Consider the following 57,671-nt stretch of genomic DNA (forward strand, 5'->3'; position numbering starts at 1 on the left):
AAATAAACTTCCTTTTTTAATGGAATCGTCAATGAAATGGCTTTTGCATTGTCTTTTTGCAAGTAAAATTCATCATACTGAAAGTAATATCCATCTTCATTTTCACTGATAATTCCCGCTAATTCATCTTGATAAAAAACATTCCCAGCCCTACTCATCTGCTACCTCCTTTCTAATTACACCTACTTCACTCCCGAAAAGGTCTAAAATTTGGTTTACTTTGTCAAGTCTTAAACTCGCTTTTCCTTGTTCTACTTCCCGAACAAAGCGAAGCCCAACGCCTGCTTTTTGTGCAAGGTCTATTTGGGTTAAGCCAAACTGCTTACGTTTTTCTTTAATATATGGAGCTATCTTCATAAAATTATACCCTAAAAGGTATAATTGCCCTTAATTTCAGACAATTATACCTTTTAGGGTATAAAAATACATTTAAAACCTAAATTATACCCAATGAGGTATAATTTTAATTTATCCTTTAAACCAATTTTAGGTATTTTGCTTTTTCAATAAAAATAACAAAGGAACATAAAAGCGTTCACGCCAAGATTTTTCACTGTGGTCTTTTCCTTTGAAATACTCTGTTCGCCAGTTTCCTGCATGATAACCTTTGCTTTTCATACAAGCATCTACTTGGGCTTGGAGTGCTGGGTAAAGTGCATCCAAAGTTTTATCGCCGTGGTCGAAGTAAATTTTGTGATTGTCTGGATTCGGAAGGGTTTCTTTCAAATAATGTACAATGGCATTAGGAACTGGGTTCTTATCCAAACAAAATACACCTGGCCAGTGAGTAGAAAGACAAGCTGCCCCGCCAAAAACTTTTGGATATTGCGTAATGGCATACATCGCCACCAAACCGCCCATGCTCGAACCTGCAATAAAAGTATGGTCGGCATCGGTAGAAACTGCATAATGTTTGTCGATATATGGTTTTAGTTCCGTAACCAAAAACTTCAAATAATGGTCTGAATTGGGTTGGAATGATTCAGCACATTTGCCTTTTTCGTGCAATTGCTTACGAACAAAATCTTTTTGTTCAGCCGTTAAACTTTGAAATGGCTTTTGTGGAAAATAGTCCGCATAGTGGTTTTTGGCATCATTCCACACGCCTACGATAATAAAATCTTGTACTCTTCCTGCTTGTTGCAATTTACTTGCGATATTATCTACATTCCAGCTTTGCTGATGCCAGCTACTTGAATTATCAAATAACATTTGCCCGTCTTGCATATACAACACTGAGTATTTTTTCTCTGGAGTATAGTCGTCTGGAATCCAAATATCGATATTTCTTGGACTCACGTATTTTGAATTAAAATTCGACAAACGTTTGATTGAACCCGATACAACTTTGGGCAAACGATGGGCTTCGATAGACAATGATAAGGCTATCAAAACTATAGATAAGAAATGTTTCATTTTTGTATTAATTGAGATTGTTTTTGGTCATTCAATACGCTGATGTTTCTACAAGTATTGAATTTTATGGTCAATTTTATCCCTAAATCTTAGGCTTAAATTGTTGTTTTGTTTCAGAATAAGAAGTACCCAAAAAGGAAATTGACAGCACAAAGGAAGTACTATTTTTTCAAAAAGAGAAGTATTTTGTGTTAATTTTATAATATATCAAGAAAAAAATATACTTTTCTTAGAAAAATGATATAATAATACCTTCAATTGGATGATTTTGAGTAGGTAGTAAAAGCGAGAAATGGCTTCTATTTCGCTGGAACTGCATCAAAAAACGAGCGGTCAAGAAATACTTCCTGACCGCTCGTTTTGTAATCTTAAAAAAATGATATTTCTAAATATTTTACTCGAAAATCTCTAAAATCAAAGGGCTGTTTGGTTCAAGACTTAGACTGTCTTTTACACTAATGGTTTTTTGATGAAAAACATCTTTTGCTCTAAAATTGGGCTTTAAGATTTCTTTAAAACGAGCTAAATCCAAAGATTTTGCTTCGGTATTTTTATTCAAAATCACTATTACTTTTTGTTTGTCGTTGTATCTAAATTGTACGTACACACCATTTTCTGGAGCAAAATGTTTCAATTTTCCTGAGTGAATCACAGGCGTATTTTTTCGCCATTGCAATAATTGTATCACAAAATTAAGAGCTTCGGTTTCACGCTCTGTCATGGCAATATGTTTGAAAACATTTTTGGTATCACCTTGCCAACCGCCCGGCATATCGGCACGGATTTCGCCATGAGCATCACTTTTTGGATTGGTAATCAAGATTTCCGTTCCATAATAAATCTGTGGAATACCTCTGGTCGTTAGCAAGAAAGTCATTCCTAATTTGAATTTATTAAAGTCTTCTTTGATTTGCGTATAAAAACGACTCATGTCGTGATTGTCAGGAAAAATCACTAAATCATTCGGATTTGGATAAACGAAATCGTTGGCGATGGTTTGGTACAATTTGGTAAAACCTTGTCCCCATATTTTTTCGTCTCCGTTCAAAGCCTCAACCAAGGACGCATTGGTTGGGAAATCCATTAAACTTCTCAAATACGAAACATAGCCATTTTTGTTTACTTTGCCTCTTTGCCAAGCCGAAACAATACTCGGATTCAGCGACCATTCTTCGCCAACAACGTTGAAGTTGGGGTATTCGTCCATTACTCTTTTTGCCCAAATGGTCATAAAGTCTTTGTCGGGATATGGCCAAGTATCCATTCTGATTCCGCCCAAATCGGCGTACTCTATCCACCAAATCGAATTTTGAATTAGATAGTTTGCCATAAAAGGGTTTCGCTGATTTAGGTCGGGCATAGTAAAATCAAACCAACCGTCACTGTGCATCGTTTTGTCGATTTCAGCAGCGTAAGGGTCGTGCAAACTTTCACGGTGATGACTTGAATAAATCACTTTTGGACTATCCTGAAAATTCACCCAATCATTTGTAGGTGCATCTTTCATCCACCAATGTTCTGAACCACAGTGATTTAGTACCATATCCATGATTAACTTTATGCCTTTCTTTTTGGCTTCTTTTGATAGGCGAACATAGTCTTCGTTTGAACCGAAACGTGGGTCAATTTTACTAAAATTCGTAATGGCATAGCCATGATAGGAAGTTTTAGGCTGCTTGTTTTCCAACAAAGGATTTATCCAAAGTGCCGTCATTCCCAGATTTTGGATATAATCTAAATGTTGGATAATACCTTCAATATCGCCGCCGTGTCGCCCTGTCAAATCCTTGCGATTGAGCGTATCTTTATAGCCAACAACATTATCGTTTTGCGGATTTCCATTTGCAAAACGGTCTGGTGTAATCATATACATCACATCGCTGGTATTGAAACCTACTCTTTCAGCAGCTTTTGCTTCTCGTTTCAAAAGAGAATAAGTATAGCTAATCGTTTTTTTGGCAGCATTTTCAAAAACGATTTTCATGTCTCCAGCTTTGGTTTGCGGAGTAATCAGTAAATCAATAAACAAATAATTGGGGTTCGTTACCTTGTTTACTTTCAAGATACTTACTCCTTTGTATTGAATCGAAGGCTTGAAACTTGCAATATTTTTTCCATGAATCAATAATTGTAAACGGGGGTTTTTCATGCCTACCCACCAATTTAGCGGTTCTACGTGCTGAATACTTTCTTGTGCAAAAGTATTGTTGAGTAAGAAAAGTAAGCCGAAAAAGTAATAAAGTCTTTTTTTCATCTGATGGTTTGTTGTTATTTTTTCAAAAAAACCTTCGTGCAATCAATACAAAACTGGGTTTAAAGGCGTGTCTATTACTTCTCCGATATTCGCCCCCGGACACCAAGTGTGCCAATCTACCTCTTGGTTTTTGTTGGTAGGTTTTTGTAAAATCATGTTTTTATCCATGTAAATTACTGTCATTACTTTTCTGACTTGGTCTGTTACATTTGCACCTGCACGGTGAAACACCCAGCCAGAATGAAAACTTATTTCGCCCAAATCAAAAGGTTCGATAACGTGTTCAAAATCAGTTACTCTCAATTTTTCGCCAATAAGTTTTTCACTATCGTCACCAATTTTCAAATCACGTCCTTCTACAATTTTATGGCTTCCAGCACTGAATTCAAGTGGCCCCATTTCTAATGCAACGGCTTGTAAAGGAATCCATGCAGTTATGGTTTTGTCGCTACTCAAAGGCCAATAATACTGGTCGGCGTGCCATGGGGTAATACCGCCACCGCCTTCTTTGAACAAAGCTTGGTCGTGATACATCCGAACGCCCTCTACTTGCATTAAATCGGCTGCAATTTTTGCCAAGCGTTTGCTAAAGACAAATTCTTTTACAGTTTCATTTTCACGCCAAAGGTTGAAAAGCTGTAAAAATGCTTTGCCATAAGTATCTCTTTCTTCCACTTTACTCGTAACAGTATTCATTTTTTCTACTTGTTCCGAGATAATTTTGTTGTAAAATTCAAGTGTTTCGGCATCAAAAACATTTTTAAGTTTGATAAAACGATTTTTTTCGTAAAACTCAATCTGTTCTTGACTCAGCTCGTAATATGTTGTTAAATCTTTCATGGTAAAATTATTTTTGGATTGTTTGATAGTGCAAATTTCATCAAAATAAAGAAACCAGCGGTTTACAGATTTATACAATTATTATTCATATATTACCAATAAAATTAGAAGTAAGACAATATTAAAGGTAATTTATTAATGAAACCATCACTCGAACTCGGTATCAGTAATTTGCCGAACGCTTCTTTTAAATCCTTTCGATTGTATCAGAAAAGCTTTGAGTCGCATTGGCATTATCATCCCGAACTTGAATTAGTCTATTTTTCAAAAGGAAAAGGAATGAGATTTATTGGCGATAAAATTTCACTTTACAAAGAAAACGATTTGTTCCTAATCGGCGAGAATATCCCTCATACTTTTATGACTTATCAAGAAGAAGCAACTCCTTTTGTGGAAGCCTACTGTATTCAATTTTCAAAACAAATTTTCGATACTTTCCACGAATGCAAACATTTTCAGCAACTTTTTCAGGAAGCTCAACGAGGCATTTATTTTGAAAATATCTCAGAAATATTCATTCAAAAACTCCAAAGTATTGAATCAGCCAGCGGTGTTTCTTCGATTATTTTACTATTAGAAGTATTAGAAAGCTTGGCACAAAGTCCAGAAAAAACAATTTTATTGGATAAAGACTATCAGCAATACACGCTTTCGGAAAGTTCTACACGCTTACAAGTAGCGATTGATTATATCAATACGCATGCTCACAGAGGAATTTCATTACAAGAAATTGCAGATGTTTGTCATTTTTCGCCCAATGCTTTTTGTAGGTGGTTTAAACAAAATATGGGCATCACTTTTATAGATTATCTCAACAAAACTCGTCTTGCCCAAGTTTGTCAGCTATTAATTGCCAGTGATTTATCGGTCGGACAAATAGCCCTTCAAACTGGTTTTGATAATATCAGTACCCTCAATCGTTTGTTTCAACAAAAGTTACATCTATCCCCAAGCCAATATCGAAGCCAGTTTTTCCAAGATTAAGATACAATGAAGCTATGATTTGAAATCATTCATCTGTAAAACTATGCTAATCATGAAAGAATCTCTTTTACTTAAAGGAAATACTTGAAAGCATTTTCCCCAATAACATTCCCTGATTTTCGAGTAATTGTGGCGTATTGGCTAAAGCATTTTCTAAAGTACTCGGCTCTTGCAAAATGGAAGTAGCATACAAAACAGATTTTTGCTTTGTCACGATTTCAACGTCTTGCAAAGTACCACAAACGATAATGACAGGGACTGCCTTTGCTTCGGCTTTGCTCAAGAGTTGAGAAATAAGTTTTCCGTCCCATGTTTGGCTGTCAACTTTTCCTTCGCCAGTAACTAAAATATTAGTTTTTTCTAATAAATCATCCACTCGATTGATTTCCAAAATCCATGAAGCCGCAGAAATAATGTTAGCATTTAGCAACACCGCTAAACCGCCAGCTACCCCACCGCCTGCTCCGCTCCCAACTAAAGTTTGTGGATTGATACCAAAATGACGCTCAAGTACTTGAGCCATGTTTTGTAAACCTTTGTCTAACAATTGGATGCCTTCTTCGTTAGCACCTTTCTGTTTGGCAAACACATAAGCCGCACCACTTTCTCCGAAAAAAGGATTGGTAACATCGGTAGCAATAGTAAATTTTGTATTAAAAACCTCAGCAGGCACTTGAGAACCATCAATAGAAGCCACAGCTATTAAATTTTCGCCAGTGGCTTGAAGTACTGTTCCATCATTTGCCAAAAACCTAAAACCCAAAGCCGAAGCAATGCCCATTCCGCCATCGTTTGTGGCTGTTCCGCCAACAGTCAGAAAAATTTCTTTCGCTCCTTTTTGAATAGCCTCTTTGATAAGCTGACCAGTACCAAAACTACTGGTTTTCAAGCAGTTTCTTTTCGTAGGAATCAACAATTCAATTCCCGAAGCACGAGCCATTTCAACTACCGCAGTTTGATTTTGAGGAATATATAAATAAGAAGCAGAAACCGCTTCAAACAAAGGATTTTGTACTGTTTGGTAAATAAATTCGCCCTTAAAATTACTGTTCAGACTCTCTAAAGTACCTTCGCCACCATCAGCCAATGGCAACAAAGTACAATGAGCTTTCGGAAAAGTTTGTAAAATTCCCTTTTGCAGAAAATGACAAATTTCTGTTGCCGAAAGAGCATCTTTGAATTTATCTGGAGCGATGAGAATATTCATTTATGCTAATGATGAGTTTGTAAATGATGAAATAAACGGTAAAATTTTAAGCAATTGGAACGACAAATGAAGCCAAACAAGCATTCAGCATACGAAAATACCGTATAATAAGTTTTTAAAACAAAATCGTAGCGGGAAATACTGGATTTGATTTTAATTTGATACTTTCGTGGGGAATTGGGAATCCTATGAAGTAGTATATAAACTTATCTGGTCGTATGAACGCTTCGCTTAACCTGCAACCAGATTATGCAAAACAGATAAACGGCATAAAGTACCTTTTGTAAATTTAAAAATGAAAGCAGATAATAAAAAACGCCAATCAAATAGGCGACAATCCGCTCAATACGATAAGATTTTCAAAGAGAATATCGAAGCGGTAATTTCAAGCATCGTGGAAAATATTCTTGAAATCACCGCTGTTTCTATGGAAGAATTGCCCGATGATATTCAGCACACTAAAGAAAGAAAGCCAGATGTTTTGAAAAGAATAACTGATACCAAAGGTGATATTTTTGTTCTTCAGATTGAGTTTCAAGTAAAAGATGAACCTGAAATGGTGTATCGGATGGCAGAATATTTTATCATGCTTGAAAGAAAATACCATTTACCAATAAAGCAGTTTGTTATTTTTCTTGGTACGAACAAGCCGCTAATGACAACCCAACTTGACAGAGAAACGCTAAAATTTAGATTCCCGATTATAGCACTTTCTGAACTCGACTATCATATTTTCCTCAACTCGGATAAACCCGAAGAAATCATATTAGGCATTTTGGCAAATTTCAAAGGTGAAGAACCCGAAAATGCTCTAAAACAGATACTTGTGCGTGTCAAGGAAACTACTAAAGGAGATTTTTCGTTAAAAAGATACTTTAATCAGTTGCGTGTTTTAGCTCAACTTCGTAACTTGGAAATAAACTTAAAAAACGCTATGGACAGCATCGCAGAATACATCAAAGAAGAAAGGGACGTTCTCTATCTTCGTGGACAAGAGAATGAAAAAGCAAAGTTTGTTACATACCTCATTCGAGAAGACAACAAAACTTTTGAGCAAATCGCCGACATTGCAGATACTACTGTGGACTTTGTTAAAGCAGTTTACCAAAAGCTCACTGGAAAATAGATATTGGGGTGGCTTTGCTCGTGGATACCTGACTATTTACGAAATTTATAAAACTTTGCAATACATTCAATAAAAGTCCTAATTGGGCTTTTGTGCTTTCTATCCGTCTGGTCGTAACAACGCTCCGTTTAACACTTAAACCTGCAAGGTCGGAGACACTTCTATTTACTATATGTTTTATATAAATTCTCCATATTGCTTGAGTTCCTGATTTCGTTCATTATTCCCTTCTTGTAATTTATATTATCCCAATATTCAGGATAATTTCGAATATCATCTTGAATTATTTTTTTTAAATCATCAAAATCATAAGTATGCTGTGTATGAGATAACTGTATCGATACCTGAATAAAAGGATTAAGAAAAAGAAGGTCAATAGAAAAGTATGTTTTTACTCTTTCTACTTTTTCAACAGTAAATAAATTACCTACTGAATCATATAATTTTAAGTCTTCGTACCATCCGCTTTTAAACGTTGCCAATGTACATCTTTGTAATCTTGACATATTAGGAATGGAAGATACGGTATGATTTGTGGCGATTGCAAAGACAGGAAAATGTATATCATTAAGTGTTATCATTTCGGGTATCAATATTTTTGAAAACAATATAAATCTTAACCAACTACCAGACTCCTAACGCTTTATAAAATGCTATCGCATTTTGCCAATCATGAGATTGGCGAACACTAAGACGTAGTAAAACACTACCCGAGCGGGGGGAGCGAGGGAGTTTACGTACGAAAAATTATTTTTTGCGTAAATGTTTAATGCATAACATAGTAAAATAAGTGACAACTTGCATTATTAATGCATCTAAAACAAGAAGCCATGGTTTAAACCACTTAATTTCTTCACAATCATAACATTTCCCTCCAGTATCACTTGAAAAAATAAAGGGGAATCCGATTAAAGTTTTTCCATCCTGATCACCTTCAAATGTTCCAAAGACTATACTCGTAGAGAAAAAAAGAGATGTGAAAATGATAATAAACTGCTTTACTTCTTTTCTATTCATTATTGAGTTGTTTTGTTAAATTAAAGATGAAATTTTTTTCCCTCGGTCTGGTCGTTAGGTTTAGCAAAGCGTTCCTACGACCCAAGTGTAGAAAGAGCGTCACGCTCAACCATAATTTAGCAGTATCAGGAAAATTATTTAACTCAGCACTTTATTTTAAATTTACCAATAACTCACTCACTCCTTGTAGCCAATTGCGAGCGAGACGCTCTTCTCCGTTTGGGGTCGTAGAAACGCTTCGCTTAACCTACGACCAGATGGGGATACATTAGAGGCAAAGAAAAAAAATATTTCTACTATTATTTTGGAAGAGAATGATTCGTTAAGAAATGAGATGAAAAAGAATAAACTCTTCAAAATTATTGATACTTTAATAAGTAACTCTCGTTCTGGTCGTTAGGTTTAGCGAAGCGTTCCTACGACCAGAACGAGTTGAACCTTGTACAAATGCTCAATCGAAGCCGTCCTGCCTCGCTTTTGGCAATACCGTGTTACCAGCAGTTTTTATTTCTTCTGGAAAATATTTGTTTAATGTCAATTTTGCTTCGTCATTACCTAAAAGTAATTTTATACATCTATCTGTAAAATCAGATATTTTCAGATGCTTGCTTGCAATACTCCTAATTCCTTTATTATTTAGTGAAACAAGTACTTTGTCATAATCACAGGATGCAATCATTTGGTTTAACTCTTCAATTCGTTTCGTATACCAATCGTTAATTGAAACTTTGTCTAAGAAGTCTTGATAATTGGTTTCCAATTGAGCAAGAGCATTTCCCTTAGTAACATCACTATCCGTGAAATAGTAATTAACTTTTATACTAACATAATTTGTCGCTTGAATCTCTTTTAATTTGTCAAGTTCCTTTATAACATCTGATTTTATTAATTCAACATTCGCTTCATCAACTAGTAGTTGTTTTGCTAATAGTTTTAGAAATTCAGCATCCAAAAATAGATTCTCAACTTCGGCTACTTTGAAAGAATAGACTTCGTCAGCTTTAAGTTTATCAAGTCTTTCAAAATTATGATGGTCAGAATCAATTAGTCCAAATGACTTGGTATTTACATTCCTTAATTTATTAAAAGCTTTTGTATGATTTATTACATCAAAACAACTTCCAACGGGGACGATTGTCAACTCTGGAAATAGAATAGAATATATACGCTCATCAATACTTCCTTTAATTCCTTCACAGAATAATATGTTCTTTCTACTTCCAAGTAATTCCAACATTAATGTTTCAGGAATTTCGTCAGTTGGTATATCTTCTATCTCCCATTTATCTGGATGCTTAAATGACTTTATCCATATTTTCTTTGCAGTTCTTCTGCTTGTTGCGAAATCTAAATCGTGAGTCAAATAAATAAAAATACAGTCAGGTCGTTTAGCTTCTAACAAATCCCAAAGTTTTTTCAGAATTGTTTTATGTAGATACATCTCAGGCTCATCAACTACAATAAATCCATCTTTTGGGGCTTGGAGTACTTGTGCAATCAAGTATAACATAACCTTTTCACCATCACTCATTTGAATAGCAGGATACGAACGTCCATCATCTGATTTAGCTGTGATATTGATGCCATCGTCACAGCTTATTGTTCTGTGTTCAATAAGTGAGTTCCAAATTTGAAAAGTAATGTCAAGATTAGTCAGCTCCGGGTTAGAGATTGTTTTTCCAGAGTTGACAGATTCAATTGCTTTCTTTCGATAAGAGTTTCCAGCTGAAATATTATCTGCCAATAGATTCTTTAAAACAATTCCAAACTCTTTTTGCAAATAATTAAATTCTCCGTCTGACTTGTTGGTTTTATCTCTTAACTGATATTGTTTTAATTCACTGGCTGTCTTTGCAGGATTTGCAATTGCGTCAAAATTAGGAACCAGTAAAATTCTTTGTGCAGATATAACAACACCATTATTTTGAAGATATGTCTTAAATTTATTTGACAGAGTTGTTTTTCCACTACCATTAGCACCTATTGCAACGACATTGCTATCAAAATATCCAATCTTGTTAAAAAAATCAATATTGAATTCAATTTGTTCATAAAGAACAGAAACATTTAAGCTATTTTGTTCTATATTGCTTTTTATCTGTGATTTCCAATGCTCATTATTGTGAGCTATAAATGATGAATTAGGTTGTCCTCTGAAAGGTAATGTAGATAATATGCTTTCTAAGTTTGATTGAAATTGATTAAGGTAGTTAATCTTTAATTCTCCTTGCTTTGCCTTATCCTCTAATTTTGAGGTTAAAGAAATAACCTTATCAATGTTGTCTAAAGTCAAGGCATTACAATCAAGTTCAAAAGCACCTTGACGATGAACATTCAAGTCTCTTTTTGCAGTTTCAATGAACTGAATAAAATTTTCAATTTCTGCACTCATATTGGTAGTAGTATTGTCTTAAAATTACTGGTAACTCGCTAATATGCGAAAGTTTTGTAGTAATTTTTGTGTTTTTTGTTGTACTATTGATGTGGTACTTTTGGTATTGTTAATGTATTGCTTTTATAAGCTAATCTACCCATTTCCAAATACAATCAAAAAGATTAAATGCACTAATTACAAAAAACTTATTATACGGTAAGTTTTCTTGAGCTAATACAAATTATGGCTGTATTTACTTGGGAGTGTTCACTCAACTGTGTCAGTTGAGTGAACACTCCCCTTACATTTAGCGTTAAGCCTCTTTAATCTTGATAATTGCCACTTGCTTTTAGTGTTAAGCCACTTTAATCTTAATATATGCCACTTGCATTTAGTGTTAAGGCTCTTTAATCTTGATAATTGCCACTTACATTTAGTAATAAGGCATTTCAATCTTGATAATTGCCACTTACATTTAGCGTTAAGCCTTTTTAATCTTGATAATTGCTACTTACATCTGGCGTTATGGCATTTTCATTTAGCGTTATGCCAATTGTACATTCCTCATTCATGATTCAAAACTTTGCACTCTGTTAATTCTTTGTTTGTTTATTACTTCGCTTAACCAACATCCAATAAAGCTACAAAAAACAAAAACTCCCCCAATCAGCAACTTACCGATTGGGGGAGTTTTGTTTTTTATTCACTCTTACCTACAAATCTATTTTTTGCATTTTGGGTGTAAGCAGGTGAATTACTCCCCAAGCCAACAAGTACGCAAATCCGCAAACTAAGAAGATGATATTGTAGCCACCGTTGAGGTCGCCTAATAATTTGTACTTGTCCAAAATGATTCCAATAAAATATGGGAACAAAACGCCTCCCAAAGAACCTGCCATTCCGCCAATGCCTACGACTGAACTAATGGCTTTTTTCGGAAACATATCTGAAACAATGGTGAAAATATTGGCACTCCAAGCCTGATGAGCCGAAGCCGCCAAGCTTATTAAAAACACTGCAACCCAAATATCCGAAGCATAACGAGCTAACACAATGGGCGTTACGGCCATGGCAAAAATAAACATGGCTGTTTTTCGGGCTTTGAAGACCGTCCAACCTTTTTTGATAAAATAGCCCGATAAATAACCACCACCGATACTTCCAAGCGTTGTACAAGTATATAATACAGCAAGATGCAAGCTTGGTTTTTTCAAATCTAAAGCAAAAGTCGAGGAAAAATACGAAGGCAACCAGAACAGGAAAAACCACCAAATGGGGTCGGTCAGGAATTTACCAGCTACAAAAGCCCACGTTTGTTTGTACTTAAATAATTGTAGCCAAGGTACTGAATCTCCCGTAATTTCTTCTTCGTTATCGCTGTGGATATGCTGAAATTCTTCGGCTGAAAGATTTTTTTTGCGAGCAGGTATTTCATAAATAAACCACCAGAATACTAACCAGATAAAACCTATTGCCCCTGTAATAATGAAGGCTTCTTCCCAACCGTAAGCTCCTAAAATCCACGGAACCATAATGGGTGCAACAACTGCCCCAATGTTTGCTCCTGAATTGAAAATACCTGTGGCTAAAGCTCTTTCTTTTTTAGGAAACCACTCCGCTACCGACTTGATAGCGGCAGGGAAATTCCCAGCTTCACCAAAACCCAGTGATGCACGGGCAATGCTAAAGCCTAAAGTAGTTTTGGCGGCGGCATGAAAAATAGCGGCAATACTCCAAATAATAATGGAAATTGTATAACCCATTTTCGTCCCGATTTTATCAATAATTCTTCCGAATATCAATAAACCAATGGCATAAGATGCCGTAAAAGCCATTACTACTTTAGAGTAATCACTCTCTGACCAAGATAATTCCTTTTCGAGTGTTGGTTTTAGTAAGCCAATTACTTGTCTATCAAGATAATTGATGGTTGTGGCAAAAAACAACAAGGCTACAATCGTCCAACGGTAAGTACCTGATTTTTTCATTATTTATAAGCTGAGATTGTCTGAATACTTCCGTCTGGATTATGTTTCAATTCAGTCACTTTTACATTTCTTAAATGTGTTTTTCCTGAAATCTGTACGTCGTGATAAAATAAATACCATTTGCCTTTGATTTCAACAATTGAATGGTGGTTTGTCCAGCCATCAACAGGATTCAACACAACGCCTTGATAAGTAAATGGGCCGTAAGGATTATCTCCAGTAGCATAAGCGATAAAGTGTGTATCACCCGTTGAATAAGAGAAGTAATATTTTCCTTTGTACTTGTGCAACCAAGAAGCTTCAAAAAAACGTTTGGTATTATCGCCTGCTAATAATTCTTTTCCATTTTTATCAAGGATTTTTACGTCTTTTGCTTCTTCGGCAAAGCTCAACATATCTTTACTTAACTTCGCAATTTTAGGCGATAAAGCTGGCTGATTGTCGTCTTGTAATTTTCCATTTGGCTCATAAGTTCCTGTTTTCCAACGTTGTAATTGTCCGCCCCAGATACCTCCGAAGTACATATAGTAACTTCCGTCTGTATCTTTAAAAACACATGGGTCGATACTGAAACTTCCTTTGATAGGTGCTGGTTCGGCTTTGAATGGCCCAACTGGACTTTTACTGGTTGCAACGCCAATTCTGAAAACATCACTTTTGTCTTTCACGGGAAAGTACAAATAATAAGTACCATTTTTGAAAGCTGCATCTGGTGCCCATAATTGGCGACCAGCCCAAGGAATATTCTTGATGTCTAAAGCTACGCCATTGTCTTTTACTTTTCCTCCGATTTTATCCAATGATAAAATATGAAAATCTTTCATATCAAAATGACCGCCTTCATCGTCCTCTTTTACGCCAGACTCAATGTCATGCGATGGGTAAATATAAATTTTACCATTGAATACATGAGCTGAAGGGTCGGCTGTGAAAATATGCGAAACCAAAGGTTGAGAAATAGGCTTCTTTGCTTGACCCAAAACTGACAATGAAGTAGCAAGCATTAAAATTGACAAAATTTGTTTTTTCATGATTAATTAAATTAGAAATAAGCTGTTTTTTTAATTGAAAAAAGTATTGTATTCGACAAATTTATGACAATATCTATCTTTTTCAATACATTTTCAATAAAAATATAGAACACATAAGAACACTTATCGGCTTTAGGCATTAAATTTTGTAGCAAAAAGCTTATAGCCTAAAGCAACTCTAAAATCCTATTGAATTTCCGCCATCCACAGGAAGTGAAGCACCTGTGATATACTTTGCTTCGTCGGAAGATAAAAATACTGCTGCCATACCAATATCTTCGGGCTGACCGAAATAGCCCATTGGCGTTCTGTCGAGAGCTTTGTGTTTTCTGGCAGGGTCGGAATTCATAGCAGTTTTTGACATTGCCGTTTCAATAAATCCGGGAGCAATGGCATTTACTCGAACATTTTGTGTTGAAAATTCCATTGCTAAAGCTTTTACCATGCCTTCAACCCCACATTTTGAAGCCGTGTAAGCCACTACTCTGTCGATACCATAATAGGCCGCCATTGAAGAAATCATCAAAATTGAACCTTTTTTGCGTGGAAGCATTCTTTTCGCACAAGCTCTTGTCAGGGCGAAAACGGCATTCAAATTGGTATTGACAATTCTGCTAAATTCTTCGTCTGTTACTTCTACGGCAAATTTTTTCATATTGATTCCCGCATTGTTGACCAAAATATCAATCTCTCCAATTTCTGTCTCAACTTGGTCAACCAAGTCTTCTAAACGCTCTAAATCCGTCACATCATTGACGAAGTAAAAAGCGTTTTCACCCAATGCCGATACGGCTTCATTGAGCATTTGTTCACGTCTGCCCGTGATGACTACTTTCGCTCCTGCTTGAATCATGCACTGAGCAATGGCAAAGCCAATTCCACTTCCACCCCCAGTAATCAGGGCAATTTTTCCTTGTAATGAAAACATAATTTTTTTAGCTGTAAGCTTTGAGCGGTGAGCTATGAGCCATCAGCTTTTTTAATTGAAAGTATTTAAGGACGAATTTACTACACAGAGTTTAGCAGAGTTTTAAGAGTTTCACAGAGAAATATGATTATAAAAACACTCTGTGAAACTCTTTTAATTCTCTATGTTACTCTGTGTCAAGCTGGTGGCTCAAAGCTCAAAGCTCATCGCTGACAGCTAAAAAACTATCTCAACTGATAAATCTCCACCAATTTTTTTACTTCTTCCAAACTCCTTTCTGGTTTCGGGAATTGTGCTGGAATTGGCATTTTGGAATATTGTTGGAAGTACAAAACACAAGCATCACGCCACCAAACGGCTTCTCTTTCTTGTACTGCCAAACGCCCAGCTACGTCTTCAAAAATTTCTTTGTCAATGTTGGGTTTTACCGTATTCCATGCTTTACGCATTTCTTTTACTGAAGCTAAACCTGTGTAATAGCGAGTACAGAGTTCGTCCCAAAGTGTGTTGCCTGTTGATAATTTTGTTTTCCAAGCCACATGGTGAAACCACAATAAGTACGGCAATGGCGTTTTGGCTGGGTCATTCCATTGATTTTGTACTTCGGGCGTGTAAAGTAAAAGTGCTTCCGAACCATTTTTGGTTCTGTCGAAACCAATCCCCAAAGTATCAGCACGGTGATAATATGCCGAAGCCCAATCGGAACGGTCGCTTTTCATCAACCAAGGCTCAGGCCCAAAGTGAATGCCTTGCCCCATGATGTGATGTAAACCCAAAGGAGTGGTGAAATTCACATAATTTTCACGAGATTCCATTAAAAGTTTAGTCACAGTTTTGACTGTTTTTACCTCGTGACTCAATGTCATTTTTACCCATTCATTAGCAATTTGCTCAGATGATAATTCATGATTCCAAGCCAAACGACCAAAAGCATACCAATTGGCTTGCGACATAAAATGCCCTGTCCAGTTTCTATCCGAACCCGTATTGGCTACGCCTGCAATGGCAGTTAATTGATAATTATGCAAAGAACCATCCACTACTTTTGCCACCGTCGAACCTTTTCCTTTTACATAAGTATCTGATTCTAAACACTCTTTAAACAGAGGAGCTAAATACACCAAGTTGGTTGTAAAACCCAAGTACTCTTGTGTAATCTGAAATTCCATTGCCAAAGGCGTTTTGGGCATTGCTCCAAAAAGCGGATGAAAAGGCTCACGTGGTTGAAAATCTATCGGCCCATTTTTTACTTGAACGATTACTTTTTTATCAAACTGTCCATCTAAAGGTTTGAAGTCCTTGTACGCTTCTTTATAGCGGTCGCCTTTCGGATCGTCTTTTGAACTTGGTTTATACACGAATGCTCGCCAAATCACTACGCCAGTGTATGGTTTTAAAGCTTCTGCCAACATATTTGCTCCGTCGGCATGAGTTCTGCCAAAATCTTGAGGGCCGGGTTCGCCTTCTGAATTGGCTTTTACCAAGTATCCTCCAAAATCAGGAATGATGCTATAAATTTCTTGTGTTTTAGCCTGCCACCAAGCACGTACTTGTGGGTCGAGTGGGTCAGAAGTTTTTGCTCCTTTGAGAATTTTCGGAGCAGCAAAATTGATAGATAAAAATACTTTGATGCCATAAGGACGAAAAACATCTGCCAATGCTTTTACTTTCAACAAGTACTCTTTTGTCATAAATCTTGCACTGGCATTTACATTATTTACCACGGTGGCGTTGATGCCAATTGAGGCATTCGCACGAGCATAATCTTTATAGCGTGGGTCGATATTTTCGGGCAATTCGTACCATTTCCACAGAGAAGAACCAGCATAACCTCTTTCGATTGTTCCGAGTGGATTATCCCAATGATTCAACATTCTGTATTGAATTTTGGGATTACTTATTATCGAAATATTCGTCAAAGATTTTCCTGTTTGAATACTTCTGAGTAATTCAAAAGTACCGTACAAAATGCCTTTTTCAGTATTGGCATTGATGACGATATTACCATTTTGGTTTTTAATGGAATAACCTTCTTCGTTTAAATCTTTGTTTTCCGACAATTGAAAAATAATTCCTCCAGTACTTTTTGAAGTAGCAACTACTGGAACAGATTTGCCTAACAAACCTTTTAAACCCAATTGTAATTCGCTTGAAGCAGTTTTTGCAATTTCGCCTTGAACGTTGGCAACAATGAATTTTGTAAGACGAGCATAATTTTCTCTTTCTTGCTGATTCTTGATTAAATCATATTTCAACCACAAACGATAGCCATCGTCTGCAAAGGTTTTTGTGCTTAGGCAAAGCAATAAAAGGTACAGTATTTTTTTGAACATTTTAGATAAATTTTCTTAAACAATGATGGCATATACACTTACTTCAAACTACGTTCAATCCCCAATTGTAACCCTCTTAATTCTGCTAATCCTTTCAAACGACCAATGGCTGCATAACCAGGATATGATTTACTCTTCCCTGTTTTATCCAAATCGTCTAACATTAAATGCCCATGGTCTGGTCGCATAGGAATCGCAAAAACACCTTCGTTGACTGCTTTTCTACGATTTTGTTCCAACACAATTGCCTTTACCACTTCGTACATATCTACATCGCCAGCCAAATGAGCAGCTTCGTGAAAATTCAATGGGTTTTCCTCTCTTTTGGTTGTTCTCAAGTGTAAAAAATGGATGCGTTCACCAAAGCGTTGAATCATTTTTGGTAAGTCATTGTCTTCTCTCACGCCCAAAGAACCCGTACAAAAAGTAATACCATTGGCTATTACATCGCAAGCGTCCATCAATTGAGCCAAGTCTTTTTCAGTACTTACTACTCTGGGCAAGCCTAACAAAGATTTTGGTGGGTCGTCGGGATGAATACATAAATTCACGCCTAATTCCTGAGCCAAAGGAGCAATTTGTTGCACGAAATAATACAAATTGGCTCGCAGTTCTGCATCGCCGATATGTTTGTAATTATCTAATAAAGCTTGAAAATTACTGAGTTCAAATGCTTCTTCAGAACCGGGTAAACCCAATAAAACGGTATTGGTCAGCAAAGCGATTTCTTCGGCAGTCATACGTTCAAACTTCTGTAATGCTGAGACTTGTACTTCTTCCGAATAATCTAAAGGGGCATTGGGTCTTTTCAGAATGTATAAATCAAAAAGAGCAAAATCCTCCCAAACAAAACGCAAAGCTTTTGAGCCATCGGGCATTTCATAATTTAGGTTTGTTCTTGACCAATCCAATACGGGCATGAAATTATAACATACCGTTTTGATGCCACAAGCTGCTAAATTTTGAAGTGAAATCTTATAATTTTCAATATAAATTTTTCTCGAAGGCAAACCTTTTTTGATGTCTTCGTGAACTGGCAAACTCTCTACAACCACCCAAGTAAGAGGAGTATATTTATCGTTATCTGCTTCAATTATTTGGATTCTTTTTTTGATTTCTTCAATTGTCCAAACTTCTCCAACAGGTATTTGGTGCAAGGCTGAAACTACACCCGTACAACCTGCTTGGCGAATGTGCATCAAAGAAACTGGGTCGTTGGGGCCAAACCAACGCATTGTGTGCATCATTTGAGTTGTGAATTATGAGTTTTGAATGATGAATTATTTTAATCTGATTGCTGGATAATTTTCTTACACAGAGTTAAGCAAAGTTCTTTCTTGAGTTTCACAGAGTCTTCATAATAATCTCAGTGAAACTCATTTATTCTCAGTGGCTCTCTGTGTCTTTCATAAGAAAAGCTCGTCGCTCATTGCTCAAAGCTGATAGCTAAACCAAAATACGAGCAAATTTTTGTGCTTTTATCGACAATTCTGTGGCTAAAAAGCAGTGTTCTTGACTCATGGCTGTTTCTGTACGGTTCACAATATCGTTTACCAATTGCTCGCCATAAGGTAATACTTCATTGTTACAGTCGATGTACTTTGTTTCTTTGTTGTTTACCAAGTATAAATTATTACCGCTATCACGATTAGCAATATCAATATTTTTACGGATTTCGATATAACCTTCTGTTCCAAGAATCGTCAAGCGACCGTCGCCCCAAGTTTTTAAACCATCTGGTGAAAACCAATCTACTCTTACATAACCCGTTCCTTCATTTCCACGCAAAACCATATCGCCAAAATCTTCAAATTGTGAATATTGTTTGTGGGTATAATTAGCTACTTGCGAGCTTACAACTTCCGCTTTGGTTGAACCTGTAAAGAATAAAAATTGGTCGCATTGATGAGAACCAATGTCGCAAAGGATGCCACCAAATTGTTTTTTATCAAAAAACCAAGCGGGTCTCGACGCAAGATTGATTCTATGTGGCCCCATACCAATCGTTTGAATTACTTTGCCAATCGCTCCGGCTTTTACCAATTCTCCAGCCTTTACAGTAGCCTTATTTTCAAAGCGTTCACTGAACATAATTGAATATATTCGCTTAGTCTCTTTTTGTACTTTTCTTACTTCTGCCAATTGCTCAAGTGTTGTTATGCCCGGTTTATCCGACATAAAATCTTTTCCGTGTTTCATTACTCTGATTCCCAAAGGAGCTCTTTCACTGGCAATGGCTGAACTTAAAACCAGTTGAATAGATGAATCTTCCAAAATTTCAGCTTCGCTTGATGCCTGTTTTGCATTAGGGTATCTTTTAGCAAAATTGCTTAACAAATCTGCTTCTTTCGCATAATAAGAAACCAATTCTCCACCGCCACGAATCACAGCTTCTACTTGTCCGTAAATATGTCCATGATTCATTCCAATCACGGCAAATTTGATTTTTGGAGCAATATTTTTGTGAATATAGGGCGATACGATTGTTTTACTCTGTGTTGAATTTGCCGTTACTTCTTGTGAAATACTGGGTAATAATACCAAACCAGTCGCCGAAGCAAGGGTATTTTTAAGAAAATCTCTACGTTTATTTTGTTCGTTTTTCATAGTTTCAATATGGTTTTATTTAGCTGACTTAGTCTTTTTAGCAATTTCTAAAGCTTTAGTGGTAGTATAATACTTTGAAATCATGTTGGGTACTTCCCAATTCGGCAATTTACCTTCTTTCAAAAATGCCAAGTATTTTTCTGTTACTCTTCCAAAATGTGCTTCATGTCCTTCTTTGTACTTTTCAGGGATAATTACTTCCCAGCCTTTGGCATTTTTTTTAACTGAAATTCCTGCAAAATCCTTTTGTAAATCAGCTACTGCTTTTGAAAGCTCTGCTTCATAATAATCCGAAACATTCACTGGTTCAATGTATAAAGTAGGTTTATAAGCTTGTTCTGCTCCTTGACGAATGATGAGATTGGCTTTTGTGCCACGCATAATTGAGTAATGCGTATCTCCCCCACCTTCTGGTGCTTTATAAGCCCAAATCACAGAAGCTTTGGCATGAACGCCTTTTAGCTGATAATTGATTTCGCCATTGGCATAGATTTTCAATGTAGTATCATTAGCTAAATCTTTCTTTAAAAATGCTGGAAATTCTTCTGTTTTCGTGATAGTTTTAAACTGATTTAAAGTCATTTCAGTAGTCCAACGCTTGGCATTCGTGATTTTGATGTCTTTTTTATAGTCAATTACTTGTGCTGGAAAACACTCCCACTGAATCAAATCAACTAAATGCGTAGTTACATCTACAATTCCTTCGCCTTGTTGTGCTACGTCCATAAACCAAGTAGGTCTTGTGAGTACACTTCCTGAAACGTATTTATAGAAATGGTGAACGCTTTCTTTAGTAACGGCTGGATTTTCGGGCGTACCTTTTTCAAGTTTTCCAAAAACCGAAGGAATCATCGAAAAGGCTCTTTGCAACATCGTACTGATTTCATAACGCTCGGTCATAATATCATAAAGCAATACTTTATTTTCAGCGGCTTTTTTAAAGGTAGCTTGAAGTTTCGGAAAATCTTTGGCATCAATTATCATCGGTTTATCGGAAAGTACATTAAAGCCTGCACCGATAGACTTTGCCAAATAATCTGCTTTAATTCTATTATTTCCTGCAATCACGACTACATTTCCTGCTTTTTCAGCCAACATTTTTTCGAGATAATCATTACCTGCATAAATTTTCTCGTGCCATGAAGTCGGACTTTCTGCCCTTGAATTATAAGAATTGATTCTATCTAAATGATAGTGCAAATCATTGCCCACAGGTGCATATACTTGCACGGTCGGACTTACTTCTGGATACATATTTTTCTGCACCAAAGCCGCATGAAAATGACCAGGGTCAAGAGTAATGAGTTTTACAGTCGTCTTCGGTTTCTGTGCAAAAGCAAGCGAAGACAAACCTAAACTTATACTAAGTAGTGTTGTATTGAAATGAATAAATTTCATGTTTTATTTTAGCTGTGAGCTTTGAGTTATGAGCCTTGAGCTTTTTTCTATTTGCTTTATTAATTGATTTTGGGTCAATTTTATACTCAGAGTTTCGCTGAGTTTCACAGAGTATTTACAAAATTCTCTGTGAAACTCTGTGTCTTATTTATAAGTCCGAAATCAGAAATCCGACACCTGAAATCCCACACCTATATCTTTATCGCATAAGGTTTTCTCTGTTCTCTTGCCAATAATAAATTAGCTTCTGGGTCATTGATGAAGCGTTCTTTTTTCGGATTCCAGTATAATTTGCGGTTTAGTTTCATCGCTGCATGATGCAACAAACAAGCAGTACACGAACGATGCCCCACTTCGGCAGGTGCAATCGGTTCTTTTCTGGAAACAATACTTTCCAACCAGTTACCATGATGGTCTTTACTCACTGGCAAATGAATTTCATTTTCACCAATCACAGAAGTAATGATTTTCGAATCGCTGGCATCAAGGGCTTTAGCAGCCATTTGTTTGGCAATTGGGTCACTGGCTGTAACAGATGAATCGCCTCTCGAAACAAAAATCCACCCTTCTGTTCCTTCAAATTTTATCCCATTCGGTAATTCATTACTTACTACCATTCTTACGCCATTTTCATACAAAGCTTCTGTCGTGAAAATACCATGAACATTCCAAAGTCCATGTTTTGGAAAATCTGCTTTTCCCCAAATTTCAATGGGCCCCGTATGTTCGGTATTCATCGCCCAGTGAGCACAGTCGATATGATGTGAACCCCAACCAGTAATCATACCCGCTCCAAATTGTTCGCAACGCAACCAACCCGGACGGTCGAATCCCACTTGTGGATGTACTCTTTTTTCGGTATAATATACTTCGGGCGTTGTGCCGAGCCACATATCGTAATTTAAGTTTTTCGGAATTGGCATTGCTGCTTCTTCATCGCCCGATGGGTCGCCCGGCAAACCTACATAAACCGTTTTCAAAGTACCGATTCTGCCATTTCTAACCAATTCAGCAGCGTATCTAAATTGGTTAGACGAACGCTGTTGCGAACCAACTTGTACGATTCTTCCCGATTTTTTTACCGCATCTGCCATCATTCTTCCTTCCGAAATCGTCAAGGAAGCAGGTTTTTGCATATATACATCCTTTTTTGCACCAACGGCATGAATCACAATCGGAGCGTGCCAATGGTCTGGCGTACTGACCAAAACGGCATCAATATCTTTATTCAACAACAATTCACGGTAATCAGTATAAGTATTTACACCATCAAAATCTTTTCCTGATTTTTTGGTATAATACTCATTCACTAATTTTTTTGCTAAGTCAGCTCTGTTACTGTCCACATCACAAACTGCTACAATTTGAGCATTATCGTACTTCCAAACACCCGGCATATCATGCCCTCTTGAAATTCTACCCGTACCGATTGCTCCGATATTAATCCGATTACTTGGAGCATTTTTTCCAAAAACCGAAGCAGGAACAATCGTTGGAAAACCAGCAATGACTGTACTTGCCAAAGTTCCTTTGATACTTAGGTCAAGGAACTGTCTGCGAGAGAGGTTATTTTTCTGTTCTTGTGACATAGCATTTATTTTTTCATAGTTTTTCAAACATTCATTTTTTAAAAGAACCATGTAGCTACTTTTCTACTTGTTTACAATTTTAAATGTTTCCGAATGTCATCGTAAAGATGAAAATTAATTTTAATAATGCAATCGGTTGCATAAAATTTTCACAAATTTTCTTATAATAACACATTTTATTAAGTTCTACAATCTTCAAAAATTGCCTAAAATTAATTTTAAAGCCTATTTTCCTAAAATCAGGTTAGAAAAGGTTAAAGAAAAAGATTAACAATTTTTGCAACAAATTAAAAAATTGCATAAAATTGTTTTATCATTGCATTTATATTTTGAATAATTATTTTTTCAAAGACATACCTCCGACAAGGCAAAAAACAGTATTAATATTTATAGTATGGCAAAAGAAATCACGATTTACGATATTGCAAATCAGCTACAAATCTCACCTGCTACTGTCAGTAGAGCCTTGAATAATCATCCTGCCATTAATGAAAAAACAAAGGTTTTAGTGAACACAAAAGCCGATGAATTGGGCTATCGTTCTAATAAATTTGCCAGTAATTTACGTAAGCAAAGTACCAGTACGATTGGCGTTATTGTACCGAGACTAAATAGTTATATCATGTCCACCGTGTTGGCGGGCATGGAAAAAGTTGCGAATGAAGAAGGCTTTAATTTGATTATCAGCCAGTCGCTTGAATCGCAAAAAAAGGAAATCGCCAATGCCCAAACCATGTTCAATAGTCGTGTAGATGGTTTGTTGGTTTCGGTGGCATTTGATACTGATTCTTTCGAGCATTTTCAGCCATTTTTAAAAAAGAAAATTCCACTCATTTTCTTCGACCGAATCTTAGAAAACAACAATTGCCCAAGTATTGTAATAGATAACACAAAAGCAGGTTACGAAGCAACCAATCATTTAATTCAACAAGGCAGAAGTAATATATTGCACATTACAGGGAATCTTCAAAGAAATGTATATGCCGACCGACTAAAAGGCTACCAGCAAGCATTATTGGAAAACGAAATACCTTTTCAAAAAGCGTTTTTATGGGAAACAGCCCTGAATTTGGAAGCAGGCAAAGAAGTAGCCCAAAGAATTAAAGCAATGCCCAATCGTCCTGATGCTCTATTTATTGCCAGCGATTTATGTGCTGTTGCTTGCATTTCGGCATTAAAAGAAATGGGAATTGATGTGCCAAATGATATTTCTGTGGTAGGTTTTAATAATGACCCCGTTGCTCAAGTAATTGCTCCGAAACTCACTACGATTCATTATCCAGCCAAAGAAATGGGCGAAATTGCTGTAAAAAGTATGATTAATCATTTGAAAGGAACGATGAATTTAGATAAAACCAACGCCATTACCCTACGTTCGGAGTTGATTGTGCGTGAATCAAGCAGAATTATTGAGCATTCCGCATAAGTCGGATTGCATTTTCAAGAAATATCTTCGACCTTAGAGGAATACAATTTTATATAAAATTTATGTCAAATCTAAACATTAAAATTAACAAGGAAAATAGCTATGATGCCATTGTGATTGGCTCGGGCATGAGTGGTGGCTGGGCTGCCAAGGAACTTTGTGAAAAAGGTTTGAAAACTTTGGTACTTGAAAAAGGAAGAATGGTGAATCATATCGAAGATTATCCAACCATGATGCAAGAGCATTGGGATATGCCTCATCGTGGCGGACTTAGTTTTGAAGACCAACAAAAACATCATATTCAAATCAGAAGTGGCTTTGTCGGAGAGTCTGTAAAACATTTTTTCACGAACGATATTGACAATCCTTATCAAGAAAAACAGCGTTTCGATTGGATTCGTGGGAATCATGTGGGCGGTCGCACACTTACTTGGGGAAAACACGTGTATCGTTGGAGTGATTTAGATTTTGAAGCCAATGCCAAAGAAGGCATCGGTATCGACTGGCCCATTCGCTACAAAGATTTAGCTCCGTGGTATTCGTATGTTGAAAAATTTGTTGGCGTAAGTGGTGAAAAATTAGGTTTAGACCATTTACCCGACGGCGAGTTCCTCCCTCCTATCGAGCTGAATTGTTTAGAAAAACATTTTCGCCAAGAAGTAGCTAAAAAATTCAACGGTCGCCCCGTTACTACGGGACGAGTGGCTCACCTCACCGAACCACAACCACAGCACCTTGCCTTGGGTCGTGGAAAGTGCCAAAACCGCAATCGTTGTTCAAGAGGCTGTCCTTATGGTGCTTACTTTAGCAGTAATTCCGCTACTTTGCCAGCAGCAAACAACACAGGAAACTTCGCTATTCGTCCAAATTCTATTGTTCATTCTATCATTTACGATGAAAAAACACAAAGAGCCACAGGCGTAAGAGTCATCGACAGCGAATCGAAAGAGGAAATTATTTTCAAAGCAAAAATCATTTTTAGTTGTGCTTCAACCTTGGCAACGACTCAAATTTTGATGAATTCTAAATCCAATCGTTTCCCCAACGGGATGGGAAATGATAGCGGAGAATTAGGGCATAATTTGATGGATCATCATTACAGAACTGGTGCGATGGGTTCTTATGATGGTTTTGAAGACCAATATTACAAAGGACGCAAACCGACGGGCTTATTTATTCCAAGATTTGTGAATTTGGATGCTGCTTCTAAAAATCCAAATTTTGTGCGTGGCTACGATTATCAAGGAGCTGGCGGCGGCAGAAGTAACTGGGGAAGAGGCGTAAGTGGCGAAGGCGTTGGAGCGGCATTTAAAGAATCCCTTTTCAAACCGGGCGGCTGGGGAATGACTTTAATGGGTTTTGGTGAAGTATTGCCTTATCATGAAAATAAAGTAAGCTTAGACCCCGAAAAAACTGATAAATGGGGCATTCCACAATTGGTTTTTGACGCAGGTTTGAAAGAAAACGAAATGAAAATGCGTGAACAAATCAGAATAGATGCCGCTGAAATGTTGGAAAAAGCAGGTTTCAAAGATGTAAAAACCTTTGATAATGCAGGCGGTTTGGGCGTTGGCGTACACGAAATGGGAACTGCCCGCATGGGTCGTGACCCAAAAACTTCGGTACTGAATGGCAATAACCAAATTCATACAGTACCCAATGTCTTTGTTACGGATGGTGCTTGTATGACTTCTTCTTCTTGTGTAAATCCTTCTATTACTTATATGGCATTGACGGCGAGAGCGGTTGATTTTGCTGTAAGTGAGTTGAACCGTAAAAATTTGTAGCCTTATGAACCGTAGAGAAGTCCTTAAAAATACCACTTTATTCTTGGGTTATAGCCTTTCGGCTGGAGCTTTGTCGGAGCTTTTTATTGCTTGTCAAAAAGAAGCTCAATTAAATTGGCAACCCGTTTTTCTATCCAATAATCAAGCAAATTTGATTGCTGAAATCGCAGAAACGATTTTACCTAAAACCGAAACGCCCGGGGCAAAAGAATTGGGTGTACCTCAGTTTATCGACAAGATGTTGAAAGAAATGCTTTCGGAAGCAGACCAAAAGGCTTTTCTTGAAGACTTAGAAAAGTTCGACGAAGCTTGCGAAGAAGCAAATAAAAAGCCTTTTATAGAGTGCAATCAACAAGAAAGAGAAGCCTTTTTACTGAAAGCAGACAAAGAAGCAGGCAAATTACCACCTTCGGCTTGGGGCATTACTTTGGTAGCCAAACCCGACCCCGTGGCATTTTTTAGAAGAGTAAAAAGTCTAACACTTTTGGGCTATTATACTTCTGAAAAAGTTGGTAAAGAAATCCTTTCTTACGACCCAGTTCCCGGAACATTCATTGCGTGTATGCCTTTGAGTGAAGTCGGTAATGCTTGGAACGAGTAGTTTTTTAAAATAAGTAATCGTACAATATTATCTTAGAATTTGAAATACTGTAATAATTTGAAAGGACGGATTCAAAACTCAACATTCACCACTCATACTTAAAAAGCATGACCTATTATTTAATTTTTTTGTTGGTAGCCAGTATCAGTTTCATCGTGTGGGCAACTGCTTACATGAAACTGAACGCTTTTTTTGCCTTAGCTTTAGCGGCTCTGTTGGTCGGAGTACTCAGTGGCTTACCACTTCCAAGCATCGTGAGTACGCTAAAAGTCGGCTTCGGACATACCATGGAAAAAATAGGTTTATTAATCATACTTGGTACAACTCTGGGGCTGATTCTTGAAAAAACAGGTGCTACTACCAGTATGGCAAATGCCATTTTAAAATTAGTCAACGAAAATAATGCTCCTGCTGCCATTGCCCTCACAGGTTTTGTCATTGGTTTCCCTATTTTTTGTGATAGCGGTTTTATTATCCTCAGTGGTTTAAATCATTCATTGGTCAAAAAAACGAAACATACAATGCCCGTGATGGCTGCTGCATTGGCTACTTCTTTGTATGCCGTCCATTGCCTTGTTCCGCCTCATCCCGGCATAACGGCAGCCGTCGGAACAGTGGGTGGAGATTTAGGAATGGTCATGCTTTGGGGAATTATTTTGGCTGCTCCCGTCGCTTTGATAGGCTATTTTTGGAGTGTTTGGCAAGGAAAAGGCATTTCGCACGCCTATATCGAGCAAGAAGAAGTACAAATAGCGGTTGATACCTTGCCTTCGGCTGTTCTTTCTTTCTTACCTGTTTTTCTGCCAATTGCCCTGATTGCCTTCAAATCTATTGTCTTTTTATTTGTTTCAAAAGCTTTAGCGGAACAATCATTTTCTTTACAATTCATTGCTTTTATCGGCGAACCTGTAATGGCTCTGGCAATTGGGATTGTATTTTCATTGTTATTGATTCAGAAAAAGTACCGCAAAGATTTATCTCACTGGCTCACGGATGGCGTAGAAAAAGCGGGAATGATTTTAGCCATTATTGCCGCTGGAGGAATGTTTGGCGAAATGCTTCAAGCGACGGGTATCGGTAAAAATTTAGGTGAATTATTGAGTGGCTATGCTTTAGGAATATTTTTTCCTTTTGTAATTACTGCTATTTTAAAGACTGCTCAGGGTTCTTCTACGGTAGCAATTATCACGGCTTCTTCGCTGATAACGCCTATGCTTGTCAATTTGGGATTGACGACTCCGATGGATATAACGCTAACCATTCTAAGTATGGGAGCTGGCAGCATGATGATTAGCCATGCCAACGATGCGTATTTTTGGGTAATTAGTCGTTTTTCAAATCTTGAAACTTCTGCTACCTTAAAGGTTTATAGTACTGCTACTTTGGCAATGGCTTTTACAGCACAAATCATCATTTGGCTATTTTTCAATTATTTACATTGATTTTACTTACAGCCTAAAGTAAAATTTGAAAAGTATTTTGGATTCCTTCGATAAAAAATATTAACTCAAAACATATATATCTATATATTTTATTTTTATTAATATATAAAATCATATATATTTGATTAATATTTTGAATTTAACGATTGAACCATTATTCCGAATGATTACGACTGAAATTGTCCGTAAATTTCTCTTTTCTCGCCCTTCTATCAATAGAACTCAACTTGAAAAAGAAGCTCAAATTCCTGCTACAACCATTTATAAAGCACTGGAAGGCATCCAAGCTTTTTCGCCAAAACATTTAGAAAAGTTAGAAGTAGCTATGCGAAATTATGGTTATACCGATTCTACTTTTTCTAAGGCTCGTAGCATTGCCATTATCAACCACAAAGGTGGCGTTGGGAAAACTACTACAACTATAAACTTAGGTAAAGCCCTTGCTTTGCTCAAATACCGAGTTTTATTGGTGGATATGGACTCGCAAGGAAATTTGTCTCAATGTTTTGGCATACATTCGCCCGAAAAACAAGTGATTACTTCTTTGATTTCACGAGACCCACTCCCACTGCTTGAAATCGAACCTAATTTATTTTTATCTCCTTCGGATATCGAAATGGCTACTTACGAAGTAAAACTCATTACCGAAGTAGGTTCAGAAATGCGTTTGGCAAAGAAAATTCAAGCATTGAACGACCAATTTGATTTTATTCTTTTCGATTGTCCGCCTTCATTGAATTTAATGACGATTTCGGCTTTGAATGCTTCCACTGAATGTATCATTCCGATTCAGCCCGAATCTTCTGCTTTCAATGGCGTTAAGAATTTATTAGAAAAAATTTCTGCCGTTCGTGAATACACGAATGTTTCTTTGAAAGTACGTGGCTTTTTGTTTACGATGGTACATCTCAACCAAACCATTCACCAAGTAATGATGGAGTCTGTTTTGGAAACGTATCCTTCCATTCCTGTTTTCAAAAGTATCATCGAAAACACAACGGTCTTGAAACAAAGCCAATACATGAATCAAGATATTTTTCAATACGACCCCAAATCCAAAGCGGCAAATGCCTACATGGAACTTGCACACGAAGTGATTTCAAACGAATAAGCAGATGGCATCTAAAAAAGAATTATTCAAAAAACGTGCTGTGGAAGTGGCAACCATTCACAACACTCCTAAACCTGCACCTATCGGTGGGTTTAATGATATTGAACGCATCAAAAATGCTATCGTGATTATCGACGAATTGAAAGATTTAATTCGTCCACTCAGTCAGGAACAGTACAATCAACTGGAACAAAATTTACTGACGCACGGCTGCCAAGATGCTTTGATTTTGTGGGAAACGACTTCTACCGAACTCCAACAAGACGAACTCGATACGACGGTTTACGTTTTGGTGGACGGACACAACCGCTATGCGATTTGCCAGAAAAATAAAATTGAATTTAAGATTAATCTGAAAATCTTTGAATCTATCGAGAAAGTCAAAGAATTTATGATTGACCTTCAATTGGGGCGAAGAAATATCACACCAGAAGAAGAATCATACTTGCGTGGTTTGAAATACAACACGCAAAAAGCCAATAGGGGAGTGGCTTTGCAAGTACAAGGCGAAGACAGCAAACCTGTGAATGTGGCAGAAAAATTGGCGGATGAATTTAACGTAAGTGTACGCACGATTAAAAACGACGGAAAATTTGCAGAAGGTTTATCAAAACTCAGTAAAGAACTTCAAGAACAAGTACTGACGGGTTCGTCGGTTTTGAGTAAAAAGCAAATTCAAACTTTAGCCGACCGCAAAGATATTGGCGTAGAAGCCATTCAAAATCTGAGCGAAGTAAATACAAACACTGAAAAACCAAAAAGTGTAGAAAGTAGCGTACCCAAAGAAACACTCAGAAGCCAAATTATTGCTTTGGCAAATAACCTCACGAAAGAATCTGACTGTGATTTACTTATCAAAAAAATCTATCAACTCAAGTCTGTTTTATAGTTTTTCCCAAAAGTGCAAGTGTTGCACTTTTGGGAAAAACAGAAAATTCTCAAGCTTGCATAAACCCATTTTCTAAAAAGTGCAATCGTTGCACTTTTTAGAAATCAAGCGAAAACGACAATAATTATCTTCAAAATTGATTTTGAACTATAACAAAAATCCCAAAATTAAAGGGATTTTCATTTAGCAAATCGTAGCATTTTTTGAAAGTTCAGAAAGGTTTTTCTAAAAGTGCAAGCGTTGCACTTTTAGAAAAAAAGGAAAATTAGAGCGTGAATAAAGTCAAAAATACTTTTAGAACTATAACAAAAATCCCAAAAAATGAAGCTTTACAGTCCATAAAATCAACTGATTGTTAAGCTATAAAAGCGAACAAAATCCTAAAAGTGCAAGCGTTGCACTTTTAGAAAAAAGCTTAAAATTTAAGGTAATTGCCAATATTAACTATAACAAAAATCCCAGAAAAAAGCCTGTAAATCTAAGGTGCTTTTTATCCAACGAAAGAAGTAGCAAAAATGTGATTTCCGGTAAAATTGTTATAATTGGCTTTTTTGATTTCAACAAAAGCCAGCAACTTGGCATTACGAATGATTATCAATAAAGATTTTTATTATTTTTGTACAATTAAAAATCAAAAAAATAATAAAAACAACAAACAAAAATCAAAAATTTTCCTCTTTGTTTGTTTTAATTTTTTTATTTGTTTTTTAATGTATTTTCGGTGTCCATAACTCATTGATTTTCAAATGATTCTGAGCTTAAATATAACAATTTTACCGGTTAGTATAACAGATTTACCGAGAAGTATAACAATTTTACCTATGAAGTATAACAATTTTACCGGAAAAATAGGTATAATTGTATCAAACTATAACAAAAATCCCAAAATTGTGTAGGAGAAGGTTTTAAAAAAAATGAAAAAGCTTAAAAACGATAAAAATAGCAGTCAAGGCAACAAAGAAACGAACGTAGTAAAGCTGATTCGTAAGGCAAACCGTTTGGTAGAAGGGAAGTATCGTTTTGATATTTGGGAAATGCGAGTTTTTACCAAAATGTTGATGAAAATTCACAGAGACGACGAAGACTTCAAAGTATATAGAATTTATTTACACGAAGTAATTCAAGATTTTGAATTACAAGAAGACGGGCATTCGTACAAATATTTGAAACAAGGAGCAGAACGCTTGGGCAGAAGAGAAATACGAGTGTTGATGGATACGCCAGATGGAAAGATGGAATTGTTTACACATATAGCCACGGGCGTTAAAAGCTTTGTAGAAGAGAAATCTGCCAAATACTTAGATATTTCGTTTCATCCCGATATGAAACCCTTTTTGTTGCAATTGCAAAGCCAGTTTTTGATGTATGACGTTAGAAACATCTTGAAACTGCAAAGTTCCTTTTCGATTAGAATTTATGAATTGCTGAAACAATACGAAACCATTGGCAAGCGACAAATCAAGATTCAGGAATTGAAAGAAATGCTTGATGTAGTGGATAAGTATCCACTCTATGGAAATTTCAAACAACGAGTAATTGTAAAAGCACAAGAAGACCTTGAAGAATTTACAGACATCAAATTTACTTTCGATGAAGTAAAAACAGGCAGGGCCGTAACAGCCCTTACTTTTTGGATATTACCCAATAAAAATAAGCAAGATGTTGGAAAAATGTTATACTTCCCCGAAATCGCCGAAGAGCTTTCGCTGGAAAGTGAATTAGACAAACTGCTGGCGATAAGCAAAAATTGGGAGGGAATGTCGAAAAACCTGATGGAGCAATGGATAAATACTTATGGCATTGAAGCCGTAGAGCAGGAAGTAAGCAAAGCCAACAAATTGATTTTTGAAGGAAAGAATATTCACAATCCCGTGGGATTCGTTACTTGGGCTTTACAAAACCCCAATGTGGTGAAAGACCTTGCCAATACAGCCACGGCAAGCCCGATTATTCATAAAGTACCGACGAAGTTGAACAGCAAAGAAATCGAAACTTACTGGAAAGGAGATTTCAACGAATGGTTTTTGGCGTATTTGCAACAAATTGCCATTGCCGCCAAACATGAAACTTTTCATGCGGTGGTTGAAGAGTTAAGAAATCTTTATCCTGAAAAAGTATTTTCGAGTTTGTTTCTACACAAAGACGGTTCGGTAAACGAAGAAGCTCTGAATAGTTCGGTAGGAGTGAGGCTGTTGGAAAAAGATAAAAAAACAAAAGAAAGTGTTTTTGCTGATTGGTTTTATGAAAAATTTCAAAGGAAAATTTTTCTGCAAAGAAATGGTACTTGGGAATTTTTGGAGTAGTCGAATAGTTTGAAGCAATGGTCGGTTTTATTTGGGTGAGAAATCTTTGTAAAATACTTTTGAATACAAGAGTCCGTTTGAAGTATTACTCATTATTTTAACCCAATTTTTATGAAAACTAAATTATTGTCATTTGCCCTGATGTTTGCGTTTGGTACTCAACTACAAGCACAAGAGAAAGCTCCCAAAATGTTGAAACACGTAGTGACGGTTACTTTTAAAGCAGACGCACCAGCGAAAGGCGTAAAAGAAGTGGATGATTCGTTCAAAAACTTGGCTGTAAAGCGAAAAGAAGTAAAAGCTTACGAATGGGGCGTTGTGCCGAAGAACGTGCGAAATAAGGCAAATAAACACGTTTACGTGTCAAGTTTTGCTTCTGAAAAGGAATTAGAAAAATACGGAGCATCGCCAGAACACCAAAATCATATTAAAATCGGTGCTTCTATCATTGAAAAAGTAGAAGCCGTAGATTTTTATGTAGAAAAATAAAGTGATTTTTGGTTGTTCTTTATAAAACAATTGAGGCTATTTCAGCAAAATATCAAAGCCCGTTTTTGGGATTGGTTATTGCCGAAATAGCCTCGTTTATTAAATTGGATAATAGTAATTTTTAAAAGTGATTATTTGAAAGATTTTTAAAATCTCTACTACTATGGTTTACCCAGCATAGTAGTAGAGAAAAAGTGTAGAAGCTATTGATTTACAACCTTATTATCTAAATTATTTACTCTTCATTTTTTGTTCAAGTACTTTCATAAAGTAACCACCAACCACGCTTCTGGCTTGGAAACCAACCATTTTACCTGTTTTAGTTTCGTGCCAGTCGCTAATGGGTACTCTTGATTTTGTTTTGATGGCGTATTCAAACATTGGATTTACTAAAGCTTCAAAATCTTTGTAATCATTTGCCATTACCGAAGTCCAAATTACCCAGTCCGATTTTGTATAAGTAGCTCGGCTGTCGAGGGGTAAGCCAAATTCATTTTGTTTGGTCAAATAGTATTTTACTTCTGTGTCAAATACTTCTTTCGGGAAATAATTCAATTTCAATACTTTGTCCCAAACCAAATTATATTTCTGACTCCAAGTACCTTTTTTATCGAAAGTCAAAGCGTAGTGGTCGCCGTCTTTTGCCATTTCCATCCATTTGCTTACAAAACCTTTTGTAATGGCATCGTATTTACGGAAAGTATCCATATCGCCCATTTGCTTGGCTAATTGCGTGTAAGTTTCAAGAGCCACAATAGCTTTCGCCGAAAGGTTGATATTACGTGCCAAATGTCCTGCAAAGTCATCTGTACACAATTGATTCGCTGGGTCGAAACCTTCTTTTGTAAGGAAATCCGCCCAAATATTCATGGTTTTCCAGTGTTTTTTGGCGTAGTTCAAATTTCCTTCTGCTTTACAAATAGCCGCCGCCAAAATCATCATATTGCCACATTCTTCTACGGGCATATCTTCGCCATAAGTTTGTCCGTTGGCGAGCGGATAAGTGCCCAAATCGTGTGCAGGGAAAGGTTTTGCCCATTTACCGCTTTCGCTGTAATAGAAAATTCCGTTTAACATTCCTTTCAATAATTCAGGATTATAAGCCAAGAAAAGCGGAGCAGAAGGATAAGTAACGTCAACGGTATTGATAGAACCATTACTGAAATTTTCTTTTGATAAAAACAAGGTTTCACCTTCTGGACTTTTCAAGAGTTTATGTGCCGCAATACTTTGGCGATAAGCCAATTCACATAATTTGGCGTATTTTTCTCCGCCAGCTTTGAAGGCATCGTTATAAATGGTTTGATTGATTACAGCACATTTTTTCAAAACAGTCGCATACTCTTTTGAAGCCAAAGCAAGTTGCGATTCAATCGTTGTTGTGCCTTTATCGTTCCACCACGGACGAAGATTTTTGCCAAAATACTGTATCGAATAAATATCATCATAAGCCAACATCAATACTTCTTCTTTCGCTATTTTGGCTACTTTACCTAAGTCAATGACCGTATTTAAACTCATTTTTTTGCCTGTACTAAGGTCTTTTTCAGGACTTTGGAAAGGGTTTTCTACATGAGCCGTTGAGATAAATTGCTGAACATTTGCTCCAGCTTTTGCGGCTACGTACATGTAGCCCCAATCAATTCGGAGGTCATCGCCTCTTTTTTGTAAAACGGGTTGTTGGGTTGTTCCTGCTTTCAAAATTGTCAAGTTGCCACTTTTATACTTTTGGGCTGCTACTTCTTGCGTAGCGTTATTGGTAGCAATGTCGGTAGAAGCCCCTACAAAAAGCTTTACTTGATGCGGAAGTCCGTCATTTGAAAGCACTTTGGCAGTAATGTAAGAAACAGGTCTTGCTAAAGTAGTTAAATCGTTGATGAGTAGGGGAGACGTAAAAGTAAGATTAAGATTTACTTTACCACAAGTAAAAGTATAAACCGTTTGAGTAGCATTTAGCACTACGCTTTTTTGTTCGGCAAGATGCGTTTTGGCATCATCAGGAAAAATCACTTTTTCAACAATGCCGACATCTAAAAGAGCTTCGCCACCGCCCGTATTCATTACGTTGATTGCCAAGACGTTTTTACCTTTTTTCAATTTACTTTTCATTTCGTTGGACATCGGCAAGTATAAGTATTTGCCTGCACAACAGCCAGCGGTGTAAATCAAATCGCCATTGAGATATACTTTCACTACGTCGTCGTATTGAAGTTTCAAAATGGGGTCTTTCAAATTCAAGTCCTCAAGCGTAAATACTCTACGCACCCAAATACTATTACTAAGCCACAAAGTTTTAGAAACACCACGCACATTGCCGAAAGGAGCTGCTCCGTCTTTCCATTGGCTATCGTTGAAATCTGGATTTTTCCAATCTTCCGAAGGCGTAGTTTCAGTGTATTTAGCGGCATAATTTTCTTCGTCGCCTGCTGGAATAATATTTTTATAACTTTCGCCACGCTTTCCCATGAAGCGATAGTTTTCGCCATCTACATTTAAAATACCCATTAAAGAATGGTCAGTGCCTGTCCAATGTTTGGTAGGCGAAGCATTGAGCTGGTCGGTAGTGGACCAAATACTAAAGTAAGGGTCGTGTGTGATGAGTGGAAAAGCAGGAGCTTGCGTACTCTGAGCAAAAATATTTGCCCAATTGAAAAGTACTAAGCCAAGTAAAAACAGTTTTTTCATTAGGAAATGATATTAGGTTAAATGATTTTAAATGTTTATCTATGAAAGTTGAGTAGTTCTGTGGCTACAAAATTAGACTTTCACTTTTTGCTACTTAATTCAATAATTATCATTATTTCTTCAAAATGTTTCATTTAATATTGTTTCACTCATAATTTTCTAACTTTATGAGGCTAAGTATCAGTATTTCACTTCAGATTCTATTTTTTTGAAAAAATCAAAACATATTTCCTTACTACTCAGAAGCCTTTTGATAATGTGTTGTTGTGTGTCCAATACAATGGCTCAATCGTATTTTTTTAAGCATTATCAAGTAGAAAATGGGCTTTCAAATAATACAGTTTATTGCAGTACGCAAGACAAAAACGGTTTTTTGTGGTTTGGCACAAAAGACGGACTCAATCGTTTTGATGGCTATCATTTCAAAACTTTTCATCCTGCCGAATTGCCTCATACTTATAATCCAGACTTGATAAATTGTCTGAAAATAGACAAGCATGGTACTTTGTGGGTAGGTTCTACGAAGGGTTTATACTTTTTTGATAATCAGAAAGAGCGTTTACTACGTTTTGCTCAGACCGAAGCTTTTAATGAAATAAATGCCATAGCAATTGATGGAAAAAATCAACTATGGTTTTTGTCGCAACAAATGCTTTGTAGATATAATACTGAAAATAAGCGAATTACCGTTTTTCCTGTCTCGAAATACTTTGAAGCAACAGCTTTGACGATTGATGCTTCTGGAAATCTTTGGGTGGCGACCAATCATGGATTAATCGAAAAATTTCAAGAAAGTACAGGTACTTTTAAGGCGTATGATGTTTTTGAACATTCGCCAAAAGTATCTTCCAATTGGATTCATACGCTGTATTTTGTTGGCAACGAAGCTTTGTACATCGGCACGGCGAGTCAGGGAATCAAACGTTTTGATTTGAAAACCGAGACCTATAAAGATGTTTTAAGGACGAATCCAGACAAAACCAAAGTACACGTTAGAGACATTCAAGCTTATGCCAAAAATGAATTATGGTTTGCTACTGAGTCAGGCATTTTTATTTTGAATACCAAAACGAATCAGTTTACAAACTTAAAAAAGAAATTTCTCGACCCATTTTCTTTGACCGACAATGCCGTGTATTCGCTTTGTAAAGACAAAGAAGGCGGAATTTGGATTGGTACTTATTTCGGAGGCATTAATTATTATTCTAAAAAACACTCGCTTTTTCAGAAGTATTTTGCGGATAATTCTAAAAAATCTATCAGCGGAAATGCCGTTCGGGAAATTTGTGAAGACTATCAAGGTAATATTTGGATTGGCACAGAAGACAGAGGACTGAGTAAACTCAATCCGACGACGGGAGCAATTACGCAGTTTATGCCCACAGGCGAAAGTACAAGTATTATTTATTCAAATATTCATGGATTGATGGCGGTTGGCAATGATTTGTGGATTGGTACTTTTGAGCATGGGCTTGATATTTTGGACATTAGAACAGGAAAAGTAAAGAAACGCTACAACACAGGCACGGGGAAATATGATTTGAAGAATAATTTTATTGTGAGTCTTTTCCAAAGTAAAGCAGGCGATATTTATGTTGGCACGGCAAGTACTTTGCTCAGATACGAGCCAAAAGTAGATGGTTTTATTCCTGTGGAAGAAGTACCTAATAATATTTGGACATCCTCAATGCTTGAAGATTTCAGACATACTATTTGGCTCGGCACGCATGGTGGCGTGTATTATTTCAATCCTACGACCAAAGAAAAAGGCTTTTTGTGCAATCGTCCCGATGATAAAAATACTTTGACCAACAATAATATCAATGCCATTTACGAAGACAGTCAGCAATGTTTGTGGTTTTCTACCGAAGGCGGCGGACTCTGCAAACTCAGCAAAGACCGTAAAACCATCACCAATATTACAACTGAAGACGGTCTGCCAAGCAATTTTATTTATAAAGCTTTAGAAGACAATCAGCATCATTTATGGATTACAACTTCCAGAGGATTAGTGAATTATAATCCTAAAACGAAAGAATTGGTTACTTATACCAAAGACAACGGACTTCTCAGCGACCAGTTTAATTATAATTCTGGCTACAAAGATGCCAAAGGAAAAATGTACTTCGGAAGTGTAAAAGGCTTGATTACTTTCACGCCCGAAGCCATAGAAATTAGCAAAAGTATTGCCCCAATTTATATCACAGGTTTTCGGGTTGATAACAAAGAGCAAGAAGTTGATAGCGAACATTCCTTCTTGAAAAAATCAATTATTTATACCCAAGAAATCACTTTGCCTTATGATAAATCTTCATTTAATATTGACTTTGCGGCATTGAGTTACATTTCGCCAGAAATGACGGAGTACCTCTATTTTATGAAAGGTTTAGATAAAGAATGGACAGCCATTAAGCCCAATCGTAAAGTATATTTTACCAACCTTTCGCCCGGAAAATATACTTTTCACCTAAAAGCCTTTATCAATGGAAATTGGAGTAAAGAAGAAAAAGTGTTGAAAATCAATATTTTACCGCCGTGGTGGGCTACTATTTGGGCCTATTTGTTCTATGCCGTGGTGGTACTTTCTTTGATTTATTATTTACTCAGAACGTACCTTATCATCGTTGAAGACAAAAAAGCCAAAGAAATTTATGAAGCAAAAATTGATTTTTTTACCAATTTGGCTCACGAAATCCGAACGCCACTGACTTTGATAAAAGGACCGGTGGAAAATCTTTTGGAACAAATGGATGAAAACCCTGACATCAAAGAAGATGTGATGATGATGGACAGAAACACCAATCGTTTGATTGCTTTGGTAACTCAAATTCTGGATTTTAGAAAAGTAGAAACCAAAAGTTTTAGCGTAAATATTATTCGGTTGAATGTGACAGAAATGCTGAAAGATGCTTACCTGAATTTTAATTTACTGACCAAAAAACGCAAATTAGCCTACCAAATAGAGTATCCGCCAAACGATATTTATGCCATGGTGGACGAAGAAGCACTTAATAAAATCTTTAGCAATCTTTTCAGCAATGCCATCAAATTTGCCCAAAAGAAAGTAGCCATTCGCCTTTTAGCACCCACAGAAAAAGCCACTTACTTGACCATAGAATTTGAAAACGACGGATTGAGTATTCCTTCAGAAATGAAAGAAAAGATTTTTGAACCATTTTATCGCCTCAAAGAATCCAAGCAAGAAGGAACAGGCATTGGTTTAGCTTTGGCGAGGTCGCTAACGGAGCTTTTACACGGCGACTTGTTTTTGAAAGAAAGCAGCGACGGAGCTATTATTTTTGTATTGAAATTACCTTTAGAAAGCACAAACACTTTAAATAAACGCTATGCAAGCAGTCATTTTACTTGTTGACGACAACGACGAAATTCTGGAATTTTTAGAAAGAATGCTCAGAAGTAAATACACCATTCTGAAAGCAGAAGACGGAGCTGAAGCACTGAAAATTTTGGAAAAAGAAGCCGTACAATTGATTATCAGCGATGTGATGATGCCCGTAATGGATGGTTTTGAATTGTGTAAACGGATAAAATCAAATTTTGAGTTTTCGCATATTCCCATAATTCTGCTCACGGCAAAAAATGCTATTCAAGCCAAAGTAGAAGGCTTAGAATTGGGGGCGGATGCCTATATCGAAAAACCATTTTCAAAAGAGTATTTACAGGCACAAATTGCCAGTTTGTTGAATAATCGGAATATTATTCGAGAATACTTTGCCAATTCGCCTTTGGTGCATATCAAAAGTATGGCACATTCAAAAGCCGACGAACAGTTTTTGGAAACACTTCAAGACACCATTATCAAAAATATTGGCGATACGCATTTAGACGTAGAACGATTGGCAGAAATAATGAACATGAGCAGAATTACGCTTTATAGAAAAATCAAAGCGATTTCGGTACTTACGCCCATCGAACTCATTAATATTACTCGTCTGAAAAAAGCCGCAGAATTATTGGCACAGGGCAATCATCGTATTTTCGAGGTTTCGTACATGGTTGGTTTTAGTTCACAAAGCAATTTTGCTCGAAATTTTCAGAAACAATTCAACATTACACCCACGGAGTACATGAATTCTAAGCAGTTGGAGAAGTAAATATGAATTGAGGGAAACATTCAACTAATTTTTCGTTGAATAAATGCCTCGAAGTTTTGTCGATACGAACCCGAAATCGGAATGATTTTATCCGCACATTTTATCATATTTCCTTCTACTTGCTTGATATGAGTAATATTAACGATATAAGATTTATGGGTTCTGATAAATTGCTGTTGAGGCAGTTTCTCCTCAATGTTACTGAGTTTCTCCAAAACAACAAGTGGGGTAGCATTTTCGGTATGAATTTTTATGTAATTCCCGAAACCCTTGAATCTAAGGGATTTTATAAAGAACCAATTTTATTGCGTTATATGCAAGAGGCTGGCTATTTTATAGTCAGCCTCTGTTGTTTTAGTACTGTTCAAACCAGCGGAATTTTTCGGCAATGATTCTATCTTTTTCTTGTCGGATATAATTTAGTAAAGCTTGTGCCACAGGTGAAAAGTTTTTGCCTTTTACCCAAATCAGATGCCAAGTAGAAATAATGGGAAAACCTTTTACGGGAATAATCTGGAGGTCGTTGTTGAGTAATTCGTTTTTTAGTCCAATCAATGGCATAATCGAATAGCCCAAACCCGCCACTACTGCCTGTTTTACGGCTTCGTTGGAAGTAAGCTCCATTTTTTTCTGAATCGGTAGGTGATTTTCTTCGATAAATTTCTCCATAATTCTTCTTGTACCTGAGCCTTGTTCACGGTAAATCATGGGTAAATTTCCTAAAATATCTTTTTCATAATTGTTATTCAGATAGACTTCTTGTTTGTTGCCTACCAAAAACAATTTGTTTAGCATGAGTTCTTCTTTTTCAATTTGTAAATTATCGGGCAAAACTGAAACCAAAGAAAAATCTACCTCATTATTTTCCAAACTTTCTAATACTTTGGCTTTGTTGGTTACGTCCAAAATCAATTCTATCCCTTTATGCTGCTTCAAAAAGTCAGTTAAAAAGTAAGGAATAATATATTTTCCAGTAGAAACTACCGAAAGTTTTAAACGCCCCGTGAGTTGCCCTTTATAGGCTAAAGTTTTAAAATTAATGGCATTTACTTCATTCAAAATTCGCTCGGCAGCAATGGCGATTTCCTTTCCAAAATCTGTGATAAATAGCTTTCTTCCAACTACTTCCGTAAGTGGAATGTCGAATTGGTCTTGAAAATTTCGGAGTTGAATCGACACCGCAGGTTGCGTTAAATGCAACTCTTCCGAAGCCTTTGTGATACTCTGAGTTTGGGTTACTTTCAGGAATACCTGTAACTGATGCAAAGTATAGTTCATAAATATAATTAATGATTATCATTACAAATATAAATAAAAATATATGAATTGTTTTTAAGAATTTTGCAAAGTCAAAAAAATAAAAGCAAATCAACATGACACGAATCACAGTAGCAAAAGGCGATGGCATTGGGCCAGAAATTATGGATGCCACTTTGGCAATCATCTTAGCAGCAGGAGCGGCTATTGAAGTCGAGGAAATTGAAGTAGGCGAAAAAGTGTATTTGGCAGGAAATACGGCTGGTATCGCTAAGGAATCTTGGGATGTGGTACGAAGAAACAAAGTATTCTTGAAAGCTCCCATTACTACTCCGCAAGGCGGCGGTTATAAAAGTTTGAATGTAACGACCCGTAAATTTTTAGGACTTTACTCAAACGTTCGCCCGTGTACAAGTTTACATCCTTTCGTTAAAACGAAGCATCCAGATATGGATATTGTGATTATCAGAGAAAACGAAGAAGATTTGTACGCTGGGATTGAGCATCAACAAACAGACGAAGTAGTACAATGTTTGAAATTAATTAGCCGTCCGGGCTGTGAAAAAATCGTGCGTTATGCTTTTGAGTACGCCAAACAATACGGACGCAAAAAAGTGACTTGTTTCACCAAAGATAATATCATGAAACAAACAGATGGTTTGTTTCACCAAGTATTCGATGAAATAGCCAAAGAGTATCCAGCAATTGAAAATGAACATTGGATTATCGACATCGGAGCGGCAAAAATGGCTGATACGCCAGAAGCTTTTGACGTAATCGTAATGCCGAATTTATACGGCGATGTACTTTCAGACGTAGCTGCACAAATTGCAGGTTCGGTTGGTTTGGCGGGTTCTGCCAACATTGGCGAAGAATGTGCCATGTTTGAAGCCATTCATGGTTCGGCCCCAAGAAGAGCAGGACAAAACCTTGCGAACCCTTCGGGATTGTTGCAAGGAGCAATTATGATGTTGAATCATATCGGCGAAACAGCCGTGGCAGAAAAAGTACAAAATGCTTGGCTAAGAACTATCGAAGAGGGCATTCATACTTACGATATTTATAAAGAAGGAATCAGTACGCAGAAAGTAGGTACAAAAGAATTTGCTGAGGCAGTGATTGCTAATTTGGGCAAACAGCCTCAAACCTTTAAACCTGTTAATTATTCAAAGGGAGCAGCGTTGAATTTGCCGAAGTATCAGCGTAAAGCTCCTGCTAAAAAAGAACTGGTTGGGGTAGATGTATTTGTACATTGGACAGGTACAGACCCCAACGAGTTGGCAGGAAAAGTACAGGCATTAGACAAAGATGGTATCAAACTTTCGATGATTACCAACCGTGGTATCAAAGTTTGGCCAGACGGTTTCAAAGAAACATTCTGTACAGACCACTGGCGTTGCAGATTCAAACCAACAGCGGGAAGTACTATCCAAAAACAAGACATCATTCAATTATTAAATGACTGTTTAGAGTTTGGCATTGATACCATCAAGACCGAAAACTTGTATGAGTTCGATGGAAAACCAGCATTCTCTTTAGGTCAAGGACAATAAAATTGAACATCATGGAAATACAACTGATGCTTGGTCGATTTAGCGGAAAAGAAGCCATAGAACTTATTTCGCAGATGATTCAAGTGAAAATCAAATTTCACGAAGGTAAAATTTCTTCAGTAAGTAACGAAGAAGACATTAAAAGACGTGAGGCAAGAATCAAAGAGCTTCAGCATGATTTAGCCGAAATTCGCAAGTATGTGCAAACACAAGGCGAAACCGTGAATATAGATGCTAAGATTCTGATTTAATTCTTTATAAAATGTTTAAAGGGCGAACATTACTGATTGCAACGAAACATCGCAAAGAGCAAGTAATCGCACCCATTTTAGAGGAAGCATTAGGAGTAAAATGTGTGGTGTCGGAGAATATAGATACAGATGAATTGGGAACATTTGCAGGCGAAGTAGAAAGGACGAAAAGTCCTTTAGAAACGGCAAGAATGAAATGCGAATTGGCAAGAGAAAAGGACAAGTTTGATTTGGTTTTGGCAAGTGAAGGCTCTTTTGGTTCACATCCGCAATTGTTTTTTATGAAAGCAAATGAAGAAATGTTGTTATTGAAAGACTATCAAAATCAAATAGAACTCACTGTAAATGAGATTTTTACAGAAACAAACTTTGATGCCGAAACGCTTTCTTCTGAACAAGAACTTGTCGAATTTGTCCAAAAAGTACAGTTCCCCAGTCATGGTCTTATTCTTCGACCTTCCAAAGACAATTTTACCGAAATGACCAAAGGGATTATAGATTGGCAAACCCTAAAAAATGTTTTTCATAGCATTCATCAAAAGTATGGATGTGTTTATGCCGAAACAGATATGAGGGCAATGTATAATCCGACAAGAATGAAAATGATTGGAAAAACGACACAAAAACTGGTGGAAAAAGCCAAAAGTCTTTGTCCGATTTGTAGTACCCCTGGTTTTGGGATTACAGGTTTTCATTCGGGGCTTCCTTGTCGTGTTTGTGGCTTGCCTACAAGTTCTATCAAAACGGTAATATGGAGTTGTCAAAAATGCTCGTACAGTAGCGAGCAATTATACCGAGAAAATAAACCAACAGAAGACCCTATGTATTGTGATTTTTGTAATCCATAAAAAAGCATGATTGAAGTAACAAAAGATATAAACAGAGCAGCCTTTTTTTTAAATAATAACGAAGTAATAGGTATGCCAACCGAAACAGTTTACGGTTTGGCAGGGAATATTTACAGTGAACAAGCAGTTAAAAAGATTTTTGAAGTAAAACAAAGACCTTTCTACAATCCTTTGATTGTACACATAAAGTCGGTGGAGTACCTTGAAAAAGTAGCAGTAGAAATACCAGAGCAAGCCATCCAATTGAGTAATCATTTTTGGCCCGGACCACTTACTTTATTATTAAAAAAGCATCCGAGTATTCCTAATATTATTACGGCAGGCAAAGAAACGGTTGCCGTCAGGATTCCCAAACACCCAACAGCTCAGTCGCTTTTGGCATTATTGGATTATCCGCTTGCTGCACCAAGTGCTAATCCATTTGGTTCGATTAGCCCAACAACAGCCGAACACGTAGCCGAGTATTTTAATGGAAAAATACCCGCAGTGTTAGACGGCGGTGCATCTGAAAATGGCTTAGAATCAACCATTATTGGATTTATCGACAATCAGGCGGTTTTGTTTAGACATGGAGCGATTTCGATAGAAGAAATTGAAGCATTAATAGGAAAAATTGCGATTAAAACCAGTGCCAAAGACCAACCCGATGCTCCCGGAATGCTTTTGAAACACTACGCTCCGAACACGCCAACTTTTGTTACCGACGATGTACAAAGTATGGTAAACTCTTTTTCGAGAAAAAAAGTAGGACTGATTTTATTCAAAGATAAAATAGCAAATGCTGATAAACATTATTATGAAGTATTGGCAGAAAACGGAGATTTACAAGTAGCAGGAGCAAATCTGTACGCCGCCATGCACCGATTAGACAAACAACAATTGGATGCCATTATTATCGAAAAACTGCCCAATATCGGCATTGGGCGAAGTATCAACGACCGCTTAGAAAGAGCAAGATTCAAATAAATTTCATAATCCTTAAATCCTTACAATATGAACTTAGAATTACTAATCGAAAACTTAACCAATCCTGCACTCTTATTTTTTGTGCTGGGTATTATTGCTGTACAACTCAAAAGTGATTTAGAAATTCCGCCAAATTCTTCTAAATTCATTTCGCTCTATCTCTTGTTCTCAATTGGTTTCAAGGGCGGGCAAGAGTTGGCTCATAGCCCATTTAATCTTGAGATTATTTGGGCTTTACTTTTTGGTGTTTTCTTGGCTTGTATCATTCCATTTTACAGTTTCTTTATTCTGAAAAAGAAACTAAGTATCGAAAACGCAGGAGCAATTTGTGCTGCCTACGGTTCGGTAAGTGCTGTAACTTTTGTAACGGCGGTTTCGTTTTTAGAAATGCAAAATCATACCATGAATGGCTACATGGTAGCTGTAATGTCGATGATGGAAGCACCAGCCATCATTGTTGGTGTTGTATTGATACGTATTTTTGGAAGTAAAAGCGATACTCCTCAAGGCTTAAAAACAGTAGTAAAACACTCTTTAACCAACGGTAGCGTACTGCTAATTATCGGGAGTTTAATTATCGGTTTGTTGGCAAGTGAACAGCAAGCACAAGGTATTAAACCTTTTACCACAGATATTTTTAAAGGCTTTTTAGCGATTTTCCTTTTAGACATGGGAATTATCAGCGGTAAAAAAATCAGCAATTTTTATCAATCTGGTTGGTTTACGATTCTGTTTGCTATGGTGATACCTCTTTTTAATGGTTGTTGGGTAGCTATTGCCAGTGGTTTTATTACCCATGAAGTAGGCAACAGATTTATCTTCGCTATTTTGGCGGCAAGTGCTTCTTACATTGCCGTACCTGCGGCTATGAAAATAGCAGTACCAAAAGCGAACCCCGGTTTGTTTTTACCAATGGCATTGGCGATTACATTCCCTTTCAATATTACTTTCGGAATGCCTATTTACTTGGCAATTGTAAATCATTTCTAAAAGCACCTATAAACCTATTTGCCTTCGCCGACGATTGTTTGCGAAGGCTTTTTTGTGTAAATACATTAATCAAGCTATATTTATACTTCGTTCAAGCTAAATATTTTAATAGACATTTGATGCAAGTAGAGTTGAGGTTTCTTCAAGAAAAGTTTAGTAACATTTTTGAAAATGAATTATTGAAAGAACTTTCCCAAATCGGGAATTATATGACAATTGAGGAAGGTCATGTATTGATGCGACCGGGCGGATATATTCGCTCTGTTCCGATTATCCTTAATGGTTCAATCAAAATTCTACGAACCGACAAAGAAGGAAAGGAAGCACTATTGTATTATATCGGCGATACCGACTCTTGTGCGATGTCGCTTACTTGCTGTTTAGATAGAAAAACAAGTGAAATTACAGCCATTGCCGAAGAAAGAACCACTTTAATAACGATACCTGTCGAGAAAGTAGAAGAATGGATAAGTAAATATTCATCTTGGAAAAACTTCGTTTTTGCTACCTATCAAAAGCGTTTTGAAGACCTATTAGCCGTTATCGACGACGTAGTTTTTCATAAATTAGACGAACGACTCATCAACTTACTCCAACGCAAAGCCAAACAAAGCGGCAACACAATTTTCAATATTACCCACGAAGAATTAGCCAACGAACTGGCAACTTCCCGAGAAGTAATATCCAGACTATTGAAACAATTAGAAAAAATAGATAAGGTAAAGCTTTCCAGAAATAAGGTGGAGTTGTTGTAGAGAGAGTATATTTATTCCAATTTTTACCATTAATCCTGCAAATTTAAAATTTTACTTTCAATTTGCAGGGTTAATCGTGATGAAGGAGCGTATTTCTACAAATTTGAAATTTGGATGGAAAACAATTCAGAAAGAAATTCTTGAAAAATAGAACATAAAATGAATTTATAATTGATGCAAGTAAGAACAGAATTAACCTACAATGCTGAAAATGAATTATGTTTTAGTCAAATGCCATATATTACGAAGGATAATACAAATACTTCTCCAATGGCTAATGCTTTTAATGATTAATGCTATTTCTTTAGCGTGTCAAATTGAAAAAAAACCTGATTTACAGATTGATTTACATGGTCACCAATTCAACTTATACATTGATAATGATACTTTAGGAGAGTTAAGAGATGCTAACAATCGTTTATTGGAAAAAGGGAAATGCTCAATTGTTAATGCAAAGTCTAAAATTTTTATTGAGGTTTTCAGTAAGGAAGTTATTTGTTATGATAAAGAAAAAAAAGTAGTATTATCAGCGTTTTCTCTACAAGAAAGATTTAGCACAATAGCAGAGCTAAAGCCATTAAATAAAGACTTTGTTATGTTAATATCTCCTGAGAAGATGTACATATATGATGACAAACTCAAAATTAGAATGTCTCCTCTGGATAGTATATTTAACAGAAATAGAAAGTTGAAATTCACATCCATTCAAAAATGGACTTATTCAATTTTAGGAGAGGATAGAATAAAAATATTTATTCCACAAATTAATGGAAGTACTTTTATAGAAACAATTAGTCTAAAATCATTAAAATAATAAGCTTAATTTTCATTATTCCTGTGTTTTCCCTCAACACTTTTTTTAAGAGTAAATTTGAAATTTGATATGATTTCATAGCTTTACAAACTTTAAGGAATAGGGGATAAATATCATCATAAAGTTAAATCAATCCTACAAATGAGAAAAACCATAATATTTTTTGTGCTTGCTTGTTTACCGATTTTGATAATTTTAAGTTGTAAAACAGATAAACAGACAAGTCAAAATACAACTAAACAATTGTATGACAGTGTTGTAGTCTATCTCTATGATGGTTTTATGGGGCAAGAAATTGTAGATTCAACAAGGCACTTAGATTCAACGGTTGTAACTCAATTAAATTTGAATAGCTCTCAGATAACGGAATTATCTGCACTAATTAGCCAAAAAAGGTTAGCAAAAAGTGATTCTCTTTGTGAAGAGGCAGCTTGTTGTTCACCTCATCACGGTATAGTTTTTTATAAAAACCAAAAGCCCAGCCAGTGGATGAGTATATGTTTTGACTGTAATTGTATGAATTCAACCATTCAAACAGAAATTTGTCCAACATATTTAGTTGATTTTTTTAAAAGCTTACATCTGAAAGTAGGGAATAAAGAATTGATTCCCGAACACTTTGGAATGTTTGACCCACAGGGTGATATACGGAAAATCAATAGAGCAAAATATGGTAGCTCGTATGATTCACTTAGACATAATTTGTGATTTTATAGATTGCCCTCGCTTGGCGTAGTTTTAAACTACGTCAGAGTGTCATGCCTTCTTAGAAGGCGACACATAGTAAACAGCAGTTAGTGGTATATGAAGTACACAACTTGGGAATGATTATAAAATGCTTTGCATTTTTGCAATGTAACATTGCAGTACACACTGACGTAGTGAAAAACACTTCGCCAAGAGAGAGCATACATTTTAAAGCTGAAGCTTATTTGTGCCAATAGTACAATAAAGAGTAGTTTTTTCATGGTATTTGATTTAGTTACTTAATCAATATAATAAGCTTAATTTTCATCATTTCTGTGTTTCCCCTCACACTTTTTCTAAGAGTAAATTTGAACTCTCTGACTCTATTTTTACAGACTTCAAGGAGTAGAATGATTAAAAGAGGGGGTTCTGTCTAAATCTTGTGCGGTTGTCCAAATAGGTATTGCTTTGATATTTTGTACAAAGCTTGTGGCCCAAAAACTAATTTCACCGACATCTGTTTCAATAGTATAAAACCATTCTATGGTTCCAAAAGGTGTTTTCCTTTCATTTATTCGTAAAATTTGATGAATAATGATGCTTTGAGTATCCCTAAAATCAATCTTTATTGATGTGTTTGAAATATTTTCAAAATCAAGCGTCGATGGTGCTACTAAAAATGAATCCAATGTTTCAGACCATTCAAAAATATAATCTATATCAAATGAAAGTCTAAACCTTTGTGTATCGAAAATTATTCCATATAAGCGGTTATCGTGCCAGCCCATATTTTCAAAGTCTTCATCAGTCCAGATTAACTTTATAGTTTCATACATTGGTTACACGATTTTTTGTTTTTACATACTATTTCACAATTAATCCTGCAAATTTAAAATAAATTTTTAAATTTGCAGGATTAATTGTGAAAATATGATACATAGAGAACTTAGTTCCGAATTACTTTTTAGAGTAAATCACTTTCCTGTGGCTGCTATTTTAGGCCCACGACAAGTAGGGAAAACAACTTTAGTAAAAGCTATTCAGCAAGAATTGCCCAAAGAAAGTATCTATTTTGATTTAGAAATTCCTTCTGATTTGGCAAAATTTTCAGCAGATGCAGAAATATTTCTCAAGAATTTATACAGTCAAACTGTTATTTTAGACGAAATCCATCGTTTACCGAATATCTTCGTTTTGTTGCGTGGATTGATTGACCAACAGCGAGAAGCTGGGCGTTTTATTTTATTGGGTTCGGCTTCGCCAGATTTACTGAGGAATACAGCGGAATCTTTGGCTGGTCGTATCTCCTATTTGGAAATGCACCCTTTACATTATCGAGAAATTGCCCCCCAAAATTATCAAAAACATTGGCTTTGGGGTGGTTTTCCTGCGGTGTATATGGCTGAAAATGATAAAATAAAAAGCCTTTGGTTGAATGATTTTTTGATGAGTTATCTCGAACGAGATTTACCCCAATTGGGTCTTTCTGTTTCGCCTTTATTGATGCGTCGTTTGTTGATGATGCTTGCAAGTATGCAAGGAGGCATTTTAAATTACTCTACTTTAGCCAATTCACTTGGCGTTAGTCAGCCAACGGTAAAAAATGCCATAGATTTTCTTGAACAAGCTTTTTTAATCAGAAGGTTACAGCCTTATTTTACCAATATAGGAAAGCGTTTGGTAAAAAGCCCTAAAATTTATATTCGTGATAGTGGACTTTTGCATCATTTACTAAGTATTAAAACATTTGAAAACCTTCTTGGACATATTGTAGCTGGTGGCTCTTGGGAAGGCTATATCATTCAGGAAATAATCAGCATGTTGCCACAGGACTCACTGCTTTTTTATTATCGTTCGCAAGATGGTGCTGAACTTGATTTGGTGATAGAACAAGGTATGTGTATCAAGCTTGCGATTGAGATTAAACTGTCAGATTCGCCCGTACTTTCAAGAGGAAATAGTGTATCACTCCAAGATGTTGGGAATCCTCCATTGTTGGTAGTTACGCCTTCTGCTCAAGATTACCAATTAAGACCCAACGTATGGGTTTGTTCGGTGGTTACTTTGGCAGAAAACTTAACAAAATTTGACTTGAATGTCTTTGCTTTGATTTAGATTCATATTTACCTGTTTGTAAAATAATTAATTACTGTGAACTAAATTTCCCTATACTTTTAAATACTGAAAATCTTTGAAATTTTAATATTCTAAATTTGACATTCATCAAGATTAGTAGCTTTTATTGATATTGACCTCATTCAATATATCATTGAGGTTTGCGTTTCGTTTGTTCATAAAAATATCGTTGTGAAAGAAGTCTAATTTTTTGAGTAAATAAGAAAGAGTATTGATTTCAGGGTTGGTCAGGTTACCAACCACTATTTTGGAAACCTTCGCCATTTCGGGTAATACCTTTTCCAACTCTTCTTTGCCTTGGGGCGTTATAATAACTCTTATACTACGTTTGTCGTTTTTATCTGAAAATTCTTGTATTAAATTTTGATTAATAAGACGTTTAATCACATCAACACCAGAGGTTTTTTCCATTATTTGTTTATTTACTAATTCGGTTTTGGTAAGACTATCGTGTGTCATTAAAGTTATTAGAAAAGCAAATTCATCAACCGTCTGTATTGAGCTATTCTGTAATGCTTTTTTGATATAACCTTTGGCATAGCGAAACAATAGGGTAATTAAAATGCTCACATCGCTATTGCTTTCTTCTCTGATTGTTTGAATTTGCCTCTCTTGCTCACCCTCAATTTTCCTCATAGCTGTTTTCTCTACCCCGACACTTGCATTGAGATAGCCTATAAAATCTTTAAGTGTATATGTCTTATCTGACTGATAATCAGCACTAAACTGACTCAGATGTTCAATTATTTCTATCAAAATATCCTTTTTCATTTCTTTACAATTATTTGGATTACATACAAAAATAAAAAATATAATACGAAAACGTAATTATATTTTGCAAAATAAAATGTTTTCGTATTATATTTGCAAAAAAAAAAAACGAAAACGTACTAAAATGTGTAAATTAAAAACACTAAAATTAGTAGTAATACTGATAATAAGTATAAATTCTTTGAGGGCTCAAAATAGGAATGATAAACTCTATTTCTATTATGAATACTCCCCCAAAACAAACTTAAGAGATACTGTTGGGTACAGCCAATTGAGTCAAATTTATGACATACAAATAGGTGTACCACCTATACAATTAGGTAAGAGACTCAAATGGATAAATGTTGTTAATATCAAAACATCTAATTATTCTTTGGAAAAACTTCCAGAACAATATAAAAAAGCCGTATCAACATTATTTGAAGGACAGTACGGAATGGTTTTCATTTACGATTTTATAAACCCTAAGTGGTCTGTTTTAGTCTCCCCACGCTTTATTATACGCAGTAGTTTATCGGCTATCGAATTTGAAAAATCACTTTTCCCAAGTGGCATTTTGATAATCAACTATAATGCAGACGCAAGAAAAAGATTGGTTTGGTCTTTTGGTTTTGCTTATGCGAATGATTTTAATAAAAATGTTCTGATACCTATTGCGGGGTTAAGTTACCAAGACGAGAAATTCTGTATTGAGGTAGCATACCCTCGCATTAATTTTCTCTATAAACCAAAGCCAAAAATTGAATGGGGAATAACTGCCTCTGCGATAGGTGGTATTTACCATATCCCAAACTTGTCTTTAGCCAATAATACTATTGCTAACTACACTCGAACTGTTACAGTTCAAGCAGGGCATACTTTTAATTATTTATTCACTAAGAGACTGATTATCAACTCTTGCATTGGATATTCATTTATTCGGAATTACGATTTGATGAATGATGACTTTAAGCCAATAGATAATGCAAAGTTAGACTTAAAGCAAGCTATTTTTATTAGAACAGGACTTAGTTTTAGAATATAAACTTAAAATCAGATGGAAATTGTAGCCAGCGTAACCAACGCCTCTAAACAATATAAAACAGGTGACACTGTTATTACAGCCCTGCAACCTACTACTTGCGAGTTCAAGAAAAATGAACTTACGCTTATTATAGGGCCTTCAGGTTCAGGTAAAACGACATTACTTTCTTTATTAGGTTGTGTGATTTTCCCTACAAGAGGAGAAGTAACGATTTGTAATCAGCGTATCGACGGGTTGAAACAAAAGGAGCTTGCCAATGTTCGACTCAAAAATATTGGCTTTGTGTTTCAGAGTTTTAATTTGTTAGCTCCGCTCAATGCTTTAGAAAACGTTATGCAGCCTTTGTTGCTTTTAGGAATTTCCTCAAAAGAAGCCAAGCAACGAGCAGAAGAGGCACTTCGAAAAGTAAACATGGAAAACCGCATGTTAAACCTCCCCAAAATGCTCAGTGGTGGGCAACAACAACGAGTGGCCATTGCCAGAGCTCTGGTTACAAATCCATCTTTGATGCTTTGTGATGAACCTACTGCTGCATTAGATATTAAAAGCGTAGCTGTAGTAATGGAAGAACTCAAAGTGCTTTCGACTACAGGTAAATCGGTGGCAGTAGTAACACATGATTTACGGTTGAAGCAATTTGCAGACAGAATTATTTATGTAAACAACGGAGTAGCTTCTGAAAACCCCACCGAAGAAGAACTTTTCCACTAAATTTAATTTCAATAAAACATGAAAACAATCGTCTTTTATTTATTTCTCGTTGGCTTTTCCCAAGCCGTACAAGCTCAAAGTACTGAATTGACCGTAGAAATCAAAGGGCTAAAATCTGATGTAGGAAAATGTTTGGTTTCGATTTTCAAAAACAAGAGTGGCTTTCCGACCGACGTAAAAACTGCCATGAAAACTATCACTGCGACTATCAAAGATGGTAAATGTACTGCTGTTTTCCCTAATGTAGCAACAGGAGAATATGCTGTGGCGGTAGTGCATGATGAAAATGGAAATGGTAAAATGGATACAAATTTTATAGGCATACCCAAAGAAGGTATTGGTACTTCAAATGATGTAAAAAGTCGTTTCGGTCCTCCAAGTTATGAGGTTTCAAAATTTCAATTTGGTATAATCAAATCTATTAGTATCAACATTCAATATCTATAACCATGAAAAATCATCTTTTTATACTCTTGGTATCTAGCTTTTTGTTGAGCTGTAACAAAGCAGAACCCGAACAAATAAATAAAATTAGTACGACATCAGTGGCTACGTTAAGCCCTGCCGAAATTGCTACAAACGTAGTAATAGCTATTGGTAAAGTAGAGCCTGAACATGAAATTGTAAGTATCTCTGCTCCAGTAGGGGGTATTATCAAAAATACTTTGAAAAAAGACGGAGAACAGGTTCAACAAGGAGAAGTTATTTTGGAATTAGAAAATGACTTGGAATTGCTCAAAATTAAGGAAATACAAACTAAAATGCTATCGCAGCAGTCACAGATTGTAGTAGAGCAAACGCAAGCCAAAGAAGTAGAGATAAACCTTGCAAACAAAAAATCTTTACTGAACAAAATTAAAAGACTAATCGAAAAAGGCGCAGAAACTCAGCAAAATTATGATGATCTTATAACAGACATGAGAGTTTTAGAAGTAAGCCTTGAAAGAGCAAAAGCCAGAATACAACTGACAAGTAACCAATTGAACGAATTGAATGCTCAACTGAAAACTGCTCAGACCGAAGCACAAAAAAGGCAATTAAAATCTCCATACAATGGCGTTGTGTTGGATATGCAAATAAGTAAAGGTGAAGCTCTTAATCAGTTTTCAAAATATGCAGAAATAGCTCCGCAAGGTAGTTTGATAGTGCGTGCCGAAGTAGATGAATTGTTTAGCACAAAAGTAAAAACAAGGCAGCAAGTAAAAGTATTTTTTATAGGTAGCGAAAAAGTAATTGCTACAGGTGAAGTAACGATGGTAGCTCCCTATTTGAAAAAGAAATCCCTTTTTTCCGAAAAAGCTGATGACCAAGAAGACCGCAGAGTGCGTGAAATTCACATTGCCTTAAAAGAAACAGGAAATCTGATGATTAATTCTAAAGTTGAATGTAAAATTTCTCTCTAAACTATGATAGTTACAGCATTTAAGTTTATCAAATACGATAAGTCCAAAAGTATTGGCGTAGTTTTGGGCATTGTGATTAGTATTTTTTTGATTGGTCAGCAAATCGGAATTTTAGGGTTTCTCACTGGTTTGATGGGCGGCATTATCCAAAACTCTCGTCAAGACATCGGGAAAATTTGGGTCATAGACAACATCACCCAAAACGCCAACGAATTGGGTAAATTAGACAGCAGATTATTACAAGAAATACGAAGTATTGATGGAGTTGAAAATACATTTGCGGTAGTTGCAGCAAGCAGCCTGGTCAAGTTTTCTAACGGTAAAACCTCGCCTGTACTTATTATAGGTAGCGAAGCTCCTTTATTTGTGGCGGGGCCTAATCCTACAAAAATTAATGGAGGTAAACTAACAGATTTGGCATTTGATGGGGCTGTTTCAGCAGAATTTTTTGACCAAGCTATCTATGATAATACTGTGGAAATAGGTAAAAGGTTAGAAATTAACGGAAAAGAGGCCTATATACGTCTACAAACTAAAAATGCAAGAGGGTTCGGCGGAACTTTCTTTTATACCACGCTTAGCAAGGCAAGATATTTTAGCAATTTTCCTGAAAACAAAGTAAGTGCTATAGCTGTACAAATCAAAAAAGGCTATGAAGTAGCCAATGTTGTCAAAAATATTAACAAGAGCATTTACGGAATTAAGGCGTGGGATGCAGAAGAATTACGACAAACTACAGTAAGTTTTATTACCGTTTCCTCAAACATTGGTACAAGTATAGGCTCATTAGTGGTATTTGCTATTATTAGTGGATTTTTCATTATTGGGCTTACGCTTTATTCGGCAGCACTTGACCGCATCAAAGATTATGGTACACTCAAAGCCATAGGTGCAACAGACAACTACGTTCGTAATTTGATTTTGTTACAATCATTCATTTTTGCCTTGATAGGTTTTTGTATCGCCATACTATTATTAAATGGTTTTAAAAATGGTGTTGCCAATGCTGGACTTGTCATTAATTATTCCCCAGAGGAAATTGTAGCTCTATTTTTTATCACCGTTTTTATTTCTGTGGGAGGGTCGTTTTTCGCCATCAAGAAAATTAATAGTGTAGAACCCGCTTCTGTATTTAGAGGCTAAAACTTTAAACAATAATGAAAAAAATACTTCTCATTTTCAATATTTTGCTATGTCATTCTTCATTAGCCCAAATTACGTTAAAAGAGTGCATAGAAAATGGTTTAGCAAATAAAGCTACTATTAAATCCGCCAAAACGGAAGTATTGATAGCCAACTTACAACGGTTGGAAAGTAAAGGAAAATTTTTGCCACAAATTACTTTAGCTTATGATTATCGATACAACCCTATTATTGCAAGCCAAATTGTACCTGTTGGGCAGTTTTCACTCGAGCCTTCAAACGAGACAAGAGCTATTCAATTTGGTACAAATTGGCAACAAAATGCTGGGCTTACAGTATATCAGCCTATTATTGATTTGGCTATAAAAAGCCGCTTTGTAGAAAGTAAAATAAATGAAACACTTGCGAATATTGATTTAAAAAAAGTAGAAGAAGATTTGACATTTGAAATTGTAAAAACATATAGCCGTATCCTCACTTTGGGTTTTCAGGTAGAGGAAAGTGTCAGTGATACGCTCCGCAGTTTTCATTCATATAGTCTTTTCAATACTAAATTCAAAGAAGGAAAGTTACTTAAAACAGAATTGAACAAGGGTCTCGTCAATCATTATGCAAATCTGGCTACCTATAAAAAAGCATTGTCATTGTTTATCAATGAAAAAATATACTTACATTATTTAACAAACATTGATTTAGAGAGAGTCTTAACAGCCTCCTTTACACCTATTCCTCCAAATATGTTGGCAGAGAACACCTTACAAACTGATGAATTGCGGACAGAGAATTCTATGGAATTTCAAAAATTATTATCAAAAGAAACATTAATAACCCAACAAATTAAAACTGAAAAGGCGAAGTATATGCCTACGGTCGGTTTACAAAGTTTTGTAGGAGCGAACCAGTTTAGCCAAGGCTTCACACCTTTTAAAAGAGATTCGTGGTTTGGCAATAGTTATGTAGGTCTTTCCGTAAAACTATCCATTTTTTCTCCAGATAAATCTATAAACGCCGATAAGCAAAAGAAAAACCAATTAATGATGATTGGTTATCAGAAAGAAGACTTGACATTTCAAAAACGTAAAGAATTATTGCAAATAGTAGTTGAACTTGAACGCCTGCAAACAGAACGACACCTTGCCCAAAATACTGTTACCGTACTTCACGAAAGTGTTAAATTGTATCAAGAACGGCTACAAGATGGGCAGTTTGTTGCATCGGAGTTAAATATACAGGAGGCTGATTTACAAAAAAATATACTCTACGTTAAGCAACTAAACGAGCAGTTTAATAAGACATTGATTGAAAAGCTCTATATCACAGGTAGCTTCATGGAAAACAGGAAAAAACTATAAAGTTTATGGAACGGGAATGTATCGAAACAAATGATAAATCCATAATTTTATCACACTTTTTGGCTCAAGAGTTTGGATTTGAACTACTGAAAGTACAAACAGATAAAGATTGTTTTTGTTTGAAAATAATAAGTAAAAAAGATACACCTAATAAGTTAGCTCAGAGACTAGAACCTGTTCTCTTCAAAGCTATTGAAATATTAAACTATTTGTTGTATTCTTCAAATACGTTTGAACCTTCTTCCTGGTATTTTATCAATTTGCATCCAAAGATATTAGTATCAAATACCTTTTTGATAGAGGTAGATTATTTTCTTACCTCAGAAGAAATAATTTATTTTGAAGCCTACTGCTACGATGAATTTGATAAGCTTGTTGCAAAAGCTGGGCGTATGATGTTACGACAATAACAAACAGATGGATTAATTTATTTTTAATATTTACACCAACTTGTTAAAGAAATTTAATGGGATTGAAACGCTATGAAATCAAATCAAAAAACTATGAGTCGTTGTTTATCAAAATCACTCTACCCAGCAAATTAGTAAAGCGAACAATCACATCTTAACTAATATTTGGTTAATTGGTAGAGACTATGGTAACAAACATTTTCGAAAAATACTTAAAACTAATAAAGATATGAAACGTTATTGTTTAACCTTAAATTTAAAAGATGATGAAGATTTAATCGCTCAATACCAACAACTGTATGAGAAGATGAGGATTGAAATTGAAGCAGCGATAATTGATTCTGGTATTTTGAATATGGAAATTTATCGCATCGACACCCGTCTATTTATGGTAATAGATACTGTTGATGATTTCTCTTTCGAAGCTAAAAATAATCTGGACATAAAATATCCTAAAAAACAGGAATGGGAAAGCTTAATATGCAAATACCAAAAAATTTTACCAATTGAGAAAAATTATAAAAAATGGGTATTAATGAATACAATATATGAGTTGAATTCATGGTAAATATTAGCATTTAAAATGCTAAACACTACTTAATTTAGTAAGATGTTTAAAAGTTATATTTGGTAAAATTCAGCTTTTATTTAGGAGTATTT

52 protein-coding genes (1 of these 52 only partly in view) are annotated in these 57,671 nt (G+C 36.1%); 30 read left to right on the forward strand and 22 right to left on the reverse strand.

Going from position 1 to position 57,671, the window contains the following annotated elements:
- The 5 genes from VB248_RS17985 to VB248_RS18005 all read right to left on the reverse strand — a co-directional run.
- Positions 1–158, reverse strand: partial view of a HipA N-terminal domain-containing protein gene (locus VB248_RS17985; protein ID WP_323298203.1) — the start only. It extends 178 nt beyond the left edge of the window; only the first 158 of its 336 coding nucleotides appear in the window; it begins with the start codon at positions 156–158; the stop codon falls past the left edge of the window.
- Positions 151–357, reverse strand: a complete 207-nt coding sequence (locus VB248_RS17990) for a helix-turn-helix transcriptional regulator (RefSeq protein WP_323298204.1) — start codon at positions 355–357, stop codon at positions 151–153. Before VB248_RS17990 ends, VB248_RS17985 begins: the two co-directional genes overlap by 8 nt.
- Positions 358–486: 129 nt before the next feature.
- On the reverse strand, positions 487–1,416 hold the full coding sequence (locus VB248_RS17995; protein ID WP_323298205.1) for an alpha/beta hydrolase: 930 nt from the start codon (positions 1,414–1,416) through the stop codon (positions 487–489).
- A gap of 394 nt (positions 1,417–1,810) precedes the next feature.
- Positions 1,811–3,670 (reverse strand): glycoside hydrolase family 13 protein, encoded by a 1,860-nt coding sequence (locus VB248_RS18000; RefSeq protein WP_323298206.1) that lies wholly within the window; start codon positions 3,668–3,670, stop codon positions 1,811–1,813.
- A gap of 42 nt (positions 3,671–3,712) precedes the next feature.
- Positions 3,713–4,510 carry a phytanoyl-CoA dioxygenase family protein gene (locus VB248_RS18005; RefSeq protein ID WP_323298207.1) on the reverse strand — a complete coding sequence of 266 codons (798 nt, stop codon included), beginning with the start codon at positions 4,508–4,510 and terminating at the stop codon, positions 3,713–3,715.
- 138 nt (positions 4,511–4,648) lie between these two features.
- On the opposite strand from VB248_RS18005, the gene VB248_RS18010 reads away from it, so the two are divergent.
- The gene (locus VB248_RS18010) at positions 4,649–5,494 is read left to right on the forward strand and encodes an AraC family transcriptional regulator (RefSeq protein ID WP_323298208.1); all 846 of its coding nucleotides are present in this window, start codon (positions 4,649–4,651) and stop codon (positions 5,492–5,494) included.
- Between the two features lie 67 nt (positions 5,495–5,561).
- On the opposite strand, the gene VB248_RS18015 is transcribed toward VB248_RS18010, so the two are convergent.
- Positions 5,562–6,701: a glycerate kinase gene (locus VB248_RS18015; RefSeq protein ID WP_323298209.1), complete on the reverse strand. Its 1,140-nt coding sequence runs from the start codon at positions 6,699–6,701 to the stop codon at positions 5,562–5,564.
- A gap of 295 nt (positions 6,702–6,996) precedes the next feature.
- Between VB248_RS18015 and VB248_RS18020 the strand changes: the two genes are divergently transcribed.
- The gene (locus VB248_RS18020) at positions 6,997–7,827 is read left to right on the forward strand and encodes an RpnC/YadD family protein (RefSeq protein ID WP_323298210.1); all 831 of its coding nucleotides are present in this window, start codon (positions 6,997–6,999) and stop codon (positions 7,825–7,827) included.
- A gap of 161 nt (positions 7,828–7,988) precedes the next feature.
- Here VB248_RS18020 and VB248_RS18025 read toward each other — a convergent pair whose 3' ends face one another.
- From VB248_RS18025 to VB248_RS18075, 11 genes are all read right to left on the reverse strand, one after another.
- Positions 7,989–8,408 carry a hypothetical protein gene (locus VB248_RS18025; RefSeq protein ID WP_323298211.1) on the reverse strand — a complete coding sequence of 140 codons (420 nt, stop codon included), beginning with the start codon at positions 8,406–8,408 and terminating at the stop codon, positions 7,989–7,991.
- Positions 8,409–8,574: 166 nt separating this feature from the next.
- Entirely contained in the window at positions 8,575–8,844 is a 270-nt protein-coding gene (locus VB248_RS18030) for a hypothetical protein (RefSeq protein WP_323298212.1), read from the reverse strand.
- A 451-nt stretch (positions 8,845–9,295) separates the two neighbouring features.
- A complete protein-coding gene (locus VB248_RS18035; RefSeq protein ID WP_323298213.1) occupies positions 9,296–11,236 on the reverse strand; it encodes an AAA family ATPase in 1,941 nt (646 codons plus the stop codon).
- Positions 11,237–11,931: 695 nt separating this feature from the next.
- Positions 11,932–13,206 (reverse strand): MFS transporter, encoded by a 1,275-nt coding sequence (locus tag VB248_RS18040; RefSeq protein ID WP_323298214.1) that lies wholly within the window; start codon positions 13,204–13,206, stop codon positions 11,932–11,934.
- On the reverse strand, positions 13,206–14,210 hold the full coding sequence (locus VB248_RS18045; RefSeq protein WP_323298266.1) for a glycoside hydrolase family 43 protein: 1,005 nt from the start codon (positions 14,208–14,210) through the stop codon (positions 13,206–13,208). Before VB248_RS18045 ends, VB248_RS18040 begins: the two co-directional genes overlap by 1 nt.
- A gap of 205 nt (positions 14,211–14,415) precedes the next feature.
- Positions 14,416–15,165 carry an SDR family NAD(P)-dependent oxidoreductase gene (locus VB248_RS18050; protein ID WP_323298215.1) on the reverse strand — a complete coding sequence of 250 codons (750 nt, stop codon included), beginning with the start codon at positions 15,163–15,165 and terminating at the stop codon, positions 14,416–14,418.
- A 224-nt stretch (positions 15,166–15,389) separates the two neighbouring features.
- Complete coding sequence (locus tag VB248_RS18055) at positions 15,390–17,498, reverse strand: alpha-glucuronidase family glycosyl hydrolase (protein WP_323298216.1); 2,109 nt, start codon at positions 17,496–17,498, stop codon at positions 15,390–15,392.
- 38 nt (positions 17,499–17,536) lie between these two features.
- Positions 17,537–18,745 carry a mannonate dehydratase gene (gene uxuA / locus VB248_RS18060; protein ID WP_323298217.1) on the reverse strand — a complete coding sequence of 403 codons (1,209 nt, stop codon included), beginning with the start codon at positions 18,743–18,745 and terminating at the stop codon, positions 17,537–17,539.
- 199 nt (positions 18,746–18,944) lie between these two features.
- Positions 18,945–20,105 carry a Gfo/Idh/MocA family protein gene (locus VB248_RS18065; protein ID WP_323298218.1) on the reverse strand — a complete coding sequence of 387 codons (1,161 nt, stop codon included), beginning with the start codon at positions 20,103–20,105 and terminating at the stop codon, positions 18,945–18,947.
- Between the two features lie 15 nt (positions 20,106–20,120).
- The gene (locus VB248_RS18070; protein ID WP_323298219.1) at positions 20,121–21,503 is read right to left on the reverse strand and encodes a putative oxidoreductase C-terminal domain-containing protein; all 1,383 of its coding nucleotides are present in this window, start codon (positions 21,501–21,503) and stop codon (positions 20,121–20,123) included.
- A 191-nt stretch (positions 21,504–21,694) separates the two neighbouring features.
- Positions 21,695–23,092 (reverse strand): Gfo/Idh/MocA family protein, encoded by a 1,398-nt coding sequence (locus VB248_RS18075; RefSeq protein WP_323298220.1) that lies wholly within the window; start codon positions 23,090–23,092, stop codon positions 21,695–21,697.
- Positions 23,093–23,486: 394 nt separating this feature from the next.
- Between VB248_RS18075 and VB248_RS18080 the strand changes: the two genes are divergently transcribed.
- From VB248_RS18080 to VB248_RS18120, 9 genes are all read left to right on the forward strand, one after another.
- Positions 23,487–24,518 carry a LacI family DNA-binding transcriptional regulator gene (locus VB248_RS18080; protein WP_323298221.1) on the forward strand — a complete coding sequence of 344 codons (1,032 nt, stop codon included), beginning with the start codon at positions 23,487–23,489 and terminating at the stop codon, positions 24,516–24,518.
- Positions 24,519–24,580: 62 nt separating this feature from the next.
- Positions 24,581–26,305, forward strand: coding sequence for a GMC family oxidoreductase (locus VB248_RS18085; protein WP_323298222.1), 1,725 nt, complete (start codon positions 24,581–24,583; stop codon positions 26,303–26,305).
- 4 nt (positions 26,306–26,309) lie between these two features.
- Positions 26,310–26,906 carry a gluconate 2-dehydrogenase subunit 3 family protein gene (locus VB248_RS18090; protein ID WP_323298223.1) on the forward strand — a complete coding sequence of 199 codons (597 nt, stop codon included), beginning with the start codon at positions 26,310–26,312 and terminating at the stop codon, positions 26,904–26,906.
- An 83-nt stretch (positions 26,907–26,989) separates the two neighbouring features.
- The gene (locus VB248_RS18095; protein ID WP_323298267.1) at positions 26,990–28,348 is read left to right on the forward strand and encodes a GntP family permease; all 1,359 of its coding nucleotides are present in this window, start codon (positions 26,990–26,992) and stop codon (positions 28,346–28,348) included.
- 163 nt (positions 28,349–28,511) lie between these two features.
- Entirely contained in the window at positions 28,512–29,459 is a 948-nt protein-coding gene (locus tag VB248_RS18100) for a ParA family protein (protein WP_323298224.1), read from the forward strand.
- Between the two features lie 4 nt (positions 29,460–29,463).
- A complete protein-coding gene (locus VB248_RS18105; RefSeq protein WP_323298225.1) occupies positions 29,464–30,348 on the forward strand; it encodes a ParB N-terminal domain-containing protein in 885 nt (294 codons plus the stop codon).
- A 352-nt stretch (positions 30,349–30,700) separates the two neighbouring features.
- Positions 30,701–30,949, forward strand: a complete 249-nt coding sequence (locus VB248_RS18110) for a hypothetical protein (RefSeq protein WP_323298226.1) — start codon at positions 30,701–30,703, stop codon at positions 30,947–30,949.
- A 313-nt stretch (positions 30,950–31,262) separates the two neighbouring features.
- Complete coding sequence (locus VB248_RS18115) at positions 31,263–32,651, forward strand: replication initiation protein (protein ID WP_323298227.1); 1,389 nt, start codon at positions 31,263–31,265, stop codon at positions 32,649–32,651.
- A gap of 111 nt (positions 32,652–32,762) precedes the next feature.
- Positions 32,763–33,140 (forward strand): Dabb family protein, encoded by a 378-nt coding sequence (locus VB248_RS18120; protein ID WP_323298228.1) that lies wholly within the window; start codon positions 32,763–32,765, stop codon positions 33,138–33,140.
- Positions 33,141–33,371: 231 nt separating this feature from the next.
- Here the strand turns inward: VB248_RS18120 and VB248_RS18125 are convergent, their stop codons facing one another.
- Positions 33,372–35,825 (reverse strand): glutaminase family protein, encoded by a 2,454-nt coding sequence (locus VB248_RS18125; RefSeq protein ID WP_323298229.1) that lies wholly within the window; start codon positions 35,823–35,825, stop codon positions 33,372–33,374.
- Between the two features lie 280 nt (positions 35,826–36,105).
- On the opposite strand from VB248_RS18125, the gene VB248_RS18130 reads away from it, so the two are divergent.
- Positions 36,106–39,198, forward strand: coding sequence for a ligand-binding sensor domain-containing protein (locus tag VB248_RS18130; protein ID WP_323298230.1), 3,093 nt, complete (start codon positions 36,106–36,108; stop codon positions 39,196–39,198).
- Positions 39,173–39,940: a response regulator transcription factor gene (locus tag VB248_RS18135; RefSeq protein ID WP_323298231.1), complete on the forward strand. Its 768-nt coding sequence runs from the start codon at positions 39,173–39,175 to the stop codon at positions 39,938–39,940. Before VB248_RS18130 ends, VB248_RS18135 begins: the two co-directional genes overlap by 26 nt.
- A 20-nt stretch (positions 39,941–39,960) precedes the next feature.
- On the opposite strand, the gene VB248_RS18140 is transcribed toward VB248_RS18135, so the two are convergent.
- Entirely contained in the window at positions 39,961–40,230 is a 270-nt protein-coding gene (locus VB248_RS18140) for a LytR/AlgR family response regulator transcription factor (RefSeq protein WP_323298268.1), read from the reverse strand.
- A gap of 64 nt (positions 40,231–40,294) precedes the next feature.
- The gene (locus tag VB248_RS18145) at positions 40,295–41,218 is read right to left on the reverse strand and encodes a LysR family transcriptional regulator (protein ID WP_323298232.1); all 924 of its coding nucleotides are present in this window, start codon (positions 41,216–41,218) and stop codon (positions 40,295–40,297) included.
- A gap of 95 nt (positions 41,219–41,313) precedes the next feature.
- Here VB248_RS18145 and VB248_RS18150 point away from each other — a divergent pair, with 95 nt between their 5' ends.
- From VB248_RS18150 to VB248_RS18185, 8 genes are all read left to right on the forward strand, one after another.
- Positions 41,314–42,750 carry an NADP-dependent isocitrate dehydrogenase gene (locus VB248_RS18150; RefSeq protein ID WP_323298233.1) on the forward strand — a complete coding sequence of 479 codons (1,437 nt, stop codon included), beginning with the start codon at positions 41,314–41,316 and terminating at the stop codon, positions 42,748–42,750.
- Positions 42,751–42,761: 11 nt separating this feature from the next.
- Positions 42,762–43,001, forward strand: a complete 240-nt coding sequence (locus VB248_RS18155) for a hypothetical protein (RefSeq protein ID WP_323298234.1) — start codon at positions 42,762–42,764, stop codon at positions 42,999–43,001.
- 11 nt (positions 43,002–43,012) lie between these two features.
- Complete coding sequence (locus VB248_RS18160; RefSeq protein ID WP_323298235.1) at positions 43,013–43,849, forward strand: DUF6671 family protein; 837 nt, start codon at positions 43,013–43,015, stop codon at positions 43,847–43,849.
- A 6-nt stretch (positions 43,850–43,855) separates the two neighbouring features.
- Positions 43,856–44,815, forward strand: a complete 960-nt coding sequence (locus tag VB248_RS18165; protein WP_323298236.1) for an L-threonylcarbamoyladenylate synthase — start codon at positions 43,856–43,858, stop codon at positions 44,813–44,815.
- A 27-nt stretch (positions 44,816–44,842) separates the two neighbouring features.
- The gene (locus tag VB248_RS18170) at positions 44,843–45,805 is read left to right on the forward strand and encodes a sodium-dependent bicarbonate transport family permease (RefSeq protein ID WP_323298237.1); all 963 of its coding nucleotides are present in this window, start codon (positions 44,843–44,845) and stop codon (positions 45,803–45,805) included.
- 119 nt (positions 45,806–45,924) lie between these two features.
- A complete protein-coding gene (locus VB248_RS18175; RefSeq protein WP_323298238.1) occupies positions 45,925–46,560 on the forward strand; it encodes a Crp/Fnr family transcriptional regulator in 636 nt (211 codons plus the stop codon).
- 286 nt (positions 46,561–46,846) lie between these two features.
- Positions 46,847–47,374, forward strand: a complete 528-nt coding sequence (locus tag VB248_RS18180) for a hypothetical protein (protein ID WP_323298239.1) — start codon at positions 46,847–46,849, stop codon at positions 47,372–47,374.
- A 141-nt stretch (positions 47,375–47,515) separates the two neighbouring features.
- The gene (locus VB248_RS18185) at positions 47,516–48,082 is read left to right on the forward strand and encodes a hypothetical protein (RefSeq protein WP_323298240.1); all 567 of its coding nucleotides are present in this window, start codon (positions 47,516–47,518) and stop codon (positions 48,080–48,082) included.
- 377 nt (positions 48,083–48,459) lie between these two features.
- On the opposite strand, the gene VB248_RS18190 is transcribed toward VB248_RS18185, so the two are convergent.
- Complete coding sequence (locus VB248_RS18190) at positions 48,460–48,897, reverse strand: hypothetical protein (RefSeq protein WP_323298241.1); 438 nt, start codon at positions 48,895–48,897, stop codon at positions 48,460–48,462.
- Positions 48,898–48,991: 94 nt separating this feature from the next.
- Here VB248_RS18190 and VB248_RS18195 point away from each other — a divergent pair, with 94 nt between their 5' ends.
- Complete coding sequence (locus tag VB248_RS18195; RefSeq protein ID WP_323298242.1) at positions 48,992–50,176, forward strand: ATP-binding protein; 1,185 nt, start codon at positions 48,992–48,994, stop codon at positions 50,174–50,176.
- Positions 50,177–50,290: 114 nt separating this feature from the next.
- Here VB248_RS18195 and VB248_RS18200 read toward each other — a convergent pair whose 3' ends face one another.
- Positions 50,291–50,968: a MarR family winged helix-turn-helix transcriptional regulator gene (locus VB248_RS18200; RefSeq protein WP_323298243.1), complete on the reverse strand. Its 678-nt coding sequence runs from the start codon at positions 50,966–50,968 to the stop codon at positions 50,291–50,293.
- 124 nt (positions 50,969–51,092) lie between these two features.
- On the opposite strand from VB248_RS18200, the gene VB248_RS18205 reads away from it, so the two are divergent.
- From VB248_RS18205 to VB248_RS18240, 8 genes are all read left to right on the forward strand, one after another.
- Complete coding sequence (locus tag VB248_RS18205; protein ID WP_323298244.1) at positions 51,093–51,992, forward strand: DUF6268 family outer membrane beta-barrel protein; 900 nt, start codon at positions 51,093–51,095, stop codon at positions 51,990–51,992.
- Between the two features lie 12 nt (positions 51,993–52,004).
- Complete coding sequence (locus VB248_RS18210) at positions 52,005–52,703, forward strand: ABC transporter ATP-binding protein (RefSeq protein WP_323298245.1); 699 nt, start codon at positions 52,005–52,007, stop codon at positions 52,701–52,703.
- 18 nt (positions 52,704–52,721) lie between these two features.
- The gene (locus tag VB248_RS18215; RefSeq protein WP_323298246.1) at positions 52,722–53,150 is read left to right on the forward strand and encodes a DUF2141 domain-containing protein; all 429 of its coding nucleotides are present in this window, start codon (positions 52,722–52,724) and stop codon (positions 53,148–53,150) included.
- A gap of 2 nt (positions 53,151–53,152) precedes the next feature.
- Positions 53,153–54,106, forward strand: coding sequence for an HlyD family secretion protein (locus VB248_RS18220; protein ID WP_323298247.1), 954 nt, complete (start codon positions 53,153–53,155; stop codon positions 54,104–54,106).
- Between the two features lie 3 nt (positions 54,107–54,109).
- Positions 54,110–55,249 carry an ABC transporter permease gene (locus VB248_RS18225; protein ID WP_323298248.1) on the forward strand — a complete coding sequence of 380 codons (1,140 nt, stop codon included), beginning with the start codon at positions 54,110–54,112 and terminating at the stop codon, positions 55,247–55,249.
- Positions 55,250–55,263: 14 nt separating this feature from the next.
- Positions 55,264–56,601 (forward strand): TolC family protein, encoded by a 1,338-nt coding sequence (locus tag VB248_RS18230; protein ID WP_323298249.1) that lies wholly within the window; start codon positions 55,264–55,266, stop codon positions 56,599–56,601.
- A gap of 5 nt (positions 56,602–56,606) precedes the next feature.
- Positions 56,607–57,011, forward strand: coding sequence for a hypothetical protein (locus tag VB248_RS18235; RefSeq protein ID WP_323298250.1), 405 nt, complete (start codon positions 56,607–56,609; stop codon positions 57,009–57,011).
- Between the two features lie 229 nt (positions 57,012–57,240).
- Positions 57,241–57,579, forward strand: coding sequence for an L-rhamnose mutarotase (locus tag VB248_RS18240; RefSeq protein ID WP_323298251.1), 339 nt, complete (start codon positions 57,241–57,243; stop codon positions 57,577–57,579).
- Positions 57,580–57,671: the final 92 nt, after the last annotated feature.

Source organism: Arcicella rigui (assembly GCF_034929435.1).
Lineage (GTDB): Bacteria > Bacteroidota > Bacteroidia > Cytophagales > Spirosomataceae > Arcicella > Arcicella rigui.

Bases quoted from the DNA above. Each gene is read 5' to 3' on its own strand.
- VB248_RS18015 (WP_323298209.1), bottom strand. From the start codon at position 6,701: ATGAATATTCTCATCGCTCCAGATAAATTCAAAGATGCTCTTTCGGCA.
- VB248_RS18075 (WP_323298220.1), bottom strand. From the start codon at position 23,092: ATGTCACAAGAACAGAAAAATAACCTCTCTCGCAGACAGTTCCTTGAC.
- VB248_RS18145 (WP_323298232.1), bottom strand. From the start codon at position 41,218: ATGAACTATACTTTGCATCAGTTACAGGTATTCCTGAAAGTAACCCAA.
- VB248_RS18230 (WP_323298249.1), top strand. From the start codon at position 55,264: ATGAAAAAAATACTTCTCATTTTCAATATTTTGCTATGTCATTCTTCA.
- VB248_RS18135 (WP_323298231.1), top strand. From the start codon at position 39,173: ATGCAAGCAGTCATTTTACTTGTTGACGACAACGACGAAATTCTGGAA.
- VB248_RS18010 (WP_323298208.1), top strand. From the start codon at position 4,649: ATGAAACCATCACTCGAACTCGGTATCAGTAATTTGCCGAACGCTTCT.
- VB248_RS18090 (WP_323298223.1), top strand. From the start codon at position 26,310: ATGAACCGTAGAGAAGTCCTTAAAAATACCACTTTATTCTTGGGTTAT.
- VB248_RS18185 (WP_323298240.1), top strand. From the start codon at position 47,516: ATGAGAAAAACCATAATATTTTTTGTGCTTGCTTGTTTACCGATTTTG.
- VB248_RS18210 (WP_323298245.1), top strand. From the start codon at position 52,005: ATGGAAATTGTAGCCAGCGTAACCAACGCCTCTAAACAATATAAAACA.
- VB248_RS18045 (WP_323298266.1), bottom strand. From the start codon at position 14,210: ATGCTTGCTACTTCATTGTCAGTTTTGGGTCAAGCAAAGAAGCCTATT.
- VB248_RS18180 (WP_323298239.1), top strand. From the start codon at position 46,847: ATGATTAATGCTATTTCTTTAGCGTGTCAAATTGAAAAAAAACCTGAT.
- VB248_RS18165 (WP_323298236.1), top strand. From the start codon at position 43,856: ATGATTGAAGTAACAAAAGATATAAACAGAGCAGCCTTTTTTTTAAAT.
- VB248_RS18100 (WP_323298224.1), top strand. From the start codon at position 28,512: ATGATTACGACTGAAATTGTCCGTAAATTTCTCTTTTCTCGCCCTTCT.
- VB248_RS18175 (WP_323298238.1), top strand. From the start codon at position 45,925: ATGCAAGTAGAGTTGAGGTTTCTTCAAGAAAAGTTTAGTAACATTTTT.
- VB248_RS18215 (WP_323298246.1), top strand. From the start codon at position 52,722: ATGAAAACAATCGTCTTTTATTTATTTCTCGTTGGCTTTTCCCAAGCC.
- VB248_RS18155 (WP_323298234.1), top strand. From the start codon at position 42,762: ATGGAAATACAACTGATGCTTGGTCGATTTAGCGGAAAAGAAGCCATA.
- VB248_RS18105 (WP_323298225.1), top strand. From the start codon at position 29,464: ATGGCATCTAAAAAAGAATTATTCAAAAAACGTGCTGTGGAAGTGGCA.
- VB248_RS18040 (WP_323298214.1), bottom strand. From the start codon at position 13,206: ATGAAAAAATCAGGTACTTACCGTTGGACGATTGTAGCCTTGTTGTTT.
- VB248_RS18125 (WP_323298229.1), bottom strand. From the start codon at position 35,825: ATGAAAAAACTGTTTTTACTTGGCTTAGTACTTTTCAATTGGGCAAAT.
- VB248_RS18050 (WP_323298215.1), bottom strand. From the start codon at position 15,165: ATGTTTTCATTACAAGGAAAAATTGCCCTGATTACTGGGGGTGGAAGT.
- VB248_RS17990 (WP_323298204.1), bottom strand. From the start codon at position 357: ATGAAGATAGCTCCATATATTAAAGAAAAACGTAAGCAGTTTGGCTTA.
- VB248_RS18085 (WP_323298222.1), top strand. From the start codon at position 24,581: ATGTCAAATCTAAACATTAAAATTAACAAGGAAAATAGCTATGATGCC.
- VB248_RS18130 (WP_323298230.1), top strand. From the start codon at position 36,106: ATGGCTCAATCGTATTTTTTTAAGCATTATCAAGTAGAAAATGGGCTT.
- VB248_RS18205 (WP_323298244.1), top strand. From the start codon at position 51,093: ATGTGTAAATTAAAAACACTAAAATTAGTAGTAATACTGATAATAAGT.
- VB248_RS18055 (WP_323298216.1), bottom strand. From the start codon at position 17,498: ATGTTCAAAAAAATACTGTACCTTTTATTGCTTTGCCTAAGCACAAAA.
- VB248_RS18170 (WP_323298237.1), top strand. From the start codon at position 44,843: ATGAACTTAGAATTACTAATCGAAAACTTAACCAATCCTGCACTCTTA.
- VB248_RS18035 (WP_323298213.1), bottom strand. From the start codon at position 11,236: ATGAGTGCAGAAATTGAAAATTTTATTCAGTTCATTGAAACTGCAAAA.
- uxuA (WP_323298217.1), bottom strand. From the start codon at position 18,745: ATGATGCACACAATGCGTTGGTTTGGCCCCAACGACCCAGTTTCTTTG.
- VB248_RS18225 (WP_323298248.1), top strand. From the start codon at position 54,110: ATGATAGTTACAGCATTTAAGTTTATCAAATACGATAAGTCCAAAAGT.
- VB248_RS18200 (WP_323298243.1), bottom strand. From the start codon at position 50,968: ATGAAAAAGGATATTTTGATAGAAATAATTGAACATCTGAGTCAGTTT.
- VB248_RS18120 (WP_323298228.1), top strand. From the start codon at position 32,763: ATGAAAACTAAATTATTGTCATTTGCCCTGATGTTTGCGTTTGGTACT.
- VB248_RS18195 (WP_323298242.1), top strand. From the start codon at position 48,992: ATGATACATAGAGAACTTAGTTCCGAATTACTTTTTAGAGTAAATCAC.
- VB248_RS18030 (WP_323298212.1), bottom strand. From the start codon at position 8,844: ATGAATAGAAAAGAAGTAAAGCAGTTTATTATCATTTTCACATCTCTT.
- VB248_RS17995 (WP_323298205.1), bottom strand. From the start codon at position 1,416: ATGAAACATTTCTTATCTATAGTTTTGATAGCCTTATCATTGTCTATC.
- VB248_RS18160 (WP_323298235.1), top strand. From the start codon at position 43,013: ATGTTTAAAGGGCGAACATTACTGATTGCAACGAAACATCGCAAAGAG.
- VB248_RS18020 (WP_323298210.1), top strand. From the start codon at position 6,997: ATGAAAGCAGATAATAAAAAACGCCAATCAAATAGGCGACAATCCGCT.
- VB248_RS18150 (WP_323298233.1), top strand. From the start codon at position 41,314: ATGACACGAATCACAGTAGCAAAAGGCGATGGCATTGGGCCAGAAATT.
- VB248_RS18220 (WP_323298247.1), top strand. From the start codon at position 53,153: ATGAAAAATCATCTTTTTATACTCTTGGTATCTAGCTTTTTGTTGAGC.
- VB248_RS18000 (WP_323298206.1), bottom strand. From the start codon at position 3,670: ATGAAAAAAAGACTTTATTACTTTTTCGGCTTACTTTTCTTACTCAAC.
- VB248_RS18070 (WP_323298219.1), bottom strand. From the start codon at position 21,503: ATGAAATTTATTCATTTCAATACAACACTACTTAGTATAAGTTTAGGT.
- VB248_RS18115 (WP_323298227.1), top strand. From the start codon at position 31,263: ATGAAAAAGCTTAAAAACGATAAAAATAGCAGTCAAGGCAACAAAGAA.
- VB248_RS18065 (WP_323298218.1), bottom strand. From the start codon at position 20,105: ATGAAAAACGAACAAAATAAACGTAGAGATTTTCTTAAAAATACCCTT.
- VB248_RS18080 (WP_323298221.1), top strand. From the start codon at position 23,487: ATGGCAAAAGAAATCACGATTTACGATATTGCAAATCAGCTACAAATC.
- VB248_RS18190 (WP_323298241.1), bottom strand. From the start codon at position 48,897: ATGTATGAAACTATAAAGTTAATCTGGACTGATGAAGACTTTGAAAAT.
- VB248_RS18240 (WP_323298251.1), top strand. From the start codon at position 57,241: ATGAAACGTTATTGTTTAACCTTAAATTTAAAAGATGATGAAGATTTA.
- VB248_RS18235 (WP_323298250.1), top strand. From the start codon at position 56,607: ATGGAACGGGAATGTATCGAAACAAATGATAAATCCATAATTTTATCA.
- VB248_RS18005 (WP_323298207.1), bottom strand. From the start codon at position 4,510: ATGAAAGATTTAACAACATATTACGAGCTGAGTCAAGAACAGATTGAG.
- VB248_RS18025 (WP_323298211.1), bottom strand. From the start codon at position 8,408: ATGATAACACTTAATGATATACATTTTCCTGTCTTTGCAATCGCCACA.